General features: G+C 45.3%; 61 protein-coding genes and 1 riboswitch (2 of these 62 only partly in view). Of the genes, 18 read left to right on the top strand and 43 right to left on the bottom strand.

The genetic code is table 11. The annotated features are described in order from the left end of the window. From napA to L1D21_RS05760, 5 genes are all read right to left on the bottom strand, one after another. On the bottom strand, positions 1–516 hold the 5' portion of the coding sequence (gene napA / locus L1D21_RS05780) for a nitrate reductase catalytic subunit NapA (RefSeq protein WP_239844313.1). 1974 nt of this gene lie to the left of the window's left edge; 516 of the gene's 2490 nt are visible here — the first part of the coding sequence; the start codon lies at positions 514–516; its stop codon lies beyond the left edge, outside the window. A 2-nt stretch (positions 517–518) separates the two neighbouring features. Continuing rightward, positions 519–776 (bottom strand): chaperone NapD, encoded by a 258-nt coding sequence (locus tag L1D21_RS05775; RefSeq protein ID WP_239844312.1) that lies wholly within the window; start codon positions 774–776, stop codon positions 519–521. A 54-nt stretch (positions 777–830) separates the two neighbouring features. Continuing rightward, on the bottom strand, positions 831–989 hold the full coding sequence (locus tag L1D21_RS05770; RefSeq protein WP_220071050.1) for a periplasmic nitrate reductase, NapE protein: 159 nt from the start codon (positions 987–989) through the stop codon (positions 831–833). Positions 990–1403: 414 nt separating this feature from the next. Beyond that, positions 1404–5324 carry an ATP-dependent RNA helicase HrpA gene (gene hrpA, locus L1D21_RS05765; RefSeq protein WP_239844311.1) on the bottom strand — a complete coding sequence of 1307 codons (3921 nt, stop codon included), beginning with the start codon at positions 5322–5324 and terminating at the stop codon, positions 1404–1406. 338 nt (positions 5325–5662) lie between these two features. Then, positions 5663–6082 (bottom strand): CBS domain-containing protein, encoded by a 420-nt coding sequence (locus L1D21_RS05760; RefSeq protein ID WP_239844310.1) that lies wholly within the window; start codon positions 6080–6082, stop codon positions 5663–5665. Between the two features lie 336 nt (positions 6083–6418). On the opposite strand from L1D21_RS05760, the gene hyaA reads away from it, so the two are divergent. The 13 genes from hyaA to L1D21_RS05695 all read left to right on the top strand — a co-directional run bounded on the left by hyaA (position 6419) and on the right by L1D21_RS05695 (position 19003). After that, a complete protein-coding gene (gene hyaA / locus L1D21_RS05755; protein ID WP_239844309.1) occupies positions 6419–7555 on the top strand; it encodes a nickel-dependent hydrogenase small subunit in 1137 nt (378 codons plus the stop codon). A 4-nt stretch (positions 7556–7559) separates the two neighbouring features. Further along, positions 7560–9266, top strand: coding sequence for a nickel-dependent hydrogenase large subunit (gene hyaB / locus L1D21_RS05750; RefSeq protein ID WP_239844308.1), 1707 nt, complete (start codon positions 7560–7562; stop codon positions 9264–9266). A gap of 10 nt (positions 9267–9276) precedes the next feature. After that, positions 9277–9951, top strand: a complete 675-nt coding sequence (gene cybH, locus L1D21_RS05745; protein ID WP_239844307.1) for a Ni/Fe-hydrogenase, b-type cytochrome subunit — start codon at positions 9277–9279, stop codon at positions 9949–9951. 7 nt (positions 9952–9958) lie between these two features. Beyond that, positions 9959–10516, top strand: a complete 558-nt coding sequence (locus L1D21_RS05740) for a HyaD/HybD family hydrogenase maturation endopeptidase (RefSeq protein WP_239844306.1) — start codon at positions 9959–9961, stop codon at positions 10514–10516. Beyond that, positions 10503–12245: a NiFe hydrogenase gene (locus L1D21_RS05735; protein WP_239844305.1), complete on the top strand. Its 1743-nt coding sequence runs from the start codon at positions 10503–10505 to the stop codon at positions 12243–12245. The genes L1D21_RS05740 and L1D21_RS05735 overlap by 14 nt, the downstream gene beginning before the upstream one ends. Position 12246: 1 nt before the next feature. Further along, positions 12247–14601, top strand: a complete 2355-nt coding sequence (hypF, locus tag L1D21_RS05730; protein WP_239844304.1) for a carbamoyltransferase HypF — start codon at positions 12247–12249, stop codon at positions 14599–14601. Between the two features lie 100 nt (positions 14602–14701). Then, positions 14702–15460 carry a hydrogenase nickel incorporation protein HypB gene (gene hypB, locus L1D21_RS05725; RefSeq protein WP_239844303.1) on the top strand — a complete coding sequence of 253 codons (759 nt, stop codon included), beginning with the start codon at positions 14702–14704 and terminating at the stop codon, positions 15458–15460. Positions 15461–15462: 2 nt separating this feature from the next. Next, a complete protein-coding gene (gene hypC / locus L1D21_RS05720; RefSeq protein WP_239844302.1) occupies positions 15463–15711 on the top strand; it encodes a HypC/HybG/HupF family hydrogenase formation chaperone in 249 nt (82 codons plus the stop codon). After that, on the top strand, positions 15708–16829 hold the full coding sequence (hypD, locus tag L1D21_RS05715; RefSeq protein WP_239844301.1) for a hydrogenase formation protein HypD: 1122 nt from the start codon (positions 15708–15710) through the stop codon (positions 16827–16829). Before hypC ends, hypD begins: the two co-directional genes overlap by 4 nt. Next, positions 16826–17851: a hydrogenase expression/formation protein HypE gene (gene hypE / locus L1D21_RS05710; RefSeq protein ID WP_239844300.1), complete on the top strand. Its 1026-nt coding sequence runs from the start codon at positions 16826–16828 to the stop codon at positions 17849–17851. The genes hypD and hypE overlap by 4 nt, the downstream gene beginning before the upstream one ends. Beyond that, positions 17851–18198 (top strand): hydrogenase/urease nickel incorporation protein HypA, encoded by a 348-nt coding sequence (hypA, locus tag L1D21_RS05705; protein ID WP_239844299.1) that lies wholly within the window; start codon positions 17851–17853, stop codon positions 18196–18198. Before hypE ends, hypA begins: the two co-directional genes overlap by 1 nt. A 58-nt stretch (positions 18199–18256) precedes the next feature. Further along, complete coding sequence (locus tag L1D21_RS05700) at positions 18257–18421, top strand: hypothetical protein (RefSeq protein ID WP_239844298.1); 165 nt, start codon at positions 18257–18259, stop codon at positions 18419–18421. Positions 18422–18757: 336 nt separating this feature from the next. After that, a complete protein-coding gene (locus tag L1D21_RS05695) occupies positions 18758–19003 on the top strand; it encodes a hypothetical protein (RefSeq protein WP_239844297.1) in 246 nt (81 codons plus the stop codon). A 66-nt stretch (positions 19004–19069) separates the two neighbouring features. Here the strand turns inward: L1D21_RS05695 and L1D21_RS05690 are convergent, their stop codons facing one another. The 30 genes from L1D21_RS05690 to bioB all read right to left on the bottom strand — a co-directional run bounded on the left by L1D21_RS05690 (position 19070) and on the right by bioB (position 44087). Further along, positions 19070–20326, bottom strand: a complete 1257-nt coding sequence (locus L1D21_RS05690; RefSeq protein ID WP_239844296.1) for an ABC transporter permease — start codon at positions 20324–20326, stop codon at positions 19070–19072. Further along, on the bottom strand, positions 20323–21546 hold the full coding sequence (locus L1D21_RS05685) for an HlyD family efflux transporter periplasmic adaptor subunit (RefSeq protein WP_239844295.1): 1224 nt from the start codon (positions 21544–21546) through the stop codon (positions 20323–20325). The genes L1D21_RS05690 and L1D21_RS05685 overlap by 4 nt, the downstream gene beginning before the upstream one ends. Continuing rightward, on the bottom strand, positions 21543–22715 hold the full coding sequence (locus L1D21_RS05680) for an HlyD family efflux transporter periplasmic adaptor subunit (RefSeq protein WP_239844294.1): 1173 nt from the start codon (positions 22713–22715) through the stop codon (positions 21543–21545). The genes L1D21_RS05685 and L1D21_RS05680 overlap by 4 nt, the downstream gene beginning before the upstream one ends. Continuing rightward, a complete protein-coding gene (locus L1D21_RS05675; protein ID WP_239844293.1) occupies positions 22708–23706 on the bottom strand; it encodes an HlyD family efflux transporter periplasmic adaptor subunit in 999 nt (332 codons plus the stop codon). Before L1D21_RS05675 ends, L1D21_RS05680 begins: the two co-directional genes overlap by 8 nt. Then, a complete protein-coding gene (locus L1D21_RS05670) occupies positions 23696–24382 on the bottom strand; it encodes an ABC transporter ATP-binding protein (RefSeq protein ID WP_239844292.1) in 687 nt (228 codons plus the stop codon). Before L1D21_RS05670 ends, L1D21_RS05675 begins: the two co-directional genes overlap by 11 nt. A 158-nt stretch (positions 24383–24540) precedes the next feature. Continuing rightward, positions 24541–24930 carry a hypothetical protein gene (locus L1D21_RS05665; protein ID WP_239844291.1) on the bottom strand — a complete coding sequence of 130 codons (390 nt, stop codon included), beginning with the start codon at positions 24928–24930 and terminating at the stop codon, positions 24541–24543. A 136-nt stretch (positions 24931–25066) separates the two neighbouring features. After that, positions 25067–25477 (bottom strand): hypothetical protein, encoded by a 411-nt coding sequence (locus tag L1D21_RS05660; RefSeq protein ID WP_239844290.1) that lies wholly within the window; start codon positions 25475–25477, stop codon positions 25067–25069. Between the two features lie 72 nt (positions 25478–25549). Then, positions 25550–26002 (bottom strand): GNAT family N-acetyltransferase, encoded by a 453-nt coding sequence (locus L1D21_RS05655; RefSeq protein WP_239844289.1) that lies wholly within the window; start codon positions 26000–26002, stop codon positions 25550–25552. A 36-nt stretch (positions 26003–26038) separates the two neighbouring features. Then, on the bottom strand, positions 26039–26644 hold the full coding sequence (locus tag L1D21_RS05650) for a GNAT family protein (protein ID WP_239844288.1): 606 nt from the start codon (positions 26642–26644) through the stop codon (positions 26039–26041). A 142-nt stretch (positions 26645–26786) separates the two neighbouring features. Further along, the gene (locus tag L1D21_RS05645; protein WP_239844287.1) at positions 26787–27311 is read right to left on the bottom strand and encodes a GNAT family N-acetyltransferase; all 525 of its coding nucleotides are present in this window, start codon (positions 27309–27311) and stop codon (positions 26787–26789) included. A gap of 357 nt (positions 27312–27668) precedes the next feature. Beyond that, positions 27669–28217 carry an NAD(P)H nitroreductase gene (locus L1D21_RS05640; RefSeq protein ID WP_239844286.1) on the bottom strand — a complete coding sequence of 183 codons (549 nt, stop codon included), beginning with the start codon at positions 28215–28217 and terminating at the stop codon, positions 27669–27671. Between the two features lie 115 nt (positions 28218–28332). Then, complete coding sequence (locus tag L1D21_RS05635) at positions 28333–29361, bottom strand: phosphotransferase (RefSeq protein WP_239844285.1); 1029 nt, start codon at positions 29359–29361, stop codon at positions 28333–28335. A 30-nt stretch (positions 29362–29391) separates the two neighbouring features. Beyond that, positions 29392–30048, bottom strand: a complete 657-nt coding sequence (gene pnuC, locus L1D21_RS05630; RefSeq protein WP_239844284.1) for a nicotinamide riboside transporter PnuC — start codon at positions 30046–30048, stop codon at positions 29392–29394. Positions 30049–30111: 63 nt separating this feature from the next. Beyond that, a complete protein-coding gene (locus L1D21_RS05625; RefSeq protein WP_239844283.1) occupies positions 30112–30372 on the bottom strand; it encodes a YkoF family thiamine/hydroxymethylpyrimidine-binding protein in 261 nt (86 codons plus the stop codon). A 74-nt stretch (positions 30373–30446) separates the two neighbouring features. Continuing rightward, positions 30447–32603, bottom strand: a complete 2157-nt coding sequence (locus L1D21_RS05620; RefSeq protein ID WP_239844282.1) for a TonB-dependent receptor — start codon at positions 32601–32603, stop codon at positions 30447–30449. A gap of 64 nt (positions 32604–32667) precedes the next feature. Then, positions 32668–32788: riboswitch (TPP riboswitch) on the bottom strand. 122 nt (positions 32789–32910) lie between these two features. Next, on the bottom strand, positions 32911–33300 hold the full coding sequence (locus L1D21_RS05615) for a YcfL family protein (protein WP_239844281.1): 390 nt from the start codon (positions 33298–33300) through the stop codon (positions 32911–32913). A gap of 29 nt (positions 33301–33329) precedes the next feature. Beyond that, positions 33330–33785: a PaaI family thioesterase gene (locus L1D21_RS05610; RefSeq protein WP_239844280.1), complete on the bottom strand. Its 456-nt coding sequence runs from the start codon at positions 33783–33785 to the stop codon at positions 33330–33332. Further along, positions 33782–34279, bottom strand: coding sequence for a PaaI family thioesterase (locus L1D21_RS05605; RefSeq protein ID WP_239844279.1), 498 nt, complete (start codon positions 34277–34279; stop codon positions 33782–33784). Before L1D21_RS05605 ends, L1D21_RS05610 begins: the two co-directional genes overlap by 4 nt. 16 nt (positions 34280–34295) lie before the next feature. Then, positions 34296–34649 carry a purine nucleoside phosphoramidase gene (gene hinT, locus L1D21_RS05600; RefSeq protein ID WP_239844278.1) on the bottom strand — a complete coding sequence of 118 codons (354 nt, stop codon included), beginning with the start codon at positions 34647–34649 and terminating at the stop codon, positions 34296–34298. A 224-nt stretch (positions 34650–34873) separates the two neighbouring features. Further along, positions 34874–35722, bottom strand: coding sequence for a CsgG/HfaB family protein (locus L1D21_RS05595; RefSeq protein WP_239844277.1), 849 nt, complete (start codon positions 35720–35722; stop codon positions 34874–34876). Positions 35723–35724: 2 nt separating this feature from the next. Beyond that, entirely contained in the window at positions 35725–36141 is a 417-nt protein-coding gene (locus L1D21_RS05590; RefSeq protein ID WP_239844276.1) for a curli assembly protein CsgF, read from the bottom strand. A 12-nt stretch (positions 36142–36153) separates the two neighbouring features. Continuing rightward, positions 36154–36624: a curli production assembly/transport protein CsgE gene (locus tag L1D21_RS05585; protein WP_239844275.1), complete on the bottom strand. Its 471-nt coding sequence runs from the start codon at positions 36622–36624 to the stop codon at positions 36154–36156. Continuing rightward, entirely contained in the window at positions 36621–37244 is a 624-nt protein-coding gene (locus L1D21_RS05580; RefSeq protein WP_239844274.1) for a response regulator transcription factor, read from the bottom strand. Before L1D21_RS05580 ends, L1D21_RS05585 begins: the two co-directional genes overlap by 4 nt. A gap of 151 nt (positions 37245–37395) precedes the next feature. Beyond that, on the bottom strand, positions 37396–37944 hold the full coding sequence (locus L1D21_RS05575) for a curlin (protein ID WP_239844273.1): 549 nt from the start codon (positions 37942–37944) through the stop codon (positions 37396–37398). 510 nt (positions 37945–38454) lie between these two features. Beyond that, positions 38455–38805, bottom strand: coding sequence for a cytochrome c3 family protein (locus tag L1D21_RS05570; RefSeq protein WP_239844272.1), 351 nt, complete (start codon positions 38803–38805; stop codon positions 38455–38457). Positions 38806–39188: 383 nt separating this feature from the next. Next, positions 39189–40052 carry a protease HtpX gene (htpX, locus tag L1D21_RS05565; protein WP_239844271.1) on the bottom strand — a complete coding sequence of 288 codons (864 nt, stop codon included), beginning with the start codon at positions 40050–40052 and terminating at the stop codon, positions 39189–39191. Between the two features lie 255 nt (positions 40053–40307). Further along, entirely contained in the window at positions 40308–40979 is a 672-nt protein-coding gene (bioD, locus tag L1D21_RS05560) for a dethiobiotin synthase (protein ID WP_239844270.1), read from the bottom strand. Between the two features lie 6 nt (positions 40980–40985). Further along, the gene (locus L1D21_RS05555; RefSeq protein WP_345773507.1) at positions 40986–41783 is read right to left on the bottom strand and encodes a methyltransferase domain-containing protein; all 798 of its coding nucleotides are present in this window, start codon (positions 41781–41783) and stop codon (positions 40986–40988) included. Positions 41784–41831: 48 nt separating this feature from the next. Continuing rightward, complete coding sequence (locus tag L1D21_RS05550; RefSeq protein WP_239844917.1) at positions 41832–42959, bottom strand: 8-amino-7-oxononanoate synthase; 1128 nt, start codon at positions 42957–42959, stop codon at positions 41832–41834. A 75-nt stretch (positions 42960–43034) separates the two neighbouring features. Continuing rightward, entirely contained in the window at positions 43035–44087 is a 1053-nt protein-coding gene (gene bioB / locus L1D21_RS05545; RefSeq protein ID WP_239844269.1) for a biotin synthase BioB, read from the bottom strand. 150 nt (positions 44088–44237) lie between these two features. On the opposite strand from bioB, the gene bioA reads away from it, so the two are divergent. Beyond that, positions 44238–45572, top strand: coding sequence for an adenosylmethionine--8-amino-7-oxononanoate transaminase (gene bioA, locus L1D21_RS05540; protein WP_345773506.1), 1335 nt, complete (start codon positions 44238–44240; stop codon positions 45570–45572). 17 nt (positions 45573–45589) lie between these two features. Here bioA and oleD read toward each other — a convergent pair whose 3' ends face one another. From oleD to L1D21_RS05515, 5 genes are all read right to left on the bottom strand, one after another. After that, positions 45590–46651, bottom strand: coding sequence for a 2-alkyl-3-oxoalkanoate reductase (gene oleD, locus L1D21_RS05535; RefSeq protein WP_239844268.1), 1062 nt, complete (start codon positions 46649–46651; stop codon positions 45590–45592). Positions 46652–46664: 13 nt separating this feature from the next. Next, positions 46665–48416 carry an olefin beta-lactone synthetase gene (gene oleC, locus L1D21_RS05530; RefSeq protein WP_239844267.1) on the bottom strand — a complete coding sequence of 584 codons (1752 nt, stop codon included), beginning with the start codon at positions 48414–48416 and terminating at the stop codon, positions 46665–46667. A 110-nt stretch (positions 48417–48526) separates the two neighbouring features. After that, positions 48527–49402, bottom strand: coding sequence for an alpha/beta fold hydrolase (locus L1D21_RS05525; RefSeq protein ID WP_239844266.1), 876 nt, complete (start codon positions 49400–49402; stop codon positions 48527–48529). 101 nt (positions 49403–49503) lie between these two features. Beyond that, positions 49504–50553, bottom strand: a complete 1050-nt coding sequence (locus tag L1D21_RS05520; RefSeq protein ID WP_239844265.1) for a 3-oxoacyl-ACP synthase III — start codon at positions 50551–50553, stop codon at positions 49504–49506. A gap of 271 nt (positions 50554–50824) precedes the next feature. Continuing rightward, positions 50825–52102, bottom strand: coding sequence for a methyltransferase (locus L1D21_RS05515; RefSeq protein WP_239844264.1), 1278 nt, complete (start codon positions 52100–52102; stop codon positions 50825–50827). A 112-nt stretch (positions 52103–52214) separates the two neighbouring features. Here L1D21_RS05515 and L1D21_RS05510 point away from each other — a divergent pair, with 112 nt between their 5' ends. Further along, complete coding sequence (locus L1D21_RS05510; RefSeq protein ID WP_239844263.1) at positions 52215–52448, top strand: DUF1289 domain-containing protein; 234 nt, start codon at positions 52215–52217, stop codon at positions 52446–52448. Positions 52449–52461: 13 nt separating this feature from the next. Here the strand turns inward: L1D21_RS05510 and L1D21_RS05505 are convergent, their stop codons facing one another. Then, positions 52462–52824, bottom strand: coding sequence for a YajD family HNH nuclease (locus tag L1D21_RS05505; RefSeq protein WP_239844262.1), 363 nt, complete (start codon positions 52822–52824; stop codon positions 52462–52464). Positions 52825–53139: 315 nt separating this feature from the next. Here L1D21_RS05505 and L1D21_RS05500 point away from each other — a divergent pair, with 315 nt between their 5' ends. The 3 genes from L1D21_RS05500 to xthA are packed head-to-tail and all read left to right on the top strand — an operon-like array spanning position 53140 to position 54809. Next, positions 53140–53685 carry a septation protein A gene (locus tag L1D21_RS05500; protein ID WP_239844261.1) on the top strand — a complete coding sequence of 182 codons (546 nt, stop codon included), beginning with the start codon at positions 53140–53142 and terminating at the stop codon, positions 53683–53685. Then, a complete protein-coding gene (locus L1D21_RS05495; protein ID WP_239844260.1) occupies positions 53685–53984 on the top strand; it encodes a YciI family protein in 300 nt (99 codons plus the stop codon). Before L1D21_RS05500 ends, L1D21_RS05495 begins: the two co-directional genes overlap by 1 nt. A gap of 18 nt (positions 53985–54002) precedes the next feature. Further along, entirely contained in the window at positions 54003–54809 is an 807-nt protein-coding gene (gene xthA, locus L1D21_RS05490; RefSeq protein WP_239844259.1) for an exodeoxyribonuclease III, read from the top strand. A gap of 89 nt (positions 54810–54898) precedes the next feature. Here xthA and L1D21_RS05485 read toward each other — a convergent pair whose 3' ends face one another. Both L1D21_RS05485 and L1D21_RS05480 read right to left on the bottom strand, forming a co-directional pair. Continuing rightward, on the bottom strand, positions 54899–55390 hold the full coding sequence (locus L1D21_RS05485) for a DUF1097 domain-containing protein (protein ID WP_239844258.1): 492 nt from the start codon (positions 55388–55390) through the stop codon (positions 54899–54901). 201 nt (positions 55391–55591) lie between these two features. Continuing rightward, a protein-coding gene (locus L1D21_RS05480; protein ID WP_239844257.1) for a molybdopterin cofactor-binding domain-containing protein crosses the window boundary here: on the bottom strand, positions 55592–57671 show its 3' portion. 164 nt of this gene lie beyond the right edge of the window; only the last 2080 of its 2244 coding nucleotides appear in the window; its start codon lies off the right edge, out of view; its stop codon occupies positions 55592–55594.

The following is a 57671-nucleotide window of genomic DNA, read 5'->3' as shown; positions in this document are numbered from 1 at the left end:
AATATTATTTGAACCAAAACCTGCTTTCATCAGTTTAGAAGCAGCATAACCTTCCCAAACCGTCCACTGACCCGAGCCAAACATTCCCACAGCGGTGGGACCTTTAGCCTTAATGGTCTGCTTCCATTTCTCCGCCATGGTATCGAATGCGGTATCCCAGCTCACAGGAGTAAATTCGCCATGCTTATCATATTTTCCGTTAGTCATTCGAAGCATTGGCGTATTAAGTCTGTCTTTGCCGTACATGATTTTGGACAGGAAATAACCTTTAATGCAGTTTAATCCGCGGTTCACTTCACTCTCTGCATCGCCATGAGTAGCAACCACTTTGCCATCACGAGTGGCAACAATAACCGAACAACCCGTACCGCAGAAACGACAAGGTGCTTTGTTCCACTCAAGTTTGGTTTGTTCTGAACTGGTAATTAAATTGCTAGCACCAGCAGGGAGTGCTAATCCAGCAGCTGCAGCAGCTGTCATTGCCGCATTAGCCTTCATAAATTCACGTCTATTCATATTCATTTCTCACCCTCTTCAAGCATTTCACTTTGGTGATAAACCATCGCGGCCGACAATACACCCTCAATATGGTTTATGGTCTCGATATCGGACAATAACCCCTTCTGAGTCTCGCCTTCCAACACCACCACGAGTTTTACCTCATCGTTAACAGACAGCTCAGCATTTTCCATCTTCATAATGGCCTGCCTAACATTAGACATCTGCTCAGGTTTTACCTGAACCACTAAGCTTGTTACGTGAAGTTCTTTGCTCATTAATAAAATCACTCTTTATTTAATTAGTTTTTCTTACTTATTTAATAACTTGAATTAGCCTGCGCCTGGTGGCCCCATAATGATCTGGCTAAACCAGATGGCAAACCCCAGTCCAGAAACCAATAACACAGAAAGCAGTGGTGCAAGAAAAACGGTTAGAAACACAAATATTTTCAGCTCTAAACTTTTCTCTTCATTTGATGTGGAACTCATGCATCCTCCAACAGATCATGTCAGTTTTGCACCTAGGGTACAGAACGACAATATGAGCTAAATTTTGTTAAGTAAGACAGCCAATTACAGCACTAATCTCCTTATGCAGCATGTTAGCAATAACGAGTTAACAATCTGTATACCTCTTAATCAGTAAACTGTATGCATGTTTGATCTAGATCATCCTTTTAGTACAGATAAAACCTAGATCACTCACTACAAGTGTAATTTTCGATTGAGAAAGCAATTAAATGAATACATTAGCTATTCATAATTTACTGAAACATAGTTCTTATTCGAGGAATTGGTAAGCAATAAAGTGGTTTAACATGACAAAATATATCGATAGGGGTAGTTGTAAAAGAATAAAAAAAAGCACCTGGTAACAGGTGCTTAATATTGAATGAAATCAAGTCAAACTTCGTTAATTCGATTGAGAATCCGCTTTTCAGAGATAGGATAAGCTGTTCCCAAAACCTGGGCAAAACAGGACACTCGATACTCTTCAATCATCCAGCGGGCATCGAGCAGCGCATCGGGTGTTGGCGAAGTACGTGGTACTTTGGCAAGCTGAGCGTCTAAGGCCTGCTGCACATTTGTAATGCTGTGCAAATGTAAGCGGTCACGATTTGGATCGACAGGTAATTTATCCAGTCGATTATCTATCGCCTTAATATATCGCACTAAATCACTTAGGCGCTGCCAACCAGATTGCTCGACAAACCCTTTAAACACCAGTTTATCGAGCTGGGTTTGAATGTCACTCATTGCAAAAGCGATATCTAGGCTTATTTTACCTTTAAGGCGCTTCTTCACCTTCTGATATAAGGTTAAGATCTCTTCAACCTGTAAGGCCAATTTAGCCGCGGTAGGATTAAGCTCTTGTCGCACCCAATCTTTAGCTTGCTCGAAGGCTTGCTCGCTGCGGACATCAATGCCTTTTTCATCCAGCAACTGCTGTACCGCAGCCGACAAAATATCATCGATCAAATATTGCACTTGGCCAAACGGATTAAAATACATCGCCAACTTCGCCTTATTGGGCAAGCTGTTTTGCAGGTGTTTCACCGGCGATGGGATATTGAGTAATAGCAAACGCTGTACACCGTTACGATGCGCGCGGTTTGCTTCATTTTCATCGTCAAACAGCGCGATAGACACACTGGACATATCATCCACCAACGCAGGAAACGCTTTGACTTCAAAATTGCCTTTACGCTTTTCATACTGCTTAGGCAGCTCACCAAAACTCCAAGCGGTTAACGCTTGTTGCTCTATGCCAGTTTCAGCCACATTACGAATAGCTTGGGTCACTTGCCCTTGCAATTGACCTTTAAGCAGCTCTAGATCTCGGCCTTGAGCAATAAGCTTGCCTTTATCATCTTCTACCTTGAAGTTAATCAACAGATGTTGAGTTAGCTGGCTTACATCAAAATCATCAGCACTTATCCGTACACCGCTCATTCGCAATAGTTGCTTACACATGGCTTCAAGCAAATTCAACTCATTAGTGCTGTTTTTACCATTTTTAGATTGAGTATTTTGCTGACTCGTCATCGCCTGTAAGCAGGCATGAGCATAATCAGGCGCGGGCACAAAGTTACGTCTTAGCGTCTTAGGCAAAGATTTTATCAAGGCGATACATTTCTCTTCCCTCAGTCCCGGCACTTGCCAGTCAAACCCTGCACTATCGATTTGATTAAGCAAGGCAACAGGAATATGCACCGACACCCCATCGTCACTGTCTGCTGGCTCAAAATGATAACTGAGACTTAGCTTTAAGTTGCCTTGATGCCAATAATCAGGAAAATCCAACGCCGAAATATGCTCATCCGAGCGCTTCATCAACTGTTCACGTTCAAAGTCGAGCAAATCTGGATTTTGCCGTTTCTCTTTCTTCCACCAGCTAAGTAACTTAGGCGCGTTATAAATGCCTTGAGGAATACGCGGCTCATAAAAAGCATACAGCGCTTGCTCATCTACCAGAATATCTCGGCGGCGCGACTTATGCTCTAAAGCTTCAATATCTTGTAACAGCTTACGATTTTTAACGAAAAAGGCTTCATTGGTTCGCAGCTCGCCATCGGCTAAGGCGCTACGAATAAAAATCTCACGCGCTTCGACAGGTTCGATAGGGCCATATTGCACCCGGCGACGATTGACGATAGTCAAACCATAAAGTTGCTGATTTTCCAAGGCGACCACACTGCCCTGTTTTGCCTCAAAATGTGGCTCTAGATAGTTTTTCTTTACTAAATGCGCCGCGAGCGGCTCAATCCACTCCGGCTGAATTTTAGCGCAGCAACGAGCGAACAAACGTGAAGTTTCGGTCAGTTCGGCTGCCATAACCCATTTGGGGCCTTTCTTTGCCAGTGGCGAGCCGGGAAACACGAAAAACTTACGGTTTCTGGCACCAACATACTCGTTGTCTTTATCTTTAAAACCCACATGGCTCAGCAGGCCTGTTAGCAGCGATTTATGCAGTAATTCATAATCGGCAGGCTCGCTATTGAGCTTCCATTTTAAATCGTGCACCGCCTGACGCAGTTGAGCGTATAAGTCCTGCCACTCACGCACACGAAGATAGGCTAAAAACTCCTGCTTACAACGTTTTCTGAATTGACTAGCGCTATGTGCCTTCTGCTCAGTTTTAATGTGATCCCACAGGTTTACCCATGCCATAAAGTCCGAGTCTTTGTCATTGAAACGTCTATGGGCTTCATCCGCCGCCTGCTTCTTATCGAGTGGACGCTCTCGAGGGTCTTGAATAGATAAGCCTGCGGTAATCACCAACACCTCATGCAAACAGCCATATTCATTGGCTTGGATCACCATACGTGCCAGTCTTGGGTCAACCGGAATTGATGCTAACTGTCGACCTAGAGGCGTCAGCTGTAGCTGGCCTTTGTGCTTTTTAACCGATTGCAACTCTTCAAGCAGTAAAAAACCATCGCGGATATAACGTGAATCAGGTGGCTGAATAAAAGGGAAACCTTCAATATCACCTAGTCCAATGGCGAGCATCTGCAAAATCACCGAGGCTAAGTTGGTGCGAAGGATCTCAGGGTCAGTAAACTCGGGACGACTGTTAAAGTCGGTTTCATCATAGAGACGAATACAGATCCCCGGGGCCACACGACCACAACGTCCCTGACGCTGATTAGCACTGGCTTGTGAGATAGGCTCAATTGGTAAGCGCTGAACTTTGGTTCGGTAACTGTAGCGACTGATACGAGCGGTACCAGGGTCAATAACATAACGGATCCCCGGAACCGTTAGTGAGGTCTCGGCCACGTTAGTCGCCAGCACAATACGGCGGCCAATATGGCTCTTAAATACCTTAGATTGTTCCCCATAAGACAAGCGCGCATACAAGGGTAAAATTTCGGTATCACGATATTGTTGTTTGTTAAGCTGGTCGGCTACATCGCGAATTTCACGCTCACCATTCATAAAGATCAGAATATCGCCAGTGCCTTCACGCATCAGCTCTTCCACCGCGGCAAAAATACCTTCGGTCAAATCTAAATCTTCATCTTGGTCGCGCACTAGAGGGCGGTAACGGGTCTCCACCGGATATGTACGCCCTGAGACTTCAATTACTGGGGCATTGTTAAAGTGCTTTGAGAAACGCTCCACATCTATGGTGGCCGAGGTGATGATCACCTTAAGATCGGGACGCTTTTTAAGGACATTTTTGAGATAACCCAAAATGAAATCGATATTCAGGCTTCGCTCATGGGCTTCATCAATGATGATGGTGTCATACTGATCGAGGTATTTATCTGAAGTAAGTTCGGCCAACAAGATACCGTCGGTCATCAACTTGATATAGGAGCTGGGTTTAATGGCATCGGCAAAGCGAACCTTAAAACCAACCACTTCTCCAAGTGGGCTGGCTAATTCCTCGGCCACACGGGTCGCGACACTGCGCGCTGCCAAACGACGCGGTTGTGTATGACCAATTAATCCTCTTGTCCCTAAGCCTAACTCTAAGCAGATTTTAGGCAGTTGGGTGGTCTTACCCGAACCGGTTTCACCGGCAACAATCACTACTTGATGGCCGGCAATCGCTCGGGCAATTTCATCACGCTTTTGCGAAATAGGCAGCTCTTCTGGATAGCTTATTTCAGGCAAGTCATTTCTGCGCTGCTGAACTTTCGCCGCCGCCTCTATTGCAATCGCTTCAAGTTTATCGAGCTCAGCACGCTTTTTATCACTATCTTGCTGCTTGTTTAAACGAAACAGACGACGACGGATCTTAGAGGCATCAAGTTGATAACACAGCTTTAAGAAGGCATTAGACAGGGGGTGATGTGGCGAATTCAAAAGCAAAACCCAATAAAAGAAGACACAAAAAAAGGATCCTACCAATTAAGCTAGGCTTTGGGTATGACAAATCGTATTTTATCGCCGAATTTAGCCACCTTTTAGTTTCATTTAGTTTCTTAGAGCAATCAGTCTAAGAAAGTGATCTACTCAGCGAATTTTAGGCCACTCATTCAAGGCGGATGAATGATGTAATGGTTATTCCCTTGTGAGGCCATTCAACGCAGAAGTAGCAAGCCAAAAACACGCCTAACAGGCGAGCTTTGGCTTGATATAGATGGGTATTAGTCACTAAAGCAGAAAGGCAAACTAAAAGGCCATCGAGCTAATTAAATCGATGATTATTATGCTGGTTTGAGGTAACACTCTTGCATTGAGATATTGATGGCTCTAAGCACCGCGTTTCTATCGACAATGCCCAGCACTTTTTTATGCTCGTCTACTACGGGATAGATCTTAGGTTTAGCCTGCAACATCTGCTCGGCCAAGGTGATAATGGGCGTTTCTCGGCTTACCGTTAACACATCGGTGCGCATACAATCGCTCACATTTGCAGTTAAATCACAGTGGTAAGTACTTTTAAGCATCACGGCCAAACAATCTTGTTGCGACAAGAACCCCACTAAAATCCCTTGCTCATTAACGACCGCTGCCCCAAGTTTTTTTTGTGCTAATAGCTTATCAACCGCCGCTGCCAGCGTCATATTGGCATGCAGTAACACAGGTTGGCGATCCATATAATCAACAACTTTCATTGACTCCATAACCTAGCTCCTTTTTAAAACTTTCCCACTAAGTGTATATAGCCTGCGCAAAATGCGCCGAAAATTTATCAAATAAAAATCACCCAGCTGCGAAATCGTTTATGCGCTTTTCAGTAAATGAACTTGAACTCGCTCACAGACCGTTCGGCGACCGGGACATTTTGTCTCAAGGTTTTAACAAAAGATGATCTAGCTCATAAGATTTTACTTACATAAGTGCAAACATCACATCTTTTCTAAAAGGTTGACATAAATCAATATCGCCACTAAGCACGCTACTTACACTAATCATTGAAAACATGGCAATACATTTTTATCTATGAAAAAGGGTTACCCATGGACACACATGCCGCCTTATATCAACAAGGCCAAGCGCGTATAAAGATGTTACGCAGCTTAGCACCTCGCCATGCTCATTCTTTGCAAACTAAAATGGACGAGCACGGTATTACCCGACGAGATTTTATGAAATGGAGCGCAGCAGTTACTGCGATGTTAGCGCTTCCCCTACCTTTTAGCTCGCTTGTAGCCGAAGCCGCCGAACTGGCTGACAGAGTTCCCTTGATTTGGTTACACATGGCCGAATGTACTGGCTGCTCCGAATCGCTGGTGCGCGCCGATACACCCAACTTAGATTCATTGATCTTCGATCATGTGTCTCTGGAATACCACGAAACCTTAATGGCAGCTGCCGGTTGGCAAGCGGAAGAAAACCTTGAACATGCGATGGAGGCCTATAAAGGTAACTATTTACTTGCCGTTGAAGGCGCCATACCCACTGCGAACAACGGCGCTTACCTCACCGTTGGTTGCAAAGGTCACACTGGACTAGAAATCGTTAAACATGCCGCCGAAGGTGCAGCTGCGATTATCTCAGTGGGAACCTGTGCCGCCTTTGGCGGAGTACAAGCTGCGGCACCTAATCCCACGGGTGCTAAAGGAGTTGACCAAGTGGTAAATAAAACCGTTGTAAACTTAGGCGGTTGTCCACCGAGTGAGAAAAACATTGTCGGTACTTTAATGTACTTCATTATGTTCGGCAAGCTACCGGCCTTGGATATGTTCAATCGACCTAAATGGGCCTATGGCGCAAGGGTACACGACAATTGTGAGCGTCGCGGCCGTTTCGACGCCGGAGAGTTTGTCGAAACCTTTGGCGATCAAGGTGCAAAAGAAGGCTACTGCCTCTATAAAGTGGGTTGTAAAGGCCCTTATACCTATAACAACTGCCCTACTGAACGTTTCAATCACCACACCAGCTGGCCTGTTCTTGCAGGACATGGCTGTATGGGATGCTCTGAACCCAACTTCTGGGATGATATGGCTGATTTTGAAAAACCTCTTGGCAGGCAACTACTTCATGGCCTCGATGCCAGCGCAGACACCATAGGCGCAGTCATTCTTGGAGCGACCGTCGTCGGTATTGGCGCTCATGCTGTCGCCAGCGTTATCGCTAATTCGAGGGAGGAATAATCCAATGAGCAAACGTGTAGTTATCGACCCCATCACCCGCATCGAAGGTCATTTGCGCATCGAAGTGGAAGTTGATGAAAACAATGTCGTGCAAAAGGCTTGGTCCTCCTCGACCCTTTGGCGAGGCATCGAAGTGATCCTCAAAGGACGTACGCCGATGGATGTTGGACTCATTGTTCAGCGTATCTGTGGTGTGTGTACCTATTCACACTATCGCTGTGGTACCGAAGCGGTTGAAAATGCCTTAGGGGTAAAAATCCCGCTTAATGCCAAATACCTGCGCTCGCTAATGCAAACCTCACTGTATATGCATGATCATATTGTGCATTTCTATCATCTACATGGACTAGATTGGGTTGATGTGGTTTCCGCACTCAGCGCCGATCCAGCCGCTGCAGCCCAAGTGGCATTGAAATATACCGACAAACCCATTGCCGCAGGTGAAGGTGAATTACGTGCGGTACAAGAACGAGTCAAAGGCTTCGTTGAAACCGGAAAGCTTGGCCCCTTTGCCAACGCCTACTGGGGCAATGGCACTTATAAATTCACCCCAGAGCAAAACTTAATTGCCCTGTCTCACTACCTTAAAGCACTAGAAGTACAGCGTGTTGCGGCTGAAATGCTGGCTATTTTCGGTGGTAAGCAGCCTCATCCACAATCCTTAGTCGTGGGTGGTGTCACCTCAGTACGTGACATGTTAAGTCCTGCTCGCCTGCAAGAATGGAAGCAAAAACACGCTATCGTGGCTGACTTTATTCACCGTGCTTACAAAGCCGATATTGTGATGGCTGCAGAAGCCTTTGGTGGTGAACCCAGTGTCTTAGGTGGCGTCAATGTGAAGAACTTCCTAGCCACTAACGACTTCGTATTAGCCAACGGCGAATACATGTTCGACCAAGGCGTAATCATGAATGGCGACTTAGCGGGCGTCAGCGATCTCAACCCTGAATTGATCAAAGAAGATGTGAGCCACGCTTGGTATGACGCCGATGGCCCTCAACATCCTTACGATGGCACCACAGTTCCCAACTACACCGGATTTGTCGAACGTGACACGGTTTATGGCAAGCTGCCAACGGTCGATGGTGACGGTAAGTACAGCTGGGTTAAATCGCCACGATACCAAGGTGAGCCGGTAGAAGTGGGTCCACTCTCATGCCTACTTGTGAGCTACGCCCGAGGCAACAAGGTGGTGGTTGATGCCGTTAACGGTCTACTAGAAGCCACAGGACTGCCTGTCGAAGCCCTCTTCACTACGCTGGGGCGTACCGCTGCGCGCATGTTACAGACAGTGATTGTGGCAGAGGAAGGGCTGAAAACCTTCGATGCACTGATAAAAAATATTCAAGTCGACGAAAGTACCTATGTGAAACCTGAAATCGACTCAAGCAAAGAGTATGTGGGTCACGCCATGATTGAAGCGCCTCGCGGGATGCTTAGTCATTGGATCCGCATTAAAAACGGATTGGTAGAGAACTATCAAGCTGTAGTGCCGACCACCTGGAATGCTGGCCCCGTCGACATCAAGGGTAAAATTGGCCCCTATGAAGCCTCGCTGCACGGGCTGAAACTTGAAGATCCGACTAAGCCGCTCGAAGTCTTACGTATTATTCACTCATTTGACCCTTGTATGGCCTGTTCAGTACATGTGATGGACTACAAAGGCAAAGATTTAGGTGAATTCCGTATCGACCCTAATGGTAATAACTAAGGAGCAACTCATGGATACAACCCATGTAGCCTATGAGAGAGCCTTTATCTTCAGCGCCGCGATCAGAATTTTTCACTGGTTGCGTGCGCTATCCATACTGGTTCTGGTGATTACGGGCTTCTACATCGCTTGGCCCTTCTTGGTGGCCCCTAGTAGTTCAGATGTACTGGTACAAGGCTGGGTGCGATTTGCCCATCTGATATTTGGCTTTATTCTGTGTGCTATCACTTTGGCGCGCGCCTATCTGTTTTTCTTTGGTAAAAGCGATATTGAGCGCCGCTCCTTTAAAGATGTCACCAACGTCAACAGTTGGATTATACAACTCAAGTCTTATCTGTGGATGGGGCATTTAGATAAGAAAGGCGTTTATGGTCCATTACAATTTGTCACCTACCTCGCCGTCTCTGTGATCGCAGCCTTAATCTGCATCACAGGGCTTGCCTTGTATGCCAATGTCTATCACTTAGGACTCGGCGGTATGTTAGCGAGCTTAGCCGCTTGGGTAACAAGCATGATGGGCGGCTTAGCCCAGGTGCGCATTTGGCATCATTACTTTACTTGGGTGTTTATTATCTTCGTGGTGATCCATGTCTATATGGCAGTTTGGACCGGCATAAGATTTAAGCATAACTCGGTAGACTCTATTGTATCGGGTTACGACTACCACCCCAAGCAGCACAAATAAGGGCGCCATGAAAATACTGTTACTTGGTATTGGTAATGTGTTGTACGCCGATGAAGGTATCGGCGTACATTTTGTCAATTACCTGCAAGCCAACTACCAATTTCATCATCCATCCCATCAACTCGATGTGATGGACGGTGGCACCTTGGCACAAGGACTCATTCCTATTATCTGTCAATATGACTACTTGTTGGTCGTCGATACCGTCAACGCCAACGGTGTCGGGCCTGGAGAGGTTTACTTCTTCGACTTCGATAAGGCTCCCAGCGAGATCGATTGGCAAGGCAGTGCTCATGAAGTGGAGATGTTACAAACCTTAACCATGATGGAGATGGTCGGTGACAGACCCAAAACCTATGTATTAGGCTGCACACCGACGGTGCTCGAACCTATGACGCTGGGGCTCACCCCTCTCGTTGCCGCCGCAGTGCCCTTAATGGAAAAAACGATACTCAATCATCTTATTTCACTCGGTTTTACTATGACACGCGTCGCCGACATGACTATCGAACAACTTATTCCCGACGCCTATAAACTCGGGGGAACCAGTGATGAATACCATTGAATTTGAATTTAAATGTGCTCGGCCCGTTGGCCTATATGCTCAGCTGTGTGATTTATATCTGCAGCACCAGCAACTCGATATTAAAATCGGTTATCAGCACAATTGTTATTTTATCGAAGCGACTGCCGAGCAGGAACAGCTTGAAGCGCTAGCCGATGCCATTGCCGATGATTTTCTCATTTCGGTATGGCTGGTTGATTCCAGTATTAGTTTAGTCACAGAGCCTAAAGGCTCAACTCAGCCATTATCAGCTTCAGCATCATCACAGCAGTTTTGCCAACGATGTACACCGCAGTTTGGTGATAATCAGGCACCTGAATTTGGAAATATCGCCTTCGCTTGTCCCCATTGTCATGGCGAGCAAAACTTGGATAAGGCCTATCAAGGCTTAACCGCATCGGATCTTAAGGCACTAAGCGATGAGTTGATCACTCAGGGAAAAATAAGCCTGGCAGGCCCCTCACCTATACAGCTCAGCCTTACTCCTATTCAAGGTGCTGGCAGACCCAAACTACTGATCTGTAACCCCAATACCCTCAACGCGCAATTTCATCTCAGTGATCAGCAGATTTTAGCGCTATCGAGTATCGAAAAACCAAACATTACCGCCAGGGCCGTGGCTGGGCATCCTAAACTCAGTATGCCCTTATATGATCTGCGTTTCGCCTATAGCCGTCCACTGATTGTTATTGCCGAACATCTGCGTCAACGAGGCATCGATTGGCTCTATATTGAGAATCCACAACAACCAGTGCCATTGGCTTTGATCGATGGCCAATGGGCTGAAATCATCGCAAGCGAAAATGAAACATCACTATCGAGTAACATCAAAGCCTTGCACGAACAAAGCTGTGTACAGCACAGAGGTATAAGCTATCTCGCCAGCAATACAAAGCATGAGTTTATGGTGACGTCATTGCCAGCCTCTACGTCGCAAGCTCAACCACAGGCATTAAGCGATCAAGAATATGGTCTGTGCGCTCTGCACGCCGTCAATCTTGAACATAAATTCAAACACAACAGTGTATTGGTCTATTTTAGTCAGCAACATGGTGGCCAAATCCAAACGTTAAATAGTAAAGGCGAACCTGAACTCTTCCTTGCCCTACCCAAATTGCCAGACACAGGTTATGAGCTCTATCATCAGTTAGAACAAACGCCACAAGTCAAAGTCCTAGAAAAATTTAAGCAAGCTTATCCCGATGATTACCTCCGATTACTGAGCCTCAAGCTCGATAGCTCAACAGATAACTTAACCTCCCTGTGGGCTATTGCTGCCATTGTGCTGGGCCTTCCCTGTCATTCTATGAATAGCAGCGATCTCAGTGATGTCTTTATCGCCAGTGCCTTGAGTCATCGAAGTGCGAACGCCCAACGTGTCGATTACCCTCTGACCAAAGGAGAGGCACACCGAAGCCTCAATTGGTGTAAAACCTTGGGTAGCCTGATGAGTTTCCGTTTGGCTGACGATAGCGACATGAATAAACTCGCCTTCGGAATGCATGACTCTTTGACCGATTATTTAGCCAACTGGATTGAACATCTGGATCAAAATATTGGCATTAAAGCGGTCAATATTGCCGGTGATGAGTGGAGTAACCCGCTATTGAGTCAACGCTTCAGTTTACGGGTCGGCAAAAACTTCCCCATTTACTGCAACAGGCAATTAGCCATCGACAGCAATAACTACGCGATGGGTGCCTTGTTGTTGAAAAAGCGTAGAAAATAAGATGTGTCGCGATAACCTAACTGAGGTAGCCGTGTGCTCACCCACAGCCATCAGGCGCAGCAGGATCACGGTATCGGGTATCGTGCAGGGCGTCGGCTTTCGGCCGTTTATCTATCGCCTCGCTAACCGCTGGCAACTTAATGGCTTCACCTTTAACCACAGTAAAGGCGTGACCATTGAATTACAGGGCTGTCCGGAAAATATCAGCAAACTGATCCATGCGCTCAAGACAACCCTTCCCGTGCTGGCACGTATCGATAATATTGAGCAGCAAAACATCGCCATTGAATCACAATGTAGTTCATTTGAGATAATTGAAAGCGAAGCCGATGATAATGCACAAGTGGCGGTGTCAGCAGATAAAACCAGCTGCCAAGATTGTATTGATGAGATAAACGATCCACACAACCGTCATTACCAATATCCATTCACCAACTGCACTAACTGTGGTCCACGCTATACCTTGATTAAATCCCTGCCTTATGATCGCAAAAATACCGCGATGGCAGAATTTGAAATGTGCGACAGCTGCGCCAAGGCCTATCACGATCCCTTAGATAGACGTTATCACGCCCAGCCCGTCAGCTGTCCACAATGTGGTCCATCGATCACCTTGATCCACATCGATGGCGAAGTGTTAGCCAATAAAAATGCCGCATTACAAGCTTGTGTTGAATTGCTCGAACAGGGAAAAATATTGGCCATTAAAGGTTTAGGTGGATTTCACCTAGTCTGCGATGCCACTAACGATACTGCCGTTAGCCATTTACGCCAACGCAAGCAACGTCCAGCGAAACCTTTTGCCGTCATGTGCAGCGACATCGACATGGCAAAATCGCTGGCCGAAGGTAGCGCCGCCGAATGGCAAATGTTGCAAAGTCCCGAACGCCCTATCGTGTTATTAAAGCGTCGTCAGCAACAGGTATCGAGCTTAAGCGCCTATGTCGCACCTCAAATCGACAGATTAGGACTGTTTCTGCCCTATACGCCGCTGCACCATTTATTACTTGGGAAGCTTAAAAGGCCGCTTGTAGCCACGAGTGCCAATCGTAGCGGAGAGCCCATCATCACTGAGGCTGGCGAGATCAGCCGCCAGCTTAACCCGGTAGTGGATGCGATTTTAGATCACAACCGCACGATAATTAATGGCTGCGATGACAGTGTGGTACAACTTGTCGATGATGAGCTACAAGTCATTCGGCTTGCTAGAGGTTATGCCCCATTAACCCTTCCTTGGGAGCAATCGGTAAAACAACACACCTTAGCCCTCGGTGCCCAGCAAAAAAACAGTATCGCCTTTGGCTTTGGCCATAACTTGGTATTGAGTCCACATATTGGCGATCTGTTTAGCATCGAAGCTGAGCAGTATTTTGTCGACACTCTTGCCACCTTTAAGCGCCTATACCAATTTAAGCCTTTGCATCTTGTGTGTGATAAGCATCCCGAATACACCTCTAGCCGCTGGGCCGAGCAATATGTCAAAAACCACCCCAGCTGCCGAATGACTAAAGTACAACATCATTATGCTCATATTCTGAGCACCATGGCGGCCAATCAATTCACCGACAAGGTTTTAGGGCTAAGCTTCGATGGCACTGGACTGGGTGAACAACAGCAACTATGGGGCGGTGAAGCCATGGTCGCCGATATTAACGGTTATCAACGCATCGCCAGTTTGGCACCATTTGCGCTGATAGGTAATGAACAAGCGATCATCGACCCAAGGCGGGTCATGCTGGCATTACTGTTTCAGCGCTATGATATTGACACTCTGCTAGATCTCAAGCTTCCAGGGCTCCAAGATATGCCTGCAAGCTTAATCAACAACCTTCATCGTCTATGGCAAAGCGGTGCAGCCAGCCATCACACCAGCTCAGTGGGACGATTATTCGATGCTCTCGCCTGCTTATTAGGATTGATGCAAAAAACACAATTTGAAGGACAAGCAGGCATGTTAATCGAAGCTTGTGCCAATCAAATATCAGAGAAGCAGTACCAGCAAAGCAATATTCATTTCGAGCTGCCGTTAGACAACGGCATCTGGCAAACCCAAACATTATGGCAACAGATTGTCGACCACTTGCTGCAGCATCAACAACAGCCACAGATAAATGGGTTGATTGCGCGAGCCTTTATGGATTGTCTGGCTCGAGCCATTGCAAACTTAGCAACTCAGTATCCGTCGCTGCCCGTGGTGTTATCCGGTGGCGTTTTCCAAAACCGTTACTTGCTGAGCCAGACACGTAAAACATTAGCTCTGCAGCCAAATAAGCTATTAAGCCCGAAACAGATCCCCGTTAATGACGCAGGTATCGCTCTAGGGCAATTGTGGTTTGCTGTACATCAACAAAATTAAATAAATGTACTTTAGATGTTAATGAAATATGACCAACATCAAAGAAGCTTTTTTAGCCAACACTCACAATAGTAGCCAGTCGCATTATTAAGGAATAACTATGTGTAAAGATTGCGGATGCTCCATTACTCGTCACGATCATCATGACGCTATGCACGGCTATAGCCATACTCACAGCCATGATGAACTCCATAGCAATCCTCAACTTAAGGATAAAAAGACCCTATCGGTGATCCATAAAATCCTCGATAAGAACGATCTCGAAGCACAGAATAATCGCGATCACTTTGAAGCCCACAACATCACCGCATTCAATCTTATGAGCAGCCCAGGCAGTGGTAAAACCACCCTGCTTGAACACCTTAAGGAGTACACAGAATTAAATTATGCGGTGATCGAAGGAGACTTAGAAACCTCACGGGACGCCGATCGCTTAACAGCAAAAGGCATTGATGCCTATCAAATTCAAACAGGTTCAGCCTGTCACCTCGACGCCTTTATGGTTCACAGCGCGCTGCATCATGTGGATCTTAAACCGCTAGATATCTGCTTTGTGGAAAACGTTGGTAATTTAGTCTGCCCCGCCTCCTATGATGTGGGCACTCACATGAATGTGGTGTTGGTGTCGGTGCCAGAAGGCGATGACAAAATTGAAAAGTATCCAGTGATGTTCCGCAAAGCCGACTTAGTGTTGCTCACCAAAGCCGACCTTTTGCCCTATTTTGATTTCAATGTCGAAGAAGCCAAAGCCCAAGTGAAGCGTTTGAATCCTGAAGCGACAGTCTTGGTAACATCGGTTAAAGATACTCAGAGTATGTATGCATTAGCTCATTGGTTACGAGACAATCAAAGGGGGTAATGATGTGTTTATCTGTCCCATCTAAGGTGGTCGAACTGCACCAGGATCAACAAGCGGTGACCGTGGAAACCATGGGCGTTCGTCGCAAAGTCAGCAGTCACCTTTTAAATGAGCCATTACAAATAGATGATTATGTGTTGATTCACATCGGCTTTGTGATGAATAAAATCGATAAAGCTGACGCAGAGCAAAGCCTTAAGTTGTATCAGGAGATTATTGATAAAATTGGCCAACAGGAACAATCGCTATGATTGAGCTCAATCAACTTTATCAAGGGTTTCGTAATCCTGACACCATACATAACCTGGCCAAGGAGATTAAAACCTTAGCCAGCCAATACCCTGATAAAATCAATATCATGGAAGTGTGTGGCGGCCATACTCACACCATAATGAAATATGGCTTAAATCAGTTGCTACCCAGCAATATCGAATTTGTTCATGGCCCTGGTTGCCCCGTTTGTATCATGCCTAAAGAGCGCATCGATCATGCGGCAATATTAGCTGCTCAACCTGATGTTATTCTGGTGACTTTAGGCGATATGATCCGCGTTCCAGGCTCGAAAGGCAGTTTGGCGCAATTTCGTGCTAAAGGTTGTGATATTCGGCCAATTTATGATCCTCTCGACTGCCTAACCATAGCGAAAGACAATCCCGATAAAACGGTGATCTTCTTTGCTATTGGTTTTGAAACCTCAACCCCAATGACCGCAATATTGATAGAGCAAGCAGAGCAGCAACAACTAGCTAACCTGTTGTTTCATATCAACCATGTGTTAGTGCCTCCGGCGATAGATGCGGTGATGGCCGATGCCAATGCTACCGTGAATGCCTTTATAGGACCTTCCCATGTCAGCGTAATAAGCGGCGCTAAACTGTATCGCCCTACCGTCGAAAAATACGCAACACCCGTGGTGGTCTCCGGGTTTGAACCCGTCGATGTGATGGAATCCATTTTGCGAATTGTACAGCAGAAAGTCACTGGTAAAGCAGAGCTTGATGTGCAGTACAGTCGCGCAGTCAGCGAAGATGGCAACTTGCATGCCCAACAGAAAGTCGATCGCTACCTAATGCTGCGGCCACATTTTAGATGGCGAGGTCTCGGACCATTAGCCGATTCCGCCTTAATGTTGAAGCCTGAATTTCGTCATCGCGACGCCGAAGTGATCTTCTCCGACAAACTTAATTTTGATGACATTGACGATCATAAAGCCTGCCAATGCGGCGACATTCTTCGCGGTATCGCCAAACCCAAAGATTGCAAGGTCTTCGGTCGTGGCTGCACACCAGAAACGCCACTTGGCAGTTGTATGGTGAGCTCAGAAGGCGCCTGCAACGCTTATTATCGCTATAACGGTATATCACTATGACTCAATTACTCGACAGAACCGCTGTAAAAACCGTACAACTCAGCCACGGCGGTGGTGGCAAAGAGATGAATAAGCTGATCTCATCTATTTTCTTCAAAGCCTTTAATAATCCGATCCTCACGAGTGAAGAAGATGCCGCTATTTTGCACATTGAGGGACAATTAGCTTTCACTACCGACTCCTTCACCGTCGCACCACTTTTTTTCGCCGGAGGCGATATCGGTAAACTCGCTGTCGCTGGCACGGTAAACGATCTTGCCATGATGGGCGCCGAACCCCAATACTTAAGCTGTAGCTTCATCATAGAAGAAGGGTTTGCCATCGATACCTTAAAACAGATCGTTGAGTCCATGGCCGAAGAGCTGCATAAAAGTGGCACACGTATCGTCTGTGGTGACACTAAAGTGGTCCCCAAAGGCTGTGCCGATGGCCTATTTATTAACACCTCTGGCGTGGGTCGAGTCTTAAAACATCACATATCAGTGAAAAATCTGGCGGTAGGCGACAGCATCATAGTCTCTGGCAGTATCGGCCGTCACGGCGCAGCGATATTGATGGCTCGAGAAGGGTTAAGCCTAGAATCCAACCTCAGCAGCGACTGCGCTAACCTGTGGCCCGTAGTCGAGCAACTGATCGCCGCCAATATCGAAATCCATGCCATGCGAGATGCCACTCGAGGTGGACTAGCGGCAGTGCTCAATGAATGGGCCGCGGCCTCCGAAGTGGGCATAAACGTCGAAGAAGTCAACATCCCTGTGAGTGAAGAAGTCAGAGGTTTGTGCGAGCTTTATGGCTTCGAGCCCCATGATTTAGCTAACGAAGGCACCTTTATTCTGGCCGTGCCTCACGCTATTGCCGACAAGGCCTTAGATATTATTCAGCGCTACGGTCACTGCGAACAAGCCGCCATTATTGGCCACGTCGACGCTAAACACAGCGGTAAAGTCGTATTAACCACCCCTTGGGGTAGTCGTCGTTACTTAGACCTACCTCAAGGCGAATTACTGCCTAGGATCTGCTGATGCATGAATACTCGATAGTCACAGCGTTATTAGAGCAATGTGAACAACACGCCGAGACAAACCAAGCTAGTGCGATCACTAAAGTGGTGATCAAAATTGGCCTGTTAAGTGGTGTGGAGCCTAGTTTATTAGCTACTGCTTTCGACACATTTAAGTTAGAGGGACGCGCCAAAACTGCCGAGCTAGAAATTCAACATCAGCCTATCGTCATTCAATGCCATCAATGTCATGAGCGTAATGAACTCAAGGAGAGAACCATAATTTGTCCACAATGTAACAGCTTTGATACTCAAATCGTTGAAGGAGAAGAGCTGTTGCTAATGCAATTAGAACTTGAAACCGACTGAACTTGAAACGCGATTCAAATTTAAATGGAACGAAATTGAACCCTTAGGAGCACTTACAATGAAAAAAGCCTTACTTATCTTAGCTAGCCTTCTACCTGCAAGCGTTTGGGCACATCCCGGCCATCATGGTGTCGGCTTATTCCATCATATGAACGACATTTTGCCGATCATCGCATTAGTGATCATAGTGGCGGGCATTATGTTATGGAAAAAACGCAACTAATTAACTATCCGCCTAAGGCTCAAACCCATCAAAACAGTCAAAACCGACTAATGTTTGAGCCTTGGGAATGCAGTTATCACATCCCCACAAACAAAACATTTCTCCAGAAGCTGCTGAAATCAAAGCGATTTAAACGTCAAAAATACGACTGAAAGTTAGTAATATGACGCATGATACTTATTGACACATTTGTATTTTAACAAACTTAAAAACAAGGTTTATCAATACGTTATACAATTTTGTGACGAGAAAACTAATGGCGAAATATTGACAGTTTCTTTCTTAAAATATTCCGCGTATAGTGCGATGCTAAATTAGTGGCAACTGGGTAGGAACATGTTCCGAATTACAATTTATTCCATCGTGGCTTATGCATTTTGGCTGACTTTTGTCGATGTAAAACACTTTGTAAACAATCCGCCAGAAGAGAGTTTTTACACCGACCTACTGCAAAAGTGGGAGCCCAAAAACGTTCAGCTGCAGCAAGCTGAGCCCGTTGTTGAAGATATCTATTTCGAAAGCGATTATGACTGTGAAATAGACAGCTCTTGCTACTCACAGGAAACCGAAATGGGTGAATAGCCCATTCGGTTAACGTGAAAGACAGTTTGTAAAAGAAGCTAGACCCAGACTCAACAAGCCAGCGCTTTAGTCACGTTGTAGCGCAACAATAGGATCCAATCTCGCCGCTTTCTGCGCCGGATATAATCCAAAACCGATCCCAATCGTCATACATACCCCCAGGGATAACAGCACCGCAAATGGCGACCATGCCACAGGCCAACCCGCCGCAGCAGAGATCACTAGCGCCAGCAGTAGACCGACAACGATACCTATCACACCACCTGTAGCTGAAATTGCAATGCTTTCAATCAAGAATTGACGCGCAATATCCTTACGTCGCGCACCTAAAGCTCGCAGCAAACCTATCTCACCGGTACGCTCCATAATGGTAGCCAGCATGATATTCATGATGCCAATACCACCCACCAGCAGCGAGATTCCAGCGACACAAGCCATCACGATATTAAAAATCTGCTGTGTCTTTTGATGCTGAGCCAGTAAATCTGCAGGAACGACTATCTCGTAGTCTTTCTCACCACCATGACGGCGAGCAAATAGATGGCCTAAACTCTTGGCCGCCAATGAGGGCTCCACACCATCGGCAATAGCCAGTTTTATCGAGTCCAGCTCATCCTCTAGCATTTTAAAGTTCATCTTTTTGAGCGCAGTCGCCAACGGAATAAACACTTGGTTACGCTCGCCACCCAGTTTTACCCCTTGGATCTTAGATTGACTCTGCTCGCCTTCAGACAACACACCGACCACTTCGAACCATTGGTGATTAATCTTAATCAAGCCACCGAGTGGGTTGCCCTGAGGAAATAAGCTCCTAGCCGCCTCTGGTCCAAGTACTGCAACTTGTCGATAATAGGCCTCGTCATTGTCATTCAAGCTGCGTCCCTTACCGATATGCAAAGCACTTAAACCAAAATAACTCGGTGTTACGCCCATCACAGTGCCATCACTGCGCCCATCACGACTAAACAAGCTAAAAGATTTCACCTGCTTTTGGGCGCTCCAGCCCTCGACGAAGGGTAAGGTTTGCGCCGTGCTCTCCACATCCCTCAGACTCAGTCCTACACTGTGTTCTCGAATCGATTTAAGCGCTTCACCATCACTGCTACGGGCATTAACTAAGATATTTTTAACCCCCATAGATTCAATCATCTTTAAGGCTTCGCGCTCGGCACCTTCACCTACGCTTAACATGGCAATCACGGCCCCGACCCCAAACACCATCCCCAACAAGGTCAAGGATGTGCGCAATTTATGATGGCGCATCTCATCGAAAGCTTGACCTATACCAGCGGCATAGCGCCCTATTACGCCATACTGGCTCATACTCGATTCCTCTTTGGTGGCGTGGTCAAGGCAATCACATCGCCCTTAGACAGGCCGCTAATGATCTCTGTGGTGTCTATGCTGCGCTGACCGGGAGTGACGTTTTGCTTAATGAATCCCGCATTGGTTTTCATATAGACCCAATATTGTCCCTCTTTTTGAAAAATAGCCTGATTAGGAATGGTGATCACATCGGTTAACGATAAGGCATGTACTTTGACATTAAGCTGTCGTCCCGGTTGCATAATATCAACCAAGGTTTTATCCAAGCTGACAGTAAACTGAAAATAGTTAACTGGGCTGTCCTTCTCTTTCGGTTTTGCCAGCGCATCCACTTGGGTCACAGTACCCTTGAATGGCTTATCTGGATAAGCATCGAGATAAACCGTGGCACTTTTCCCCACAGCTAATCCGGCAGCTTCAGACTCGAGCACAAAACATTTTGCCTGCATCACCGAAGTATCGGGCAAAGTGCCTATGGTAGACCCCGACCACATCATATCGCCAACAGCTGGCATGGCACCGTCCCAACTGCTTTGATAAACGAACAAGCCATCATGTGGTGCCACAATTTCCATCTGGCTGAGGTTATTCTGATAGCGTTGAATCTTCGCCTGATGGCCACCTTGCTTAAGCTTGATTAGCTGCAGCTCGGCTTGAGCCTGTTCATCATGCTGGGCTAACCCCCAATCGAAATAATCCAATTTGGCACCAAGGTAATCTTGGTTTCGCATCTGCTCGATGATCTCTATCTTGGTATATACTCGCTCATCTTCGCTGAAGAAACGCTCGGCTAACGCTTTCTCTTCTGAAGTAACCTTAGTGCCAGTGGTGAGCTCTTTGCTGACAGTTTGATCTTCCTTCTGCTGCATCTCACTGTCCAGACTCAAGCGGTCAAAATCGAATTTCTCCATTTCTAACTGATAGCTAGTGCGAGTGCGATCCATCTTGGCTATTACATCCCCCGCCTTCACCTGAGTAAAGTTATCTAAAATCCACGCCAGTGATTGTGGGCCTCGCAGGCCAATGGGCACAGTAACCGCTGTCGACTGGCTTGCCTCAAGTTCACCTGTCGCCGGAATTTCGACATTAAAATCGCGGCTGCCGACCTCCATGGTCAGCACACCATCTTGCTGTTGCTGTGAGCAAGCCGTTAAGGCCAATACACTCAGTAGCGAAATAGCGACAACACGCAATTGATTGTTCCCCAATCTCATCATGGCAGTAATACCTCATCGCCCAGGGCTAACCCCTCGCGCACCGAAACCCGCTCGCCCCCTATCTCACCAAGGGTGATAGGCTGTTTCGTAGAGCCAAATAAGCTGGGACGCTCAACATAAGCTTGTCCCGCCACAAATGAAACCGCCTCGGCAGCTAACAATAGCGATGGCTCCTCCTTGGCAATATCGATAACGATTTTGGCTGTCATCCCCGGACGCATTAACTCGCTATCGGGATCATCGATACTGGCAACGGCATCAAACACCACCAAAGGTACATCTTGGTTTTTATTACGAAACACCGCACCTAATTCGGTGATCTTGCCTCGAAAGACTCTTTCAGGATTGGCATCGAGACGAATTTTAATCGCTTGCCCCAGTTTTACCCGCTGCGCCTCAACTTCGGGAATGGTCATATTCACTTGCATATTTGCAAGATTGGGGATCGACAATACTGCATCACCGGCAAACACTGACTGTCCCTCTTTGATCTTATTACCTTGAGGGTCGGTACCATACACCACCATTCCGGCTCTCGGCGCTTTGAGCGTCATCGAAGCAATCCCTTGTTGTAGTGCCGAGACCTCAGCAGCAAACTTCTGCTCATCACCTTCAAGCATGGCCTGACGCTGCCGTGCCCCTTGGGACTCTAGACTCACTTTTTGTTTGATCAATGCCACTCTATCTTTAGCGATAACCGCATCCCGCTGATACTTCTCTTTTTCAATCAAGGCGACGGTTTCATCAGACAAGTTAAATTTACGCTCAGCCTTTTCGAAATTCATCTTAGCTTCGGCCAGATCAAGTTTAAGCTCTTCCAGACGCTTGGCATTACGCAATTTAGAGGTGGTGATATCTTGCCGAGTGGCCGCCAAATTGGCTTCACTCACAGACAGACGCTGAGTCAGTTCAGAAGTATCGAGTCTGGCTACCACTGTACCTTTGCTAACTTCACTGCCCTCGGGCGCTAATTGCTTGATCTGGTATTGCCATACTCGGCGGATCGCGGGCGGCATCATAGAAACCGTATCTGCCGAAACTAATTCCCCCGTCACCTCAATTTGCTGCACCAAAATCCCCTCTTCTACATGGGTAATGGCATGTTGCTCGCAGCCAGTGGCGAAACAGGCTAATAACAAGGTAACTGCGACATAAGCGGTTTTATTCATCGCTCAGCTCCTTAGTCGCAACTAAAACGCTCATTCCTGGTACTAAATTGATTTGACTGCTATCACGGTCAAAATCTATCCCCACCTTAAACCATTTGCTTCGTCCCCAAGCGACTTGTGTCATCGCCTGTTTACCGATAGAAGACACCACACCACTAAAACTGATGTTAGATTGAGCATCAAGGCGTAAACTCACGGCTTGCTTGAGTTTGAGTCGATCGACATCGACCTCATTCACCCAGGCGACCACTTCTAACTGATTAAGTGCAGGAATCGTCGCGATTTGGCGTCCTATCTGCACCGTATCACCGACGCCATACTTTTCATCGCTCCAATGATCTCTGCCATATAATACCGGGCCGGCTAACTTAGCAGTTAACTGCAACTGCTCAATTCCTTGAAGCGCCTGAGTCAGCTCCAGTTGAGCTTTTTGCTTATCGATAGCTAACTGCTTTAAGCTGGCAGCCTGCTTGTCCAGTGCTTCTGTTAAGGTTTGTTTTGCCTTTGATAATTCACTTTTTGCCTGCATCAAAGCAAACTGGTTTTCTGCATATTCTTTAGCAGCAATAAATTCGACAGGAACATCAGCATCTAACTGCGCTTTTTCAACTTCTAATTGGTTTTGTTTAACGTTGAATTTTGCTTGTAACACAGCGCCATTCAATTCAAGTGAGGTGCTCTGCTCTTGAGCCGTCACTCGCAATAAACTGGCCTCTAACTGCTCAATTTGATTAGTCAGCTGGCTCTTATCGAAAATGACTACGCTCTGTCCCGGTTGAGCTAAGGTGCCTTCGGGTAGCATCCATTGAATCTGATAACGCCAAGCGTCTCCGGCTTTCGGTACGGTAAAGGTTTGTGATTCTACCGAGCTTATTTTCCCAGTAAGTAACAAGGAAGCGGGCTCAGTTTCGCTGGCAAATGCCGGCAGAGTCAGACAGAGACAACTGCCAAGTATCAAGGCCTCAATCAAAGAGCATCTACTAGGCTGCATCTTCACCTCGCTGATCAATCTGCACAATATCGCCATCGCGCATACGGATCACCCGCTGTGCATAAGCGGCGACCTCTTCTTCATGGGTGACTAAAATGATGGTTTGCCCCGCTTGATGTAATTCAGTAAACAGCTCCATGATCTCAACCGAGGTCTTACTGTCCAACGCCCCGGTTGGCTCATCGGCCAGCAAAATAGTAGGACGATTAACTAAGGCTCGGGCAATCGCCACTCGCTGTCGCTGTCCACCTGAAAGTTGGTTAGGCCGGTGGCCTTGTCGTTCAAGTAGTCCTACTCTAGCAAGCAGGGTTTGTGCGTAAGCTTCGCTGTCATTTTCTTGCTCGGCAAAACGCATCGGCAATAACACGTTTTGCAGTGCCGTTAATCTGGGTAACAAATGAAAGCTTTGAAACACAAAACCAATCTCTTTGTTACGTACCGCCGATAAGGCATCATCATCGAGAGAGCTCACCTCATGACCATTTAATTGGTAGCTTCCACTGCTGGGTTTATCTAAACAACCAATGATATTCATCAAAGTTGATTTACCCGAACCAGAAGGTCCCATAATGGCTACAAATTCATTGGCTTTAATTGAAAAGTCCACGCCTCGAAGCGCGAGAACTGGGGTTTCTCCCATTTGGTAAGACTTTACCAGTTGTTTTACATCAATCATCAAATAGCTCTTTTTTATCGGCGCAAATACAGGTGTTAATTGCTAAAGCCACTTTGCCTTAAAAAATAACATTTATGCAATCGAATTTATAAATCCTTACAATTGAGATAATTACCTTACTAAAATAGGGCAATAAAGCGGCAATAATTTAAGCCAAATTAATGTAATAATGCGCCAAGCAGCGTGAGTAAACCGACACTAAAAAACAGTGGCCATTGCAGTAATAAGCGTGAGATTAAGTTCAAGTCTGAAGTAAAGCCGATATATAACTGCCATAGGGCAAATAGAACATAATTGAGAGCAATAAACAGCAGCAAACTGAAGTTTTGCATGCTGGATATCCAGCCTAATCCGCAAGCAAGCAGCATGAGTGTCGATAACAATTGGAAGATGCCAAGAGCGTTAAACACACTATGGATGGCCACTTTGGCTTTTGAGTCGAACGCTGCACTCCGCATAGGCTGAAGATAACGGCGATAACCATAAGTCAAATGCCCGACACAGGCTAACAAGGCCGCTATCGCGGCGAAAAGATAAAATAGGTTCATCATCGCTCCTTGCTAAGACGTTTATCAATACCCCAAGCCACTTGAAACTAGACCCGATAAGCTTTTGCTATGTTACAGCTACCAATAAAAAAGAGTGCACTATGGCACCCTTAATTTAACGGCTTAACTCACGGCTTTACATGGTAGCCATAATCCAATAGTCCATGCGCTGCTGAGGATTGGCCAGAAGGCTCTGACATGGCTCTTTATAGCGGCGCATCAAGACCCCAAGGTTTTTATTATCTGGCAGTTGCGCTTCTTGTTTCGCAATGGTTTGCTCCAGCAGACTATTCACTTCGGCTTCACTTTGATATTTTTTAGCGATCGTCACAGCGTCTTGTCCTGATTTTTTTAGACGCTCGCCTACCGCTTGCATCTGAGGAGCATTCATCTTACCAATGGCATCTGAAGCAATTTGATAGTACGCAGCACACTCGAGCACCTCTTTATTAAATGCCACTTCCGCATCGGAGGCAGCCGATGCATTGTATGAAACTAATAACGCTGAAGTGATCATTAAAGTCGAACATTTTTTGGTTAAACCCATGAGAAGCTTCCTTAGCAATCTTATGATTTATGAGCAAAAATAACTAGCAATGAGATATTACTACTTTAGACATCACTCAATATCAAGGCTATAACTCAAAAAACCTTCTTTATGAACAAAAGATAATGATTGGAACAGCGCTAGTGCATGGCTATGTCCCTCTCTGATCTCAAGCGTGATACCACTAATGGCTTTAGCTTTGGCATAATCGATGGCACTACTCATCAAGCGACGACCGATACCGACACAGCGAGCATGTTGAGTGACATAAAGATCGGCCACCACTAAGGTTGCGGTAGCACTCACTGAATTGAAAGTGGGATAAAGCTGACAAAAACCCAAACCATAGCCGTTAATATCTTCGGCCATAAAGATGATGGAGTCTTTGTTGACCAATCGAGCCGAAATAAACTTAGTGGCTAATGTTAGATCGCTAGGTTGTTTAGAGAACTGACGATATTCATCAAATAGTTGTGCGACTACCTCTACGTCTGTAAAGGTCGCTCTTCTTATTTCACCTGACATCTATCCTCCCTGATAACCTTACTACAAAAAACGGATTTACCTCGGCTGCTCAAATTGACGCATTCGATGTACTAAATTTTGTTTTACCGTTGGCCATTCAGCATCAATAATCGAATACACCACGGTATCCCGAATGGTACCGTCTTTAAGAATTCGATGGTTGCGCAATACACCATCTTGCTTCGCCCCAAGTCGAGAGATAGCCTCACGTGAGCGCTGATTATGCCAATGAGTTCTAAACTCCACCGCCATAACATCTAATACTTCAAACGCGTAGCCGAGTAACAGCAATTTAGTTTCACTGTTAATGCCGGTTCCCTGTGCGCTTTTGGCATACCAAGTATGGCCAATTTCTAGTCGGCGATTAGCCTGATCCCAATTTAGAATTCGAGTCGTTCCAACAATATTGCCAGAGAATTTATCTCGCACCACAAAGGCTAACGACTCACCGCGCTGCTCGCTGTCCAAGGCTTGCTCGACAAAAGCTTTCATCTCATCAGGATGAGGCACCTTGGTATACCACAAGCGCCACAACTCGCCATCACTCACTGCCACCGACAATGCCGCAACATGTTCCAGTTGCATCGGCTCTAATACAACTAAATTACCCTGTAGGTAATCCACACAGGCTTCATTACTCATCAACGGAACCCTCAAGGCTTTATATCAATTAAATATGAAAAATTAATGAAGCTAGCAGCAACTTCTGACCAATTACACCCAAGATAAGCCGACGATAAAGACGCCATTTCAAAGTGCCGAAGTTCCAAACTATCAAAAAAACCTAAGCAAATTCAAGCTCTCTTTTGAAAAGCAACAGCTTTTCATCGGACTTGAATGACACTTGATGTTGAAAAGTAAAACCAAGTTTTTGTAGCAAATTAATTGATGGAAGGTTATTCATAGCCACAATAGCCACTAACGGATTTAGCCGCAGTTCATCACTGTGAACTAATACGGCACGGGCAGCTTCAATGGCATAACCTTGCTGAAAAAATGATGGTAATAATGCATAACCCAAATCGGTGTGCTCAAGCTCAGGGCGCTTAACTAATCCCGCCACACCAATCGGCTGACCTGTATGTAGCAATTCCATCACATACATGCCATGGCCATAAACCTGATAACTTTGTAGTGTGCCTTGAGCTATATAAATTTTAGCCTCTGCAAGGGTGCGGACTTGACGATCGCCAATGTGCTCAATAAAGCCATCACTGTTGAGCAACTCGAGCATAAAAGCGGCATCGGCTAGAGTCATTAATCTCAGTATTAAACGTGGCGTTGTCGCAATAACCACTGAATTCTCCATGGCGCTTAACCCTTTCATTCATATCAATATAACAGTTAAGTTTATTAAACATGAATTAATTAAATTAACCTATGAAGCAGCCATTAATTCATTGTAGCGACATGAAAACAGCGAGCTGCAGCCTGCAAAGAGCCTAGATGTTCGGCAAAACTAAGCATAATTCTGACTCGTTTGGCACATGTGATGCCTATGCCGACAAAAATGCAGACAAAAAAATGCCCGCCTGGGAGGCGAGCAACAAAAATCACTTAAGGGTGAAAACTGACGCATATAATCATACGGCTGTCACACTTTGACAGTTCTGCAGCTGGTGTAAACACGACCAAAGTCTAGGGTGAGCTAGGTCACAAATCTAAGTTACAGATAGCGCACCAGATGATCTGCTGATTTAAGGGGTTTAATCGGAGCATTCACTGCTGGAGTGCCTAAATAGAGAAAGCCAACAATCTGATCATCTGCGCTTAAGCCTAAATCCTGATGTAATTGTTGATTAAAGGCTAAACCACCAGTTCGCCAAATGCCACCTAATCCTAATGCAAAGGCCGCTTGTTGCATTGCCATACAGGCACAACCCGCCGCAATATGCTGCTCTAGCACTGGCACTTTAGGATGCTCAACCACCTTAGCCACCACGGTAATAACCATAGGGGCTCGCAGAGGCATATTGCCGACCTTAACTAACACAGTCTCATCTTCACCGGCTGCTTTACTTGCCGCCACAAACAGCTCTCCCAGCTTTTCTAAGCCATCACCAGTCGAGATAATAAACTCCCAAGGGGTCAAGCCTGCATGATCGGGAACACGCATCCCTGCACTTAAAATGGTGTTAAGTTGATCTTCATCGGGAGCCGGAGCAATAAGTCTTGGGCAAGATTGACGAGTTAACAGCAGTTCAATAGCGTCCACTAGGGTATTCCTAAATATAAAAAGTGGTTTGTAGCCTAGCAAATCAAACAGAAAAATCCTACTTAATTACAGGAGTTAATACCGATTGATATTATTAAAATAAAGCGCTTAAAACCTAACTCAGAAGCGCGAGACAATCATCATAACAGGCTAAATAGCTTGCTGGAGTTTGCCCCTTTATCACCATTGGCAAAAAGCCGGTGTCCTTCAGGTTCTGTTGGACATGGCTGGCCATTAATAATCCCCAGCAGCAGGCAAAATACCAATAAAGTTCGATAGCGGCAGGCACTGCAGTTAACGCATCTTGGGTTAGATGCGGATGGCCAGAAAGATATTGACTGATAAGCCAGTGGCGCTGCGGCGTCGATAACCTATGGGTCGCTAACACACTCGCCAAATCTGTAAGTGGATGAGATAAACAAGCATATTCGAAATCTATGCAGTAGAGTCGGTTATCTTTAAGCAATAGATTATGTGGATTTAAGTCACGGTGGCAGTACTGCGCTGACAACATACAACTATCTAGCATGGCTAGGATCTGCTTAACACGCGTTTGATGAGTTAAAAAATGCAAATAACGCTGTTGCCATTGGCTATCGGGCTCATGCTTAATCGCACATTGGCTCAGAGAGGTTAGATATGTCTGCCACTGCTCGCTGGCGCTGATATGATTATCCGGAGCAGGGAGTTGACTGAGGCGATTAAGCAGTGACAGCAATTGCTCCTCAACCCCACCCCAGTGTTGATGATTGTCAATCAGAGGATGTGCGCTATTAGCCGTCATCAGCTCGCTCCAATCTTTATCGGTGACAATAAACTCGCTTAAAAAATATTGCCTATCCGCTGAGACGAACATTAACTCTGGGGCGAGTTGACCACTTTCAGCAGCTCGCCAATTCGCCACTTCTGCACTGCGGCTGCATATCGCATTGCTAGCAAGACTATTCACTCTCAATACATACTGACCGCTAGCCTGAGTGATGAGAAAGTTTTGATTGCTCAAGCCTCGGGATAAACTAACGACATTGAGTGCTTGGGATATGTCACAGCCAAAACTAGTTAAAGAAGCCAATACAGAATCAGGTATCAACTGCAACAATTGCCGCGAAAGAGCCAGATGATCATCAATTGCAATATCACTCACTATCGGCTCTCCTTTGCAGCATGGCTGCCATTATTCAAATGAAAGTTGCCCTGAAGCCGTTGAGGAATGAGCTCTCATCGAACGCCGCCAAAGCACATATCCACCGATGGCCATACCGACATATAAGACAAATAACATCGCGGTCAACATTAACCCCTTACTGAAATAGAGATAAATCGATACAAGATCAATCACCACCCAGTAGAGCCAGTTTTCCAGTACTTTTTGCGCTACAAGATAGGTGGTCATCACCGCAAAACAAGTGGTTGCCGCATCCAAGTATGCATACGAAGCGGAAGTATAATTAGCCATAAAGTATCCCACCACCAAGGAAGCAAGGCTACAAATGGCAATCAACAATAAATGACGCGATAGCGACCAGCTTATCACTTCGACGCCTTTGTCATCGCCCCTTCCCCGAGTCCACAACCAATAGCCATAAACGGCCATCAGCATATAGTAGACATTCAGTACTGACTCCATTAATAGCGAGACTTCCCAAAACAACAGGGTGTAAATTGCGGTACTCAACAGCGCGGCTGGCCAGCACCAAACACTGCCTTTCATTGCCAACCATAAATAGGCGATCGCCAGCACAACCCCCACCGCTTCCCAAGCCGTCAAGGCGCTCATTTGTTCGATTGCATCTGTTATTACTCCCATTACGGAGCTAGTTAAATCCATCATTGAACTACAACTCTAAGCAAATTTATCGCTAAGTCGGTTGTAACCAACTTAGCGATGAAAATATTATTGGGTATGGGATAAATTAAGCTCACCACCAATAAATTTCGCCACGAATACTGCCTTGCCCCACTTTTCATGAGCCGCTTGCATTTCAGTGGCAAGCATCGCCATCACATCGGCATATTCACCACAAACTTGGGTTGCCATGGCATTGGTCTTTCGCTCGATATTAGGGTAACTATCGACACGATTAATAAACCATTCAATTGGGTCAATATAACTGTCTTTTAGCGGATACATACTGATTTCAGCGGTTAATTTCATCATTATTTCCAAGGTTTAAATATAAAAATCGGTTTTAAAATTAGGCTAGGCAGACTGTTGCTAGCCTAATGCCTTTACATAAATTTGATATTGGCGGTAACGCCTAACTGACGTGGGTCTCCATAACGAATATATTGCTTGTCGGCCCAGTCGATATCCGGCTCATTACCAAAGTAGAATCCGCGTACACCATATTTTTCATCAAACAGATTACGTCCCCAGAGATAGACTGACCACAACTCAGTTTCATAGCCAATACGCGCATTGAAGATAGTATAAGGGTCTGATTTAGATTCGTTACTGTCTGAATAATAGAACTCGCTTTTACCACTGCCTGTTAAATTGGCAAACCAACCATTGTCGGTACGATAAGTGGCACCGGCACTATAGGTAAAGTTAGGTGAATGAGCTAATTCTCGGCCACTAAGATCCACTGGCGTGCCGTATTTATCGAGATACTTATAATCTCCATAAGCGGTTTCTAACCAGCCCAATGTGCCGTATAGCTTCAAATTATCAGTGGCATACCAATTTGCTTCAAACTCGGCACCATAGTTGTTTGAGCTACCTGCATTCTCGGTATAAAGAATAAATTTTTGTGGCTCAAGAGGATTTTGTTGTGACGCAGCAACTTGCTGATCTTGTCTATCCATATAAAACAGCGAAGCATGAGTCGTGACATCGCCCTGTAACCAACTCGACTTTAAGCCTAGTTCATAGTTGTATAGGGTTTCAGTTTGGAACTCTTTTTTATCCGCAAGCGCAGCTGGAAGTGACATGTTAAATCCGCCGGCTTTATAGCCGCGAGCGACACGGATGTAGGCTTGATGATCTGGATTTAATGCCTTACTTAACGCGACATGACCACCCCACATATTTTCTGAAGGGGCAAAGCCATCGCCCACACTATCTAGATATTCACTTTCTCTACGCTCAATACGTGCGCCGACAGATAGGCTATAACCTGAACCAAGGTCGCTGTCTAACTGAGCGAATGCCGCTAAATTAGTCGCATTGTATTCAGCTGTTAACTCATCGACCCAACCATTGTAAAACTCGGTAGTGTGATTATCTTCATCCAGCCTCATAGCATATAGGCCTACCAGCCAGTCTGTACTGCCATTGAAAATACGTCCAGCCTCGGTCGAGCTTAGGCGAAACTCTTGCGAAAGGGTTTGCCTATCGCCTAACTTGTCCCAAGTATAATCATACTCACAAGGCGCACCATAACAGCTTTTGGCAGCCCAATAATCAGGATTTGCCCAGTCGCCATCATAACCATAATGGGTAGAGGTTTGGGCCAATGACGTTAAAGACACCAGTTCAAACTGCTCTGCACCTGAGTAGGTAAATTTAATAGAGCCACCTGTAGTGCGCTGCGTATCGACCCCCGGAATATCTGTCAGGGTATCAAAACCATTGTTATCCAGAGTCCACGCATCGTAACCATTATCAAAATTAGCATGTAACAAATTGAAATCGATAGACAGAGAATCAGTCGCATACCAGCGCAACTTGATTCGCCCAGTCAATTCATCACGGCCATTGGTATCATCTCGGTCTAAATAGAGGTTGTCACGATAACCATTTTGCTGATGCTGCTGTAGCGAAACACGATACAACAATGTATCGCTAATAGGACCCGAGCTGAAGCCACTAATGGTGCGTAGTTGATCATCACCTAGCGAGACTTCTGCGCCATGTTCAAATGTGGCCGTAGGGTCATTACTCTTTAGATAAATTAAGCCTGCTAGTGCGTTCGCCCCATAGCGTGTGCCCTGTGGTCCACGAAGCACCTCGACTTGTTGTAAGTCGTACATGCTGGAGATCATCCCTAAGCCAGAAAGGTCGATATCGTCGATGATATAACCCACTGATGAATTAGGTGCACCTTGATATTCTTCCTGTTCACCTACGCCGCGAATTTGAAAGTATTTCGCTCGTGAACTGCCGCCAGACCAGTTGAAATTGGCAATTGAGTTAAGCACATCTTCGAAGTGTTGTGCACCTTCATCTTCAATCTGTTGTTGATCGATAACGGTAATACTCGATGGCATCTTATCGATAGCGGATTGACGAAAATCGGATGTGACAACTACCACTTCCATTTTTTCATCTGCAGTAGGAATCTCATTGTCTATCCGCGTTTTATCATTGGCCAACAGTGAAGTGTGAGTCAGCGCAGCACAAACAGCCAACGCAATAGGAGATAGGGATTTTGTTGTAATCATAGGACCTCAAATATAGTTTTGAGATCCGGCACTTAAGGAAGCGTGAACGACAGCACAGTCAAATTTTATTGTGATGGACCATTCCTACGCCGGTATTAGCCGGATCAGGTTCTAAGGGTTTGTCTAACGACATCTCAGTGAGCCAACTACCTGTTTGGTAACGACTAACACCCCTTGGCGAGGCCGATTATACATGACTAATACAATTTGTTGACAACTTTTTATAAAATTGTACGACTAAAATTTAACCCAATAAAAAATGCCAGCATATTGCTGGCATTTGGTTAATCATTTTTCTGGATATTAATCAGTTAGAAAAGACTTTTCTGACATAAAGTTCGCAGCGAACTGCTTGGCTGGTTGGTGACACAGAATTAACTTGCATCTGTTGCATGCCATGAAGCTTTAACGCCTTCCAGCTCATGCCTTCATCTTCGATAGTTAAGCCATTAACGTCATACCAAGTAAACTTATACTGCAAATGGGTATCGGTTGAAACCTGACTACGGATAATACCAGCTGCGGTCAATCGATCAGCATTGGAGCGAATAAATACCCGTTCAACAATAACATCGCTGGCAAATGAACTGTTATCAATTCGCTGCTCGCCGGTCGAGCTTGCCATAATGCCTGCAGTGTTATGAGCACAGGCACTCAAGCCTAGTAGCAATAATATAACAAGGTATTTCATCTTCATTATCTCCTTTATGCAGACACTTAACGACACTATTCAATCAGAAAATGAGCTCGCGCCGTAGCAATAAGCGATTTTCGATTGGTCTGCCAACAATTGATATTCACATTGGCAACCCGTCGACCTTGACGAGTTATTTTACACTCTGCAAAACTATCTCTATGATAACCAGCTCTTAAATAATCAATTGAAAAATCGACAATTTTGGGAACTTTAGTAGTTTGCATAAACACCATTAATTGCACAATAGCCGACATTTCCATAAAGCCTGCAATCACACCACCATGAATAGCCGGCAGGGTCGGATTACCGATATTTTCATCTTTGGCTGGTAACTGAAATACCAGTTCATCACCAAAACGCACCACTTCCATACCAATAAATTTAGCATAAGGTACGTGCGCTAGAAGGTCGCTGAAATCGTTAAGTTCGGTAGCTTTTTTCAGGATCGCTTTGACGTTCATTTCGTCAGTCACTTGTTGACTCATTCGCTCTCTCCCATCAATGCTCGTCTAAATGTCTCACCTACCATTTCTGGGCTGATCCGCATAAATGAGCCAACGGCATGAGCAATAGGATCATCGATAGAGTCTTGATAAGCAATGGCGCGAGTAAATGCCACACTAGAAGACAAACGATAACACTCAGCAAAACCAAACACGCTTTTATTCGGCTCAGCAGGCTTCATATAATCGACTCGTAAATCCAAAGTTGGAGAAAGTTCGAGTGACTTATATTTATCAAAAATACTGCAAACTACGGCGCTGCCACAGGCAGTATCCATCAAAGTGGTTATCACCCCACCATGAATAACGCCGGTTTCAGGATAACCTATCAATTCGGTACTATAAGGCAGCTCAATCAATACATGATGTTCGCTAGCTTCCAATACACCTAGTTTCAAGCGACGACATTGGGCTAATTGGCCAACAAAGCGTGTCGCTAAATCGGTTAACGGGAAAAATTCGGGATTAATTTTCATCTTAAAACGGACTCACTTAGCTCGGTGTCACAAGTGGACCAATAAATTGGCCACCTAAAAGGTGCATATGAATGTGATAAACCTCTTGGCCACCATGCTTGTTGCAGTTAATGATCAAACGATAACCATCGTCGGCAATTCCCGCTTCATCGGCCAGTTTCGCTGCGACAGTGATCATACGACCAAGCGCTTTTTCATCCGATGATTTTACGTCGTTAACGGTAGGAATAAGATGATTAGGAATAATCAAAATATGTGTCGGAGCTTTAGGTGCGATATCACGGAAGGCAGTGACTAATTCATCCTGATACAGAATATCGGCTGGAATTTCACGTCGAATAATTTTACTAAAAATTGTCTCTTCTGCCATCTTAGGATCCTCTCGGAAATACTGATGATGACAGTATACTCACAATTTGATCATTTGTGATCTATCAATCAATTAAAGCCATTAGCCTCAGAGTTTCAGCTAAAGCTTGGCAACATGATTTATTGCTAATCTCAAGCCAAAATTTCCACTGAGTCGGTATAACTCACCAAACTTAGTTAAGCATTTAGTCATTAGCACTATATCGGAAAAATGACGAAAAACACTTAACCTTGTTTGATTTTTTCACTTACTCGGGCTCTAGGATGCGCCTCTAACCAATACTTTTGTAATACAGGGTTTTTTAAACCCGAACCCTGATCGGCAAGATTCCATGCACCTTTCCAGATCCCGTCGGCAATCATGTGAATCACCGCGCTCTCAATTGCCGAAGCGACACACAGACTTACAGGTTCATTTGAGGTATAACCCAATTCCGACTCCAGCAACTCCTGAGCATCAATAAACTTAAACACACCAGCCGAAATCTCTTTCGAAATAATGGATTTAGTCGTGGTAACGCTGCTCAATAGCCGCCCAGTTCTGATATCCACCGCCCTTAAATTTACCGTCACCGAATCGACCCTAAATTGGGTTGAGGCACCAATCCCCAGATATCGAGCGCCAGCACCTCCGGTGCGAATATTCGTATCATAGGCCACGATGCCACCTTCCATTAATATTTGCGCTGAATTCAATTGCGGCAACTGGCTGGCATCGCCTTTTAAGCCAGCGCGAACGATTTTTCGCTCGGTCAATAAGTTCTGCAAACCTTCCCGCTCTACGGGAATAAACCAGCGAGAGTCATTCAAGGCTTGAGCTAAGAATGCGGTACCACTTTGAGGCACTGCGGTAGAGAAGTTACTTGATGGTACCGGTTTATACTGGCCAGTTTGATCCCTGAAATCATACACTGCTGCCACCATTTCCCCGCGAGGAGAAGGTAAGTTTATCAGATCGTAGTAAGTCTCACCTTTTGGCATCAAGCTGGTCGATGCATCAACATTATCAAGCTCATCAGTTGCTGAGCAGCCGACCAGGCAAACAAGTAGCACAGCGGTAATTAACTGTTTCATCACTAACCACCTATTGCACTAGCATCAGTAACACCACCCACTTCGATGACAGTAGTTTCACCTGTAAGCAAGTCAGTGATATGCACCAATAACATGCCATCTTCATTAACCACCTGGATCTCAAAGTCTGTAGTTTTCAGATAACCTTCGCCCCCATTGGCGGCGTCGTTAAACAACTGGCTCATTAAACGAGACTCGAGGGAACTTGCCATTCGCTCGAGTGCAGTCGGAGCTGTATAACTTGAGCCACTGGTGTGCTTATTTTGCGCTGAAGCATTAGCGAGAAGATAAGAACCGTTAAGGTAACTACCGCCAAAATTGGGGTTAACTGGTGTGTATATCAGTTGAGTTGCACTAATTTGCAGACTAAAGCCCGCAACGACGATACCTAATGCAAGGCCCTTTAATTGCCTGTTCATATAACATCCCTATTAAAACTCATCCGCAGCAAGATCAGGATCTAACCATTGAGCCCAACTTGCCTGTTGTTGGCTTTGCTGCACTAGTCTATCCACCCTAGATGCTGCAGCTTTAGCTTGTTTATCTATGTAGCGGTTTGCAGGTGATACTATGGTAATAAATATAGGTCTGCGGTTATGCAAGATACTTATTTTACTACCATTTCGAGCAGTAGCCCGCTCCAACACGGTTAATCCAGAGTGATCAGTTGTGCCACCAATATCTCGATAAGCAGCAACAAATTCCCGATAAAATCGATGGCCAAGCCGTGTCATCGCCCGATTGAGGATTAAGCCATCAATCAGATCGGATTCTACTTTTGGAGTCGCATCACTGGTATTTTGTGCTGCGATCTCCTGCTGACTCGTATCAAGGGGATTACTTTGTCCCCCCCCAGAAAACACCAGCGCCATTATCAAAAGATAACGGCAGTGAGACTTCACTGTTGAACCTCGTGTAGATGTGTCTGTGCCCAAGCGATCGCTTGACCACGACTGCAAACACCTATCTTTCTAAACACACGATATAAATGAGTTTTAATGGTGCTTTCACTGACAAAAAGTTGATTGGCGATATCGATATTGGTGCTGCCAGTTAATAAGGCTTGTAACACTTCACGTTCGCGGATTGTCAGGTTATCGGCACCATCATTTTGCTCTTGATCGACATTTGTAGACAATTCAGCAGGAATAATCGTCTGCCCGTGAAGCACGTTAATTAACGCCTTGCCAACTTGCTCTAAATTCGCATCCAGATAAAAAATTGCTGCAGTTATGGGAGAAATAAGAAATCTTGCATCGATCTGCTTGGGATAATTGATAAAAACCACTCGGGCAGAATGACGCTTTTCAATCTGTCGTTGTAGCTGATAAGCACGTTGAACATCAACTGTGGATAAATCGATCACAACCAGAGAAAACGCGCTTTCATTCATCGTCGCTTCTAGTGATTCGGGACTAACCTTCGCTAATTTAACCAAAAACTCTTGTGGCCAACGGGTTTCCATCAAGTCGGTTAACAGCTGCGAGCGAGAAACGACTACCCAGTTAATTACTTTAAACATCCTGCTTACTCCATGTTGCTATTCGTTAGCTGAGATCCATTTAGGTCGAATCCATCATACCAATAAAAAAACAAATAATAACCAGTTAACAGCTGATAGCCCTAATAAAACCCACTTAAACAGCACAATGAGCCAAAATTTTTATTCAAGTTTATTCGGTATATCCTTGAGTCACCCTAGTGTTTTGTAACGCTCCCCATTGGCCAACCACAACACCATGCCCCGAACCATTCTGATAGATAGATACGGTATTCTCATAACCGGTTTGAAATATATAAGCTTTATTGTCTACCCCCTGCTGCTCCACCTCTAAGCTTAGTAAGCTTCCTGTTTGAGAAGAAACAATAAAGTTATTAAACCCTTGTTGCAATAAGCTCGCTTCAATTGCCGCGCCGGTTTGCAGCGAAATAATCTTATTGTTTTCACCGAGCTGACGAACCTCTAACTGTATATCAACCCCAAATTGTGCAACCTTGGCATGGTTTGATATGCCCAGCTGCTCAACATCGGCATCTAACCAATCACCCTGCTGTTGAATTAAACCTAGATTATTTGCACCTTGAAGCTCATCGAATTCACTGAGATCACCGGCGAATACGACTGAAGCGAATAGCACCGAAATAGTTGCTAACAGCGGCAAAATGAATAAACGCAGCAAGCCCTGTAATAGTGCCACTGAAAAGCCGATGTTTAATGGCATCAACCACATCCTTGTTGAAAGTCGAAGTAAAACCAGTAGCGTTTAGTATCAAAGCAACCAGCATATTCTTCATCGCCAAAGAGTATTAACTGTTATTAGACAAAGTATCTAATCAAGACCGACAACTAATACTTTCCTACTAGAATATCATCACAAAGTTGAATAAATACTGAGTATGTAAAGAAAAATGCCAAGAGGGAATTTTACATCTTGGCTTGTAATGACATGTGATTTCAACCCAAGAGTTAAAGCTAATACCAATCGCAGTAATTATCTGATCATGCTTGCTAGTTAAAACCGCCGATAACCCTGTTGTAAATTTCGTAATTAGCATAACTAGTGACTGCAATTTACGCCTTGTTCTCGACAATTTTTCCTGCGCCCTTTTCTGTTACAAACGGGCTGATCACTAATTTACTTTGATTGGTATAAGATGGTTGATACCTGCAAGTAGAAAACAAAAATGCCAGCACGATGCTGGCATTTTAAACAATCAATTAAGCAAAATGCTTATTTCAAGATAGACTCTGCGGTACGACCATCATCGTGGCAGCTATCACAAGTTGGCTTGTCACCCACATTTGAATCATGTGGCGCATGACAGTCAGCACACATCAAATTACCATCATGTGGCTGATGCACTGCATCCATTTCGGCTAATGAACCGTGACAGCTTTGGCACTGTTCAAACTCATGTGCACCATCTGCTGAAGGCTCGCCATCGGCATGACAAGTTTCACAACCACTACCCATCTCAGCATGCATTTCTGCTAATTCTTGTGGATCAGCCATGGCAACGGGAGATAATGCCAACGCTGCTAAACCAGCACCAAATAACGCACTTAATATTTTTTTGCTCACAATATATATCCTCTTAGTGGTTGGCATAGTGAAGTTTTATGTTGTCCTCATCTTGCCTGCGTCTTATTTGCACAACTCCATTAAAAATAGCGAAGGTTATACAAATTAGCAACTTTTCTATTTTTTAGGTTAGCATTTGATTTTTAGTCTAAATGTGAGCTAAATCAAATAACAAATTTGAACCATTTAGGAAAATTATAATATTGATCTACGTCACAAAATTTAGCGCCAAAATTAAATTTCAGTTGCTTAATTGAAAATTAATCCCCCTAAAATATCTTTAATACTAAGACGTTATAACAAGTTGCAAACAGCCCTTTCCGCTCACATAAAGTCACATACAAAAAAGGGAGCCGAAGCTCCCTTTTATCTCTCACTTAATCTTATTGCGATCTAAGTGCTGCAATACGTTTTTCGAGTGGTGGATGGCTCATCATTAGTTCTGCCATCGACTTTTTACCATTAATACCAAATGCAGCCATTTGCGCTGGCATTGCACCCGTTTCAGGGCCTTGGCGCAATCTGTCTAAGGCCGCAATCATCTTATGCTTACCCGCTAGTTTTGCACCGCCTTCATCGGCCTTAAATTCACGAATACGAGAAAAGTAAGCCACGATCATCGACGCTAAAATACCAAACAGCATGTCAAGCACAAATACGACAGCCATATAGGCAAACATACCTAAGCCTTCGCCTTCTTCATCATTACTAGCAACAAAATTGTTAATGATACCAGCCACTACGCGCGCCGCAAAAATCACAAAGGTATTCACGACACCTTGGATCAGCGTCAAGGTAACCATATCGCCGTTAGCGACGTGGCTCACTTCATGGGCTAAAACACCTTCAATTTCATCCTGAGTCATGCCGTAAAGTAAACCACTGCTCACAGCAACTAATGAATTATCTTTGCTCGGACCCGTTGCGAAAGCATTCAATTCAGGAGATTGGTAGATAGCCACTTCTGGCATCTTAATCCCGGCTTGATCCGCCTGACGTGCTACGGTTTCAAGTAACCAACGCTCAGTGTTGTCACGTGGTGTGGTGATCACTTCACAACCCATGGTCTTCTTTGCCATCCACTTTGAGATAGCTAAACTAATGAAGGCGCCACCGAAACCAAAGATGGCAGCAAATACCAGCAAACCGCTCATGGTTGAGGTGTTCACCCCAAGAATTGACATCACAATTGAAGCAACTAGCAAAATTGCCATGTTGGTCGCAATCAATAAAAAAATACGCTTCATTTAAGCTCCTGTTAGACACCCTTGTGTCATCTGTCTTACCCTAATGACATAATATGTCCAAAAAAACAGATATCAAGGGGGTAAACGTAAAGAAATGTATAGCTTATGCGGTGCTGACTACATTCCAAATTTATAGATCTGGCAGTCTAGAACCAATGTATTAAGCCAATATTAAATTTAGCGGAGTTTAAATTATTTTAAATAAAATGAAGTTTTTTAAAAAATTATGCAGATAAATAATGGCATATCAGTTTACTATTTAAGCAAGTTTAAATCTAAAAATTCAGCGGCTTGTACTGCATCCCCTTCAGCTAAATGCGGAATAATCCCAAGACATGGGCTTGACATCATCTGCTCCAAACTGGCTAAATTTTCTTCAGGCTCACTCATTGCTATATCAACTATATTCGCCACCCAACCCGCAATACGAATACCATCGGCGAGCAAGGCTTCTTGAGTTAACAAGGCGTGATTTAGCGCACCCAATTTTACCCCAACCACTAAAATCACCGGCAGGTTAAGCTGCTTAACCACATCGGAAAGGTACGCTCCTTCGCCCAGAGGCAAACGCCACCCTCCCGCACCTTCGACTAAGGCAAAATCAACTTCGGCAAATGGTAGGCTTTTAAGATGTTCGACTATCACTTGAGGCGTTAGCGACAAGCCTATTTTTTTGGCTGCAATATGTGGGGCTATAGCTGGAACAAAGGCAAAAGGATTCACTTGCTCATAAGCGAGTTGCAGGCTCGACTGTGCCATTAGGCTCAAGGCATCACTATTTCTTAGGCCTTGCTCGGTCACTTCACAACCCGATGCAATAGGCTTTACCCCTAAGGTCGTTCCGTTCTGCTTAGCCCGATGCAGCAACGCCGAAGCAACAAATGTTTTTCCACAATCGGTATCTGTTCCAGCAATAAAATAGGTCATAGCAAGTTATCTCACTAATTTTGCGCGAATAAATAAAATTTGATAACTCAGAGGTAAACCTTGGAGTTCTCTGGTTAATTCAACTTGTTGTGTCAGTGCCAACCAATCTTGACGACCACGAATTTTAATCGATGCGGTTTCCCTAACATTAGCAACGCTATCGGAAAACGAGGCCCCAACTCCTTTAATGGAATAAAGCAAGGCTTTAAAGTCATCGAAATAAACAGTGATCTTCTGCAGCTGCGATGACAACTGCCAACAAGGCTTATCAAAGTGGCTAATGATCTTGTCAGCTGACTCAAATTGATTGACTCGAAAACCTAAATCCTCAAGCTGACTCAAACTATCTTGCACAACAATAGCCAAATGACACTCACCACCTCTGGTCAACACTCTTGAAAACTCTGTTTCCACAGCAGACAAATCGTCGCACCACTGCAAGGCAAGATTGGAATAAAGAGTATCGATACTATTATCAGACAGGGGAAGCGCGCAGGCATCGGCGCATAAGGGCACATAATGAGAAAAATTTTGCGACACTTGCTTGAGCATCCCTGGTGCAATATCGAGCGCCAACACTTGTTCAAGTTGACTGGAGCTAAACTCTGTTCCGGGACCACAACCAATATCGAGTAAACGACCACAAGCCTGCATGCGACCTAAAAGCCGCTGCGCCGTGATTCGTTGCAGTACATCATGCTCACGATAAACGCTCGCCGCTTGAGAAAACTGCCGTGCAATTAAATCACCTCTAGCCCCGATAGGCTGTGCCATATCGACGCTATCTTCTATCGCTTTGGTCAATGTAATTTCTTTCCCACACATAATGACATTGTCATATAAACCACGAAGTTAATGGCTAGATAGCGCCTGACTTAAGCTCTCGACTAAATGGTCAATTTGCGCTTTGCTATGATGCAGACTCAGGGTGATCCTCAGCCTTGCACTCCCCTTGGGCACCGTAGGAGGCCGAATAGCTCCAACCCATAAACCTTTTTCCCGCAGCTGATTGGCGACTTGTTCAAGCTCTGCCAGTTCACCAATGATTAAGGGCTGGATAGGAGTTATCGAATCGGCTAAATTCAACTGCTTCTGCTGGCAACACAACTTAAAGTAATCAATTACATCGACTAATTGCTCGGCATATTGTGATTGTTGACACCAAAGTACCGCCTGGTGAGCCACATAAGCATTGGCTGGTGATAATGCGGTGGAATAAATATAATCTCGAGCATTGGCTACCAGAAAATTGATCACTTTTTGCGTACCTAATATTGCCGCACCTTGGCAGCCTAACGCCTTACCAAAGGTCACCACTTGTAGATCGCAATTTGTCGCATCGGCCTTAGTAGCCTGAGTACTGCCAAGAGCTTCTAGCACAGCAAATCCATGTGCATCATCGACAATCAACCAGCTCTGAGCCTGCTGACATTGATGATAAAGTGCGTTCAGCGGCGCACAATCACCGTCCATGCTAAATACACTTTCGGTGATCACTGCCTGAGGCTGATAAGTGCAAATCATCTCACTGGCAGCGGCTAGATCGTTATGAGCAAACCGCTTTAAGTTCACACCGCTATCACGTAAACCATCAATCAATGAGGCATGGATCAGTTTGTCTGCGACCACTAACTCCTGTTTATCAAACAGGGTTTTCATTAGCGCATTGTTGGCGCTAAAACCTGAGCAGAACAATAATGCGGCTTCATGACCTGTAGCCTGACAAAGCACATGCTCTAACTGATGATGAGCATTGCTATAGCCCGTCACCAACGGCGAAGCACCACTTCCTGTACCATAACGTTTAGCACCGTCAATAAGTGCTTCTATCAAGGTAGCCGACTGACTTAAGCCTAGATAGTCGTTGCTACTAAAGTTGATATATTGCTTGCCATTAAACTCGAACTGATTCGAGCCTAATTGATCGACCGATAACACACGACGCACACGCAGCAAGCCGGCATCTTCGGCGCGCTGCATCTGCTGGTCAATTTTATTGATTAATCTATTCACCTTGGCAACTGGGATCGAATAAAAATCATGAGTCTAAAAGTCTTATAGCGCCGCAGCATCATAGAAAGGCTGACTCTGCTTGGCCTTCTTCGCCTCAGCTTTAGCGAACATCGCTTTTTCATCTTCAACCGTCGCCGCTTGTCCCTGCTCAGGATGCAGACCCAAACGCTTGAACAAGGTCATATCATCATTTTCTTCAGGATTACTGGTGGTTAGCAATTTACAACCATAAAAAATAGAGTTGGCACCGGCGAAGAAACACATGGCTTGCATCTCATCTGTCATCTTTTCACGACCGGCAGAGAGACGCACCCGCGAGTAAGGCATGATGATACGTGCAACGGCAATAGTACGCACAAATTCGAGCGGATCGAGATCGTCTAGATTTTCGAAAGGCGTACCAGCAACTTTCACCAGCATATTAATTGGCACCGAATCAGGATGTTGCTCCATATTGGCTAACTGCTGCAATAAGCCTGCACGATCTGTTGCTTGCTCGCCCATGCCCACAATACCACCAGAACAGACTTTCATTCCCGCTGCACGTACGTTCGACAAGGTATCTAGTCGATCTTGATAAGTACGCGTGGTAATAATATCGCCATAATACTCAGGAGAGGTATCTAGGTTATGGTTGTAATAATCCAGTCCAGCTTCAGCTAATTCATTGGCCTGCGAAGGGCTTAGCATGCCTAAGGTCATGCAAGTTTCCATTCCCATGGCTTTCACTTCGGCAACCATATCCTTCAGATAAGGCATATCTCTTTCATGAGGATTACGCCAAGCCGCGCCCATACAGAAGCGAGAGGCACCGGCCGCTTTCGCCGCTTTGGCTTCGGTGAGTACCTTCTCAATTTCGATTAAACGCTCTTTCTCTAAACCTGTGTCATAACGGGCGCTTTGAGGACAATATTTGCAATCTTCAGGGCAAGCACCAGTTTTAATTGATAACAAACGGCTGATCTGTACTTCGTTAGGATCGTACACCTCGCGATGAATTGAGTGAGCCTTAAACAGCAAATCATTCATAGGTAATGCAAAAAGTGATTCGATTTCATCACGTTGCCAATCATGACGTAATGTTATTTGAGACATTGATAACAGCCCTTACTCTTAATATGATCGCGATAAACAGACTTTATCTATCGACATTTATGTTGCTTAGCATACCTTTAGCCCTTAATCTGTCAACGCCAACCAGTGAGTCAAGTTGACTAAAGGTTAAAATTTAACCAAGGAGATATTGTGACGTCCCAGGCACCTATTGATTACGATTTCGATAAACAACATATCTGGCACCCCTACACTTCCATGACCCATGCCCTGCCGACTTTTGGTGTGGTATCTGCAAAGGGCTGCGAACTCATTCTTGATAATGGACAAGCACTCATCGACGGAACTAGCTCTTGGTGGGCCTGTGTTCATGGCTACGGCCATCCAAGTATTCTTGATGCGATGCAAAACCAGTTGAACCACTTAAGCCATGTGATGTTTGGCGGCATCACCCATCACAGTGCCATTAATCTCAGTAAAAAATTAGTGGCAATGACCAGTGAGAACTTAACTAAAGTCTTCTTGGCCGATTCAGGTTCTATCGCCGTTGAAGTGGCAATGAAAATGGCACTGCAATATTGGCAAGGCCGTAACCAGCCAAACAAACAGCGGATACTCACCGTCAAGCATGGCTATCACGGGGATACCTTTGCCGCCATGAGCGTCTGCGATCCCGAAGGTGGCATGCATACCATGTTCGGTAATGCGGTAACCAAGCAGCTATTTGTCGATGCGCCAAAAACGCCCTTCGGCGAGCCATTGCAAGATGATGATATTCAACCTATGCGCCGAGCATTAGTCGAACATCATCAAAATATCGCCGCGGTGATCATCGAGCCTATCATGCAAGGGGCCGGCGGCATGCGTTTCTATAGCGCCGATTATTTAAAAGCACTCAGAACTCTGTGCGATGAATTTAATGTGCTGTTGATCTTAGATGAAATTGCAACTGGTTTTGGTCGCACGGGTAAACTGTTTGCCTACCAACATGCCGATATTCAAGCGGATTTATTGTGTGTCGGTAAGGCACTAACTGGGGGATATATCTCACTTGCGGCGACGCTGTGTAGCGATGAAGTCGCTTTAGGGATCAGCCAATCTCCTTCAGGGGTGTTTATGCATGGCCCTACATTTATGGGCAATCCGCTCGCCTGCGCAGCCGCATGCGCCAGCTTAGATCTTATCGCCACCAATGACTGGCAAGTGCAAGTGAGCCAAATCGAGCAACAATTAAAACAGGAATTAGCCGGCGCGGATCAGATTGCAGGCGTAAAAGCACTACGGGTACTTGGCGCCGTCGGCGTTATCGAAATGGAAAACCCTGTCAACACGGCGCTATTACAGCAAGCCTTTGTCGATTTAGGAGTATGGATTAGGCCCTTTGCGAACCTTATCTATATCATGCCGCCCTACTGTATTTCAGCTTCACAGCTCAGTCAGCTAACCCATGCTATGAAGGTGGTTGCCAAATTAGCCGGAGAGCAAACCAAACAGAATAATGAGAGTAGCTTTATCAGTCACGGCTAACTGACGTGAATTGCGAGCTAACGGCTTTGATGATTGATCCAAGCCGTTAGCTGCTTCATTCCTTCATCGATTGAAGTTAGTGGCCGATAGCCTAAATCACGTTTAGCGGCAGAAATATCAAAATAGTGGCTGGTCGATAGCTGTTTTGCCACAAAGCGTGTCATTATCGGCTCTTGCTGTTTACCCAGTAACCCATAAATCGTTTCCAGAAAGGCACCGATACCATAAGCCAGTGATGCAGGAACCCTTTGTGTTACCGCTGGCAAGTCTGCACAGGCTAAAATTTTATTCAGCATTGCTGCCATGGTAATTGGCTCATCATTGCTAAGAAAATAACAGTTGCCGGCACAGCGGGATTCTGGCTTTGACAGCTCAACTGCCGCCAAAATATGCGCGTAAGCCGCATTATCAACGTAGATGGTATCCACCAGCTTATCCTGTTTACCCACCAATTTAAGCCGTTTCCGGCGGGCTCGATCAAGCACTCTTGGCACTAAATGAGGATCATTCGGCCCCCAAATCAAATGCGGACGCAGCGACACAGTGCGCAATGCCTGACTATTGGCGGCAATCACTTTTTGCTCGGCTAAAGCCTTAGACTCACCATAGAAATTAAGATATCGACTAGCATAGGGCTCAGATTCATCGATACCCGCTTCATCTTTGCCATCGAAGGTGACACTTGGAGTACTGGTATAAACCAAGCTGTTGAGATTGTTTGCGAGACAGCCACTAATGATATTGTCACAACCCTCAACATTGGGTCGGTAATAACTGGCTTTATCGCCCCAGACGCCTGCTTTAGACGCCACATGAAACACTAAATCACAGCCCGTTAATGCTTGATGAATGGCTTGTTTATCGGCGATATCACCGGAAATCATTTTAACCCCAAGTTGTACTAACTCAGGATAATCTCCCCGTGCAAAGCCAGTGACTTCAATGCCTGCTGCGATGAGTCGCTCACATATCGCCTTACCTAAAAATCCGCCAGCACCGGTGACAAAGACGCTACTATATTGACTGGCTAACTGGGTTAATGCCGCCTGCTCTTTAGGATGAAATTGGCTAATTGTCATTGAAATAAGACCGTTACTCTTTGTGTTGTTTCTGTGCCCAAACGGCTAATTTTTCTCTGAAAATTTTAGCATTATGGCGAATATCAACCGGAAAGTTAGGGTGAATGAGATAACGTGAGATCCCTACAGTTTGAGTGTGCTTTTCTGCTAATGTATTAAGCTCACTATACAGTTGCGCCGAGCTACCGCAGCTCACACCTTGTTTTAACTCTAGACACACCAAGGGCGTCACCTTGCCATTGACTTTAATCGCCACCAACGCCGAGCGTTGAACCTGAGGATGAGTATTAAAAATCCGTTCACAAGGGATGGAGAAATAACGTTTGACTGAGTGGTTTTCAGCTTTATCTGCCGAAAGTTCGGCATCGACTCTATGGGCTTTACGGCCACACATCCACAGTAAACCTTGCTCGTCGAGGTAACCCAAATCTCCCATGCGATGATAAATATGACCATCAGCAGCGTTGATTTTAGCCACCGCAGTGGCGCTGGGCCTCTGATAATAACGACGACTCACCATAGAACCTTTGACGACAATCTCCCCTATTTCACCGGTAGGTAAACACAGAGAATCATCCCAGTTAGCAATAGCTTTTTCGGTTATCCCTATGATGGCAATCTGCACGCCATTTATCGCTCTGCCAACACAGATCCCGCCGCCATTGTCGGTAACGTCAGTGGTATTGAACAGTTCACCACTGGCTATTTTGCTAATAGGTAAAGACTCGGTTGCGCCATAGGAATTGAGTACTTCTACGCCGGGAACTAGCATCTGACTAAAACGTTTTATCGAGTTAATAGTAGCCGGCGCACCGGCAGAGATCACTCGCTTCAAACTAGCCAATTTAAAATCAGTTTTATGACTAGCAGCCTCTCCCAAGCGCTCAATCAAGGCTGGATTAACAAACATATTACTACACTGGTAACGATCAACCGCAGCGAAGATATATTCAGGATTAGCGGTGATAGGTTTGCTGGCATCCATCTCAGGAACAATCGAGGCCATGCCTAAGGCGGGGCCAAATAGGGAAAACAGCGGAAAAGTCGCTAAGTCACGTTCGCCCGGCGCAATTCCATAATCTTGCTTGAGCGCAGTAATTTGCGCCTCAAACATCTTATGCGAATACACCACGCCTTTTGGGGTACCCGTACTGCCGCTGGTAAATAAGATGGCGCACATCTCATCGGTGTCCAGCATTTCCATGGGATAAGCTTTATCTGTCGGCACCTTATCCAATAAGGTGGTTAAACTCGCTCCCCCCCACAATGAACTGCCAGCGACGGTGAGCTTTTTGTTTACGCTTTCACTGCCCCAACCGAAAAGTCTTCTGGCCAAATGTGCCTTTGGGATACCGATAAACGCATCGGGTTTAGCTTCGATAAAGCACTGTTTGAGATTTTTAATCCCCATTCCGGGATCGACTAAAATCGGTACCACGCCAGTTTTAAACAGTGCGAAAGTTAACGCAAAAAAATCGATGCTCGGTGTCACCATCAATACGGCTTTCATTCCACGTGAAATGCCATATTGATTAAGTGCAAAGGCAATTCTGTCACTCAACACATCGAGCTGTTTGAAATTAACTTCTTGATAGGTCAGTTGCTTTGGGGAGAAAAAAGCGCCTTTAGCTTGCTGTACCGCGACCGCGAGTTGATCGGGTATCTGCTCAGCAGCCTGATGAAGATGACGACAAAGGTTGGCACCACTACTGAACTCTTCAGACAATTCTGCCGTAGATTTAACAGCAACCGGTTCAATAGACATGACGCTTCAACCTTTTACACTTATTATGGGTTAACGTTTGATAAGCCTAACGTTTAACAAACCAAACGTCTAAAAAGACTCATGTTTAAAAAGCCTAATATTTAAAAAGCCTAGGCTTTAGTCATAAACTCACAGATATGACCGACAACCTCGTCGCTGGCATCTTCGAGGATATAATGACCACAATCGTCAAACTCATGCACTGTGGCATCAGGAAAACGCGCTTTCCACTCGTCTAAAAAGTGTTTATCGAATACAAAGTCTTGCAGACCCCAACAGATCATCATGGGAAGATGATTAAACTTATGCAAACTGGCAGCAATATCAGATACTAACTGATAATTTCTGTCGCCCTCTTTCAGTGGAATATCCTGCACGAAACGTAGCGTCGAAATACGATTTGCCCACGAGTTAAACGGTGCAACATATGCCCGGCGAATCGCTTTTGGCATAGGTTTACGCTTAACACCAACATAAGAGGCTATGGATGAAAACGCATTAAAACCTCGCACTAACACTGTCCCTAGTAAGGTATTGCGACAAATATTTAGCGCCCAAGGAAATGGCTTAGTTTGCGGCAGATGAAAAGCCCCAGTATTGAGGATCACCAGCTGTTTAATTCGTGAAGGATGACGCGCAGCAAAGCCCATACCGATCATCCCGCCCCAATCATGTACAACTAAGGTAATATTTTGTTTTACATCTAAATGATCAAGCAAGGCTTCTAAATCGTCGATACGATTTTTTAAGGTGTAATCATAGCCATTGTCATCGGGTTTATCCGATAAACCACAACCAATATGATCCGGCACGATACACTGATGCTCACCACTCAATGCAGATATGAGGTTGCGATAATAAAATGACCAGCTGGGGTTACCATGCACCATCACTACTGGCTCGCCTTGGCCCTCGTTGACATAATGCAGTTTGTTACCATTTCTATCGAGAAAATTGCGCTTAAAGGGTAAAAGCGAATCGAGCATGACCTTTCCTATGTCCAATATGAATACTCGATAGCGGCTCGAATCACGATCACCACCATCAAGTTAACTTGTTGTAATTGAAGTTAAATACGTTCGCTTTTTTACCACTTAATCCCTAGCATCATGCAATTTAGCCCACTGCCGATGCCAAGAAAGCTGACCTGATCGCCCTTGCGTAAGAAGCCTTGATCGTGCGCCATTGCCGCAGACACAGGTAATGATACCGTACCCATATTGCCCAATAGCTTATAGGTAGGAAACTCTTTCTCTTCAGGGATATTTAGCGCACTTAATACCTGTTTACGGTTAGATGCACCCACTTGGTGGCAGATCACTTTATCAACCTGCTCCACCAGCCAGTTGCGCTGCTCGAGGAAATGACTCCAAGTATGACGAGCCAACTCGACCCCCTCTTTAAGCAGCGCTACACCATCGGTACGCATAAACTCACGGTATAACTGAGTGCCCGCCTCTTGCAGACCCCATTGACACAAGTTGTGGTGTTCTGGCGCAGACAGATGACTGGCACCTAATAACTGATGTTGACGATCGCTCTTAAGGGCTAAACTGCCGTCGGTGATCAATACGGCCACTGCGCCTGAGCCACCAGTCAATGTCGCCAGAGATTGCGCATAGTTTTGCATGGTTGGCTCGGCAAGCATGTTATCTATGGTGATATCGACAATATGACGCGCAGACTCACAAGACACCACCAATCCCGCCTTGATCTGCCCAAGCTCAATTCGGTTAGCAATATCCAAAATTCCTGATAACACACCTAGGCAGGCATTACTGATATCGTAAATTGCTGTGTCTTTAGAAACACCGAGTTCGGCAGCAATACGACAAGCGGTAGCCGGCTCATGTTGATCGCGGCAAACCCCGGTGTAGACCACGGCACCTAAATCGCTAACATCGATACCCGTTTCATCGATCGACTTACGTGCTGCCGCCAATGCGCCATCAGACAAACGATGTCCTTTTGGCCACCAGCGGCGTTCTTGAATCCCCGTCAATGCGGCAAGTTGCCCCATAGGGATCCTAAACTTTTGATATAAAGGGGCTAATCGAGACTCTAATTCTGAAGTGGAAACCACTTCAGGCGCCAATTCGTAGGCCAGACTATTTATAAAAACGCGAGAATATTTCATGCAACCGTGTATTTCGCTCAAGATATCGGCCAATATTACGCCGATATTTATTATTATTCAGTGATAACCCGACATTTGAGCAAGAAAAGGCGTTTGATTCAATAAAAAACCCAAACCTAAGGTGAATTTTCCGCTATTTGTTCAAATAAACAGGATTTAGTCCAAGTGGTCAGATTAGTGCAGTGAGCCAGCGGTCGCTCTTTATGGCAGAATCTAATGTTAGCTAGCCATTGGTTAGCTAACATTAAATGGCTCTATAAAACAACAATGGCTAGTTTTTAATGCGTTGCGCTGAAATGAAGCCATTTCTGGGCGTCACATGCTCGGGACAAAACTGGCTCAAGCTGACTTGATAACCCGCCTCTTCTAAAAAGCACACTCTATCGAGTAACAACCACTGCTCTAAAATGTCACGAAACAGGTGAGCAACTAGATCGATTCTTCGAGTTAGGCGCTGGCGCTTCAAACCTATCTCTAAGTAATATTGTGCTGACCATGTATCGGGAAGTTCGAGCCCTTTTTGCGCCGCGGCCCAATGGCAAAATGCGCTGAAGTCGCCACTTAATTGGCTCTGTTTAATCGAGGGGATCGGCAGATAACTCTCAGAGCCCGTGATATCTCGCTGTAAACTATCGAAACCTAAACGCCAAGCGATCTCTTTTAGCCTCAGCTGTTTAGCTTTATCGTTGGCAATCACGCTTTGCTGTAATGGCAACTGCAGATCGTGGCGGCTCAAATTTAACCCACTGGCGCGAGCTATGTTAGATAATCCCTGATAAGCCTTAGCTTGAATAAGATGATAACAACAAGGGGAAAACGAAATTGCCGCTGTTTTGGCCTTAACCGCATGATGCAACATGGTCACATGCAGGTCTCCGCACGCATGCAGCGCTATGGCTTGTTGATTTTGTTTAAATAAATCGGCCGTTTGCTCACTAAAAGCATCGGCACAGATAAACGATTGAGGTAAAGCCCAGCGTTTGGCAAACTCACTGCCGTTATCACACAATGCTTGCTGCCATTCCAGGCTCACCACTTTACGCCGCTGCGCTTTAGCAACTAAGCGGCCTAAATGACCTTTACCTGCACACCACTCTAACACCTCTGTTTGACACTCATCGGCTGTATTAGCTGGCCTTGAAATAGCCTGATTAAATGCGACGATTTGTTGCCATTTACGCCCCTTAATATGGGCGCTGAAATGAGGTAACACGGTATCATTTAATCCGCTGACATTATCGGCAGACTGACATTGCGAGGCTTCTAGCGCAGTTAGAACATTTCTACACTCAAACAAGTCTAACGGCCAATTGAGCTGTTTAACGGCTAAATCTTGCTGAAGCGGCGGTAATAACGTCTCAAGCAAACGCTTTCTATCAACATCGATGGATTCAATCTGCTCATCTGCTAATTGCCACACAGCAGCAGCAAGTGTCGGAAAATCTTGCTCCCACGGCAAGTTCATTGCGTCAAAGGCCTTTACCTGCCATAGGGCACGGCTAGCAGTTAACAGCTCATCGAGCACTTGCAGTTGTTGACTGTGGGTCATGACTTTCCTTCACGTACTTGATAAACCTCAAGCTGGCAATCTGAGATTAACTGAATTTGAATCCCACCAGCGACTGCCGTAGAATCCCGAGCAAATAAACAAGGATAACCTTATGCAATCTCCATGTGTAGCACGCTGCGGGCTCAATGATGATGACATTTGTATGGGATGTTTTCGTCATATCGACGAGATCGTCGGATGGAGTCAAGCCGATTATGGTCAAAAGCAGCTTATTTTACAGAAGCTGCCTCAGCGCAAAGCCCATTATGTTGATGATAAAAATAACCAAATTATCAGTAGACAGAAATGGCTCGCGGCAGAGGCCCGTCTTAATCTAAACGATTAACAGGCGTTGCCGCCTATTTCTTTTGGCTCATCATCCCTTTGAGATCGGCAAAAGGATTGTAAGTCGCGGCTTCAACCTTAGTCTCGGTTGTTGCACCGTATTGAATTAACTCTTCATATTTCGCATGCTCATTATCATGGCAATACAGGCATAAAAGTTCCCAATTCGAACCATCGCTGGGGTTATTGTCATGATTGTGATCTCTATGATGTACCGTTAACTCACGTAAATTGGCATAAGTGAATTCTCGGGTACAACGACCACAAATCCAAGGATAAAGCTTAAGCGCTTTTTCACGATAACCACCTTCACGCTTGGCTTTGTATTCGCGGGCTTCAGCCAGCACTCTATCTAATTTACTTTGACCTGTAGACATTGGGTTCTCCCAAAGGCTAGCCGAACTAGCAACTAAAACATGATTGCAGGGAATATACCGCTAGTGAATGCAAAAGGGAATCGAGCAAAGCCAAATGGTTTAATCAATCGACAATTTAGGCCAATCTTGGGCTGCGATAACAAGTTAAGCCAATGACTATCGATACTATCAGATCAGACCTAGTATTTATCAGCTATGGGTTGATTAACAGATCTTAATCCACAAAAGCGTCAGTGAGCCCTTTTGGTTACTTTTGCGGGTATAGCTGCCGTGCTACACTCGGTGCACTTTTTCCTGTGAGTATGCAAACAAGCTATGAAACAATTGCTCGACTTTCTACCATTAGTGATTTTTTTCGCTGTCTATAAATTCGTTGATATCTACGTCGCTAGTGGCGCGCTGATCGCAGCAACTGCCCTACAACTTATCGTGACTTACCTTCTGTACAAAAAAATTGAAAAAATGCACCTTATCACCTTCGCCATGGTGACATTTTTCGGTACTTTAACCTTAATTTTTCATGATGATGCCTTCATAAAATGGAAAGTCACTGTGGTGTACGCCCTCTTCGCCATCGCATTAGCAGTAAGCCAGTTCATTAATAAACCGATTTTAAAAGGGATGTTAGGCAAAGAACTGGTGGTTGCCGATAACATCTGGGCACGAGTCACCTGGTATTGGGTGGCCTTCTTTATTGGTTGTGGACTGCTTAATATCTATGTGGCATTTAGCCTGCCACAAGAAACTTGGGTCAATTTTAAAGTGTTTGGCCTAACAGCCCTGACCTTGATTAACACAGTAATTACCGTAGTGTATCTTTACAAACATCTGCCGGAAGAACACAAAAAGGAGCTCAAATAATGTGGTATATGATCGCATCTCAAGACGTTGAAAATAGTTTAGAAAAGCGTTTAGCAGCCCGTCCAGCACATTTGGCGCGTCTGCAATTACTCGCAGATGAAGGCCGCTTACTGGTTGCAGGGCCTCATCCTGCCATCGACAGTGAAAACCCAGGAGAAGCTGGCTTTACTGGCTCACTAGTGGTTGCAGATTTTGCTTCTCTTGAAGACGCTCAGGCATGGGCCGATAAAGATCCTTATATCGACGCAGGGGTGTATGAAAAAGTGCTAGTTAAGCCATTCAAGCACGTGTTGCCATAAATACTGGGGAATCACACATTGAAGATTGTTTCATTTAATATTAATGGCTTAAGGGCTCGATTACACCAGTTGCAAGCGCTTATCGATAGTCATTCACCTGACATTATTGGCCTACAAGAAACCAAGGTACACGATGAAGCTTTTCCCGCTGCAGACGTAGAAGCCATGGGGTACAAGGTGCACTATCATGGCGGCAAAGCCCATTACGGTGTCGCCATGCTGTCGAAATTGGCACCCGTTGAAATCCAAAAGGGTTTTCCTACCGATGAAGAAGATGCCCAGAGACGGATGATCATGGGTACCTTTATGCAGGAAAATGGCCGTCCTCTCACTGTACTTAATGGTTATTTTCCCCAAGGCGAAAATATTGCCCACGAGACCAAATACCCTGCTAAGCGTAAGTTCTATAAAGATTTAATGAGCTACCTTAATCAACATCGCAGCCCAGATGAAGATATAGCCATTATCGGTGACATCAATATCTCACCTGTAGATTTAGATATTGGTATTGGTGACGTCAATGCCAAGCGCTGGCTAAAAACCGGTAAATGTAGCTTCCAACCTGAAGAGCGCCAATGGCTACAAACCTTACTCGATTGGGGTCTAGTCGATACTTTCCGCCAGCTGCACCCAAGTCGTAGCGAACGTTACTCTTGGTTTGACTACCGCAGTAAAGGTTTTGATGATAATCGTGGTCTACGTATCGATGTGATCTTAGCTACGCCATCACTCGCACAGCGCCTAGTGGAGTCAGATGTAGACTATGAACTACGCGGCATAGAAAAACCGTCAGATCATGCTCCTATCTGGAGTGTATTTGAATAATACTAATTCAGTATAAGCGTTAGTTTCAGGCTAAAAAAAAAGGTTCAATATCAACATATTGAACCTTTTTTATTTGGCTAAACAGAATGTTATTGCTGTTTGGCTAAACGTAACTTAATCGCCGGTAACGTTTTTGTGGTAAAGGCTATCATCTGCCCTGTCAGTAACGTCATTCCATACCCCAGTAGCGCACCGATGATCATAGGAGGCAAGATAGCGGCAATATCACCAGAGAGTGCAAAGGTAATACAGCAGCCGATAAATGCACCGGGAATAAATGCCAGTTTCTGATAGCTTGCTTGCAAACACATCATGGTCGTGACTACGCCAGTAAGCAGATAACCGACTATCGGGCCGTCAAAATAACTGCCACCCGCAATCACAATCCAGGCCCAAAACACACCGGATAAATTAGTAAACCAGGTCATGAGTACACCTTGAAACCCAACCTTAGACTGAGCAAAAAAGGTACTACATGCAAGAAAACCTATCCAGGTTACCAGATGAAATGTATCGGCTACTCCAGCCCAAATGGCTGCCAATAAGCCTGCCGACAACGCAATTTGCCAACGATGTTCCATGTATGACCCCTCAGTACATTGGAAAAGGATGGTTAAATTACTCCAAACTGAAATATAAAAACAGGATCAAACGCCAATAATCCCGATAAAATGCTAGAAACAATGAGAACAACAGATAAAACGTAGTAATAAAACAGACAAAAGCGAGCAAACTCTAACTCAAACTCCAGAGAGTTAACTCGCTTGATAATGAAAGCCCCATTACACCGAAAGGTGTTTATTGATCGGCAATGCCCTGATCCGCATCCCTGTAGCGGCAAAGATAGCATTAGTAACACTAGGAGCCACTGGTGGTACACCTGGCTCACCAACACCCGCAGGCACTGCCTGCGATGGCACAATAATGGTTTCAATCTCAGGACACTGACTGATCCGCAGTAAAGGATAATCATGAAAGTTAGACTGCTCAACACGTCCATCTTTAAAGCTTATCTCTCCCATCAATGCCAGACTTAAACCAAACATCACTGCACCTTCCAGCTGTGAATGAACTCGGTCAGGATTCACTATGGTACCCGCATCGAGTGCAATAATAGATTTAAGAACTTTAAGTTGTTTATCCGTTACCTCGACCAAGGTGGCGACGGCGGCATAGGCAGTAAAACTACGATGCACTGCAAAACCCCAAGCTTGACCCGATTTAGGCTTGCCTTGTTTAGCCACAGCCTGTTCAACCGCAGCAATGACCCCTTTATAACGCGCGACATCCACAGGATGACGGCTAAGTTCTTCACCATAGTTGCCATACTTAAATCCTTGCCCCTCGAAATCTTCGAGTCGATCTTCGCCCAGCAGTTCACGCCACATTTGTGGTGTCGATAACTGGCGCTTTTGAGCTAATTCGTCGACAAATGAACCTATGCCAAATCCATGCTGGATATTACATACAGATCGCATCCAGCCAATACGAGTATGTGCCTTGGCCTTAACCGACTCACAGCGCAGGCTTTTAATTTGCAACGGTACATCCACAAAGCCTAAATCTAATTCCGATGCGCTAGGTTCATCGACACTGGAATTAAAAGTGGAACTAATACTGGGAAAGCCGGTACGTTGTAGTATTGCTTCAACTGAGCTACCTCCCACTTTGGCCTGAAAAAACTGTGCACTGATGGCATGTAAATAACCGTTTTGCAGTTCATCCTCACGGCTCCAACACACCTTAACCGGTTTACCCGTTTGTTTGGCCAACAAGGCCGCTTCAACACAGAAGTCAGGTTTAGATTTTCGACCAAATCCGCCACCCAGCAAGGTTACATGGATAATCACTTGCTCAGGTTTAAGACCTAATAAGCCAGCTACAGTTTGCTGTGCACTCTGAGGGGTTTGAGTCGATGCCCAAATCTCGACACCGCCTGAAGCTGTCATTTGCGCCGTAGCCGTTGGCGGTTCCATCATGGCGTGGGCCAAATAAGGAACTGTGTAGAGTGCGGAAATGGTATCTGCCTCTGGCCAATCTGTGTTTTCAGCCTCTTGCTGGCGCACTAACTTACCACTTTGTTGCACTCGCTGACTTAAGCCTTGTAAATAGGACTGAGAATCATGGCTGTCATTGGCCGAATCACTCCAACTGAGCTTAAGCTTTTTGCGTCCCTCTATGGCACTCCAACTATTGTTTGCAATAACCGCAACGCCACCTAAAGGTTGAAAACTTGGTGCATCTTTAGGAACAGCTAAGCGGATAACATCAACAACCCCGGCCATATCTCGCGCCTGGCTATCATCGAGCGTTTTGATGTCGCTTCCCAGTACTGGAGGACGAGTAATACTGGCATATAACATCCCATCGAGACGCACATCAAAGCCATATTCAGCCTTGCCCGATAACATATCTTCCATATCGACTATGGTGCGAGACTTGCCAATTTGGGTATATTCACTGGCAGATTTAAAGCTCAGGCTAGAAGGCTCTGGTAGGGGGAGTTTTGAGGCCGCTAAGGCTAACTCACCAAAGCTGACACTTCGGCCTGATGCAATATGCGTCACGCGGTTATCGGCAGTTTTAAGCTCCTCGACCTTTACTTTAAGCTGATTGGCGGCGGCTTGTTCAAGCATTGCTCGTGCCATCGCCCCCATCTCTCGCATCTTATCAAAACCTTTACGAATACTTCGAGAGCCATCGGTATTTTGGCTACCATAGCGTTCATCGGCTAGCCCCTGCACCACCACAACATTATCCCAACTGGCCCCTAGTTCATCGGCCAATACCTGGGGAATACCCGTCCGAATACCTTGTCCCATTTCCGAACGATGACAAGTCAAGTAAACCTTGTCATCTTCG

The sequence above is a fragment of the Shewanella sp. Isolate11 genome, from assembly GCF_022398315.1.
Classification (GTDB): domain Bacteria; phylum Pseudomonadota; class Gammaproteobacteria; order Enterobacterales; family Shewanellaceae; genus Shewanella.
Note: the sequence above shows the minus strand (reverse complement) of the source record. Positions and strands in the feature narration are given on the sequence as shown.

Excerpts from the sequence above, each read along its gene's own strand:
- L1D21_RS05775 (WP_239844312.1), bottom strand. The coding sequence starts at position 776 with ATGAGCAAAGAACTTCACGTAACAAGCTTAGTGGTTCAGGTAAAACCT.
- L1D21_RS05770 (WP_220071050.1), bottom strand. The coding sequence starts at position 989 with ATGAGTTCCACATCAAATGAAGAGAAAAGTTTAGAGCTGAAAATATTT.
- L1D21_RS05760 (WP_239844310.1), bottom strand. The coding sequence starts at position 6,082 with ATGGAGTCAATGAAAGTTGTTGATTATATGGATCGCCAACCTGTGTTA.
- hyaA (WP_239844309.1), top strand. The coding sequence starts at position 6,419 with ATGGACACACATGCCGCCTTATATCAACAAGGCCAAGCGCGTATAAAG.
- hyaB (WP_239844308.1), top strand. The coding sequence starts at position 7,560 with ATGAGCAAACGTGTAGTTATCGACCCCATCACCCGCATCGAAGGTCAT.
- cybH (WP_239844307.1), top strand. The coding sequence starts at position 9,277 with ATGGATACAACCCATGTAGCCTATGAGAGAGCCTTTATCTTCAGCGCC.
- L1D21_RS05740 (WP_239844306.1), top strand. The coding sequence starts at position 9,959 with ATGAAAATACTGTTACTTGGTATTGGTAATGTGTTGTACGCCGATGAA.
- L1D21_RS05735 (WP_239844305.1), top strand. The coding sequence starts at position 10,503 with ATGAATACCATTGAATTTGAATTTAAATGTGCTCGGCCCGTTGGCCTA.
- hypF (WP_239844304.1), top strand. The coding sequence starts at position 12,247 with ATGTGTCGCGATAACCTAACTGAGGTAGCCGTGTGCTCACCCACAGCC.
- hypB (WP_239844303.1), top strand. The coding sequence starts at position 14,702 with ATGTGTAAAGATTGCGGATGCTCCATTACTCGTCACGATCATCATGAC.
- hypC (WP_239844302.1), top strand. The coding sequence starts at position 15,463 with ATGTGTTTATCTGTCCCATCTAAGGTGGTCGAACTGCACCAGGATCAA.
- hypD (WP_239844301.1), top strand. The coding sequence starts at position 15,708 with ATGATTGAGCTCAATCAACTTTATCAAGGGTTTCGTAATCCTGACACC.
- hypE (WP_239844300.1), top strand. The coding sequence starts at position 16,826 with ATGACTCAATTACTCGACAGAACCGCTGTAAAAACCGTACAACTCAGC.
- hypA (WP_239844299.1), top strand. The coding sequence starts at position 17,851 with ATGCATGAATACTCGATAGTCACAGCGTTATTAGAGCAATGTGAACAA.
- L1D21_RS05700 (WP_239844298.1), top strand. The coding sequence starts at position 18,257 with ATGAAAAAAGCCTTACTTATCTTAGCTAGCCTTCTACCTGCAAGCGTT.
- L1D21_RS05695 (WP_239844297.1), top strand. The coding sequence starts at position 18,758 with ATGTTCCGAATTACAATTTATTCCATCGTGGCTTATGCATTTTGGCTG.
- L1D21_RS05690 (WP_239844296.1), bottom strand. The coding sequence starts at position 20,326 with ATGAGCCAGTATGGCGTAATAGGGCGCTATGCCGCTGGTATAGGTCAA.
- L1D21_RS05685 (WP_239844295.1), bottom strand. The coding sequence starts at position 21,546 with ATGATGAGATTGGGGAACAATCAATTGCGTGTTGTCGCTATTTCGCTA.
- L1D21_RS05680 (WP_239844294.1), bottom strand. The coding sequence starts at position 22,715 with ATGAATAAAACCGCTTATGTCGCAGTTACCTTGTTATTAGCCTGTTTC.
- L1D21_RS05675 (WP_239844293.1), bottom strand. The coding sequence starts at position 23,706 with ATGCAGCCTAGTAGATGCTCTTTGATTGAGGCCTTGATACTTGGCAGT.
- L1D21_RS05670 (WP_239844292.1), bottom strand. The coding sequence starts at position 24,382 with ATGATTGATGTAAAACAACTGGTAAAGTCTTACCAAATGGGAGAAACC.
- L1D21_RS05665 (WP_239844291.1), bottom strand. The coding sequence starts at position 24,930 with ATGAACCTATTTTATCTTTTCGCCGCGATAGCGGCCTTGTTAGCCTGT.
- L1D21_RS05660 (WP_239844290.1), bottom strand. The coding sequence starts at position 25,477 with ATGGGTTTAACCAAAAAATGTTCGACTTTAATGATCACTTCAGCGTTA.
- L1D21_RS05655 (WP_239844289.1), bottom strand. The coding sequence starts at position 26,002 with ATGTCAGGTGAAATAAGAAGAGCGACCTTTACAGACGTAGAGGTAGTC.
- L1D21_RS05650 (WP_239844288.1), bottom strand. The coding sequence starts at position 26,644 with ATGAGTAATGAAGCCTGTGTGGATTACCTACAGGGTAATTTAGTTGTA.
- L1D21_RS05645 (WP_239844287.1), bottom strand. The coding sequence starts at position 27,311 with ATGGAGAATTCAGTGGTTATTGCGACAACGCCACGTTTAATACTGAGA.
- pnuC (WP_239844284.1), bottom strand. The coding sequence starts at position 30,048 with ATGATGGATTTAACTAGCTCCGTAATGGGAGTAATAACAGATGCAATC.
- L1D21_RS05625 (WP_239844283.1), bottom strand. The coding sequence starts at position 30,372 with ATGAAATTAACCGCTGAAATCAGTATGTATCCGCTAAAAGACAGTTAT.
- L1D21_RS05620 (WP_239844282.1), bottom strand. The coding sequence starts at position 32,603 with ATGATTACAACAAAATCCCTATCTCCTATTGCGTTGGCTGTTTGTGCT.
- L1D21_RS05615 (WP_239844281.1), bottom strand. The coding sequence starts at position 33,300 with ATGAAGATGAAATACCTTGTTATATTATTGCTACTAGGCTTGAGTGCC.
- L1D21_RS05610 (WP_239844280.1), bottom strand. The coding sequence starts at position 33,785 with ATGAGTCAACAAGTGACTGACGAAATGAACGTCAAAGCGATCCTGAAA.
- L1D21_RS05605 (WP_239844279.1), bottom strand. The coding sequence starts at position 34,279 with ATGAAAATTAATCCCGAATTTTTCCCGTTAACCGATTTAGCGACACGC.
- hinT (WP_239844278.1), bottom strand. The coding sequence starts at position 34,649 with ATGGCAGAAGAGACAATTTTTAGTAAAATTATTCGACGTGAAATTCCA.
- L1D21_RS05595 (WP_239844277.1), bottom strand. The coding sequence starts at position 35,722 with ATGAAACAGTTAATTACCGCTGTGCTACTTGTTTGCCTGGTCGGCTGC.
- L1D21_RS05590 (WP_239844276.1), bottom strand. The coding sequence starts at position 36,141 with ATGAACAGGCAATTAAAGGGCCTTGCATTAGGTATCGTCGTTGCGGGC.
- L1D21_RS05580 (WP_239844274.1), bottom strand. The coding sequence starts at position 37,244 with ATGTTTAAAGTAATTAACTGGGTAGTCGTTTCTCGCTCGCAGCTGTTA.
- L1D21_RS05575 (WP_239844273.1), bottom strand. The coding sequence starts at position 37,944 with ATGCCATTAAACATCGGCTTTTCAGTGGCACTATTACAGGGCTTGCTG.
- htpX (WP_239844271.1), bottom strand. The coding sequence starts at position 40,052 with ATGAAGCGTATTTTTTTATTGATTGCGACCAACATGGCAATTTTGCTA.
- bioD (WP_239844270.1), bottom strand. The coding sequence starts at position 40,979 with ATGACCTATTTTATTGCTGGAACAGATACCGATTGTGGAAAAACATTT.
- L1D21_RS05550 (WP_239844917.1), bottom strand. The coding sequence starts at position 42,959 with ATGCAGCGCGCCGAAGATGCCGGCTTGCTGCGTGTGCGTCGTGTGTTA.
- bioB (WP_239844269.1), bottom strand. The coding sequence starts at position 44,087 with ATGTCTCAAATAACATTACGTCATGATTGGCAACGTGATGAAATCGAA.
- oleD (WP_239844268.1), bottom strand. The coding sequence starts at position 46,651 with ATGACAATTAGCCAATTTCATCCTAAAGAGCAGGCGGCATTAACCCAG.
- oleC (WP_239844267.1), bottom strand. The coding sequence starts at position 48,416 with ATGTCTATTGAACCGGTTGCTGTTAAATCTACGGCAGAATTGTCTGAA.
- L1D21_RS05525 (WP_239844266.1), bottom strand. The coding sequence starts at position 49,402 with ATGCTCGATTCGCTTTTACCCTTTAAGCGCAATTTTCTCGATAGAAAT.
- L1D21_RS05520 (WP_239844265.1), bottom strand. The coding sequence starts at position 50,553 with ATGAAATATTCTCGCGTTTTTATAAATAGTCTGGCCTACGAATTGGCG.
- L1D21_RS05515 (WP_239844264.1), bottom strand. The coding sequence starts at position 52,102 with ATGACCCACAGTCAACAACTGCAAGTGCTCGATGAGCTGTTAACTGCT.
- L1D21_RS05510 (WP_239844263.1), top strand. The coding sequence starts at position 52,215 with ATGCAATCTCCATGTGTAGCACGCTGCGGGCTCAATGATGATGACATT.
- L1D21_RS05505 (WP_239844262.1), bottom strand. The coding sequence starts at position 52,824 with ATGTCTACAGGTCAAAGTAAATTAGATAGAGTGCTGGCTGAAGCCCGC.
- L1D21_RS05500 (WP_239844261.1), top strand. The coding sequence starts at position 53,140 with ATGAAACAATTGCTCGACTTTCTACCATTAGTGATTTTTTTCGCTGTC.
- L1D21_RS05495 (WP_239844260.1), top strand. The coding sequence starts at position 53,685 with ATGTGGTATATGATCGCATCTCAAGACGTTGAAAATAGTTTAGAAAAG.
- L1D21_RS05485 (WP_239844258.1), bottom strand. The coding sequence starts at position 55,390 with ATGGAACATCGTTGGCAAATTGCGTTGTCGGCAGGCTTATTGGCAGCC.